Genomic DNA, 56,095 nt, shown 5'->3' on the forward strand with positions numbered 1-56,095 from the left:
CAATCAGATACGATGGAATACGGGCCATTCTTGCCGTCATCGCTGCTTTGACGGGGTAGCCGATCGATCCTGTCGACCATTTTGGAGCCCTTGCCCAAGGGAGACACGTCGCAGACTACCCGGTATCGCGCGACCCTGCCCGAAGACCATGATGCGACGGAAAGCGGCCAAACAGTCGACCTGTTGTTCACGGTGCTGAAGTCCTACTCTACCGCGCCCGCCGAAGACCCTCTTCTTTATCTTCACGGCGGGCCTGACAGCGGAAACCACTTGGGGATCGCGTAATTCGGTGGTGTTTTCGATGCTTGGCGGTCAACGCGTGACATCGTTATCTTCGACCAGAGTGCCGCCGGTCTGTCGGCCGTGCATACAGCCCGTCAGGAGACGATCAATACGCAGATTGATGATGTTGTTCTGGGCGAATTTAGCAATATCTTCGGAGCACGCGTAACCGAAGTCCCAGCCTCGGACCGTGATCTGTCAAAATACAACACGTTGCAGAACGCCTATGACACCTCGGCGCTCATGAAAACGCAGGGCTACGATAGTTATGACATCTACGGCATCTCCGACGGCACGCAGCTCGCAATGGAAGTACTGCGCAGCGCGTCGCAGGGCGTCCGCTCGGTATTTCTGAAGGGCGTCGCACCACCATGGATCCCGCTTTGTGACACGCTGGACACCGCCATGAACAACTCCATAGAGGCTCTTGTCGCCGAATGCGCCGCCGATCCGGTGTGCGACGCTTCCTATCCCGATCTTGGAAGCGTTCTGAATGGCACTTTGAACCGCGCCACCGAAGGCACGCTGGTCGCGCATGGCGAGCCTGTTCCACCGCAGGCCGTTACGGCAATGCACTCCGGACGTGCCGAGCACAAGAGCCCGATCAGCATTGCGCCCTTCATGCCGGCCATAGTCTATGAGTTTGCCCGTGCCGAGGACGAGGCGCCGACGATCGAGATGATCTACGACTCGTCCTTCGTCCTCGAAGAAGACAAACCGGCTGACATCCGGCGCGGCGCGACGGTGAGTGATCCGGAAAGCGAAACGAATGGGGAGCTGGCGCTATCGAATGCGGATGAAGTTCTCGAAATCGAACATCAACTTGACCTGACCCTGCCGGCATTGCTGGAAGCAGTGGCGCGGGCGCGATCTCGGGCCGATGGTGGCCCTTCTTGACCGCGAGATGAGCCGTGCATCGCAGGCGCTGTTCGCCGACCTGCGAGCAAATGCCGTCCTCGCGAGGAGTTTCGCCGTGCCGGCCAGTGGTCCGCGGACGAGCGCTGAGCTGATCGCGTTTATTGACTCGCATTTCGACGGGCGACGCAGGATCGCCTCGTGGCACTGGTCGAGGCGATGTCCCCAGAGGAGATGCCGAGTTCTTTCCCACCTCCAACGCCTCGGTGAAACTGACCACCACCGGGTTCTCGGACCATGTGGATCTGTGGGTCTATGCCTGCCAGGAGGAAGTCCCCTTCAACTCGATGGAAGGCTTTCCAGTTCTGCGCGACACCTACACGTTCCCCATCGTCACGGATGTCGCGGTGTCGGGCGCGGTCGGGCAGTTTGGTATTTGCGATCTGTTCGAGCCGGTTCCGCGCGACGGTTTTCAGGAGGTGTTCTCAAGCGATGTTCCGACGCTCGCCATTGGCGGCGATTGGGACATGCCGACATCATGGGAATGGGGCGCGGAAGCGATCCGCGAGTTCATCAATGCGCAGGCGGTGGTGATCCCCGAAACCGGGCACGGATCTATCCTCTATGCGGATTGCGTGGCGGATATTGGCGTGGCGTTTACCAACGCCCCGGGCCGCAAGTTCGATGACAGTTCTGCCAGGAGCTGGAAGGTGAAGTTCTACGTCGCGCCCTCGGTGAATGCCGAAGCGGACCATCCGGCCGAGACTGCCGACGAGACCGTCGACGAAGCAACGGTCATAGTCTCCGGCACCGTGGTTCACCTCTCCTTCGATTGCAACGAGGCCGGGTCCAGCGCCGAGAAGCTGATCTGTTCCGACGCCGGGTTGGCGGAACTGGACCGTCGCCTGGCCGAGCGCTTCACCGCCGCGGTCGCGGTGGCCGGGGGGGGGGGATGCGGGTGCGGACGAGGACGTCGCCACACTTCGCGCCTATCGGCGCGGCTGGATCTCCGGCCGCGATGAATGCTGGAAATCGGACGACCTGCGCGCCTGTGTCGAGGGCGAGTACCCGCGTCGCGAGGGCCAGCTTGTCGCCGAATGGATGCTGAAAGAACCTGTTCGTGTTCAGGAATACGCCTGTGGCGAAAACCAGGCGAACGTTGTGTCGGTATTCAACTTCGACACGAGCCTGCCTTCGGTCCGGCTCGAGTACGGCGACAGCATCGATTTTGGCAGCCTGACTGACGAAGGAAACGGCCGGTACGACGGGAACCTCGGCCGGAGCTTATCCGATGACGGAAACAGCGCCTCCCTGACCTAAACAGAAGACCAGCCCCAAACCTGCGAACCGATCCGTTGATCCGGCTGTTCGCCGGACCGGACTGCCTTTCCCCATGGAGGCCAGACATGAGACGTATCGTATTGTCACTAGCGGCTGCGCATACCGTGGTGCCCCCCCTTTCGGTCGATGCCCAGTCGCGGACCGAACGAGTTCGGTTCCAGGCAGGCGCGACGGGTGCGACCGTTCCCGGCGGATTGTCGGCCGGGAATCCGTTGGCTACCTCATGGGGGCGCAATCCGGGCAGCGGATGAGCGTGTTCCTGTCGGCGAGCTATCCGTCGGCCTATTTCAACATCTATCAACCGGGCAAAGGACTGGGCGACACCGCCCTGTTCTCGGGGTCAATCGAAGGGTCGCTTTTTAACAGAGTTCTTCCCAAGTCCGGCGACTAAACAATTGCCACTTCCCTGAATCGCAATGCCGCGCGTCGTGACGGGACAGCAGACTACCAGCTTTCGGTCAGCGTTGGAGCAACAGCGTCACGTCCGCCACCGACACCGACACCGGACTATGCCGATGGCCTGGCCGGCAGTCCGGACTGGTGGCGGGTGAGTGGTGTGTCCCGTGGTGATCGCCTGAACACCCGCAAGGGACCTTCGACCAGCAAACGGGTCGTGGCGAAAGTGCCCGACGGCTATGTCCTGCGCAATCTTGGCTGCGTGCAGCGGTCGCAACGCTGTTGCGAGGTCGAAGCGCCCGGCGGCGATTTCACCGGCTGGGCCGCAGCTCGGTTCCTGACGGAATCCGGCCCTCCGCATGTGTCGAACGTCAGCACCCCGCCTCGTCGCCCCAATCCTGCCGGCGGAGTTCCTGAACTTGTCGCGCGCGATTCCGGGGAGATCTAGGTGCATTGGCAGAACGGATGCACTGTTCTCATTGCCCCCAGGGGGCGTGTCATCGCGGCGGACCATACCCGCAACAAAAGGCAGCGCCGTCACTCACGCGACGCCTTCAAAAGCTATCGCCACGAACAGGCCGAAAGCGACCACCATTCCGGACCGATCAACGCGAACGGTGGCATGGCTGCCGGCACGCGGGATTTCTGCCTTGGCGCAGCGGCAGGCCATTTCCGTGTATTGCCGAATGTGCTGAAGACCGACTGGCCGAACAACATCGGCAAGGGCTACATTATCGTCGGCACCTTCAGAGACCAGCCAACGCGCGCCTTCCGCTGTCAGTTCGGTGCACAGGGCGATTTTCACGGGGTATTCCAATGACACCCAAAAGACTTCTTCAAATTGCGCTGGTCGCGTTCATGGCCGCAGCCCTGAGTCTTGGCGCCGAGCGCGTCTGGTATGGCGGTATCTCTGAAGATGGCACATTGCAGGAGAGCCTCTTCCTGCCGCTCGGTTTTGCATTTGCCCTTTTGGCTGTCGTGGCCGTTCTCGGAGCTCTCGTTTTGAAGGCAAGAGGCGGGAGTCGGCAAACCGGCCGAAACGGCCCCAAAAGTAAACTCAGAAAGACCAAGCAAAAGGAGAAATGAGACATGAATAACCTCGTGAGAATCGGCGCGCTTGTTGCTGTCGGCGCTACCCTGGCTGGATGTGACGAGACGATGGACACCGGCGCGACCTCGACACCGCCAGCGACACTCAGCGTCGCGGACCAGGCCTGCCAGGAATCCGTGCGGGCCCAAACGAACAATCCCGATGTGGTTGTGCTGGAATCGCTGTTCTCCGAGGCCGGCACGTTGGTGACGTTGGGCGTCGGCCCGGATCGTGCGCGCTGGAGCTGTACGTCGACCAATGACGGGATTGTTCAAAACGTACAGTCGCAAGTGAACGAAGGAACTCTTTGACCCACCGAGTCATCGGGTAACGTTCGCGAAGCACGGAGCTTCGCAAAGAAAAATGCGGTCCGGCCCGTATTCATGCGGCGCCGGATTGCGTCACTTTCCCGACTGCTCCGACGGCCTGTTCCCGAAAGCCATCGTCGTTCAGAGCGCGGGGCATTGGCGGTTTGCAGAAACACTAGTCGAAGCAGCATGCAAGCCACCGGGTTGCTCAGGCGCGACAGTACGCTTGGCGGAACCGCCGCTCAAATTCCGAAAATTCGTACAATACTGCGGTTGCGGGCGCTTGCTGCAATCGGTTGAGCCAGTCCGGACGGTCTGGCACAACGATCAATCGCTAGGCGCAAGGCGTGTGGGCCCTCATGCTTGTACACGCGGACGAAGCGGACACCATGTATCGGCCCAGACGGACTCGGGTTCCCGCGTGTCCATCGACATCACCAGCACCCCGGCGAAGATCGCTACGGCAATGCCTGTCCTCTGGCGTTGGCGCGTTCCGCCAATCGAATGGCACGTTCGGCCAATGAAGCGCCGCGCCTCGGCCTATAGATTGGCTTCATCGCGACGGACCTGGCCAGAACATCAAGGCCAACTGGACCAAAGCACAGAATACAGGGGAAAGATCATGAAAGCCACGGAAGCCATCGACCATCTCGATCCGCAGAAATGGGCGGACACGCCGCCGGCAGAGCGCCTGCGCCTGCTGGAAGAGGTTCGGGAGAACATGAAGCGGTTCGGCGATGAGCTTGCCACCGCCGACAGCCGGATGAAGAACGACATCCTCGGGACGCCGCTCTACTCCGACCCGGTGTCCAAGGTTGGCACCGTGGTGCCGATGGCCAACACCGTGACCGCCGCCGTGGACCTTTATGAGGCCATCATCGAAGGCAGGATGCTGCAACCGGTCAAGGTCGAGAAGGTCGGCAACGATCTGTATGACATCTACGTCTTCCCGCAGGCCCGCAAGGACAAGCTGATCTATGCGGACCGCAAGGACCGCATCCGGGTCAAGGGCGAGCCGCGCCAGGTCAACCCGATGGACAAGCCCGCCGGGATCATCGCAGTTCTGGGGGCCGGCAATTACTCCTCATCGCTTGAGATGATGAAGGCGATCTTCTTCGAGAACTGCACTGTAGTGCACAAGCCGCACCATCTGAACGAGAAAACCGATGCCGTCTGGGCGAAGATCATGCAACCGCTGATCGACCACGGTGCGCTCAGTTTCTGCGCCTCGGATCAGGGCCGCGACCTGACGGTCGATCCGCGCCTGACCACGATATACTTCACAGGCGGGACCGGCACGGCCCAGGCAATCATGTCGGCAACCGACACGCCCCTGATCTCTGAATGCGGCGGCAACAACCCCTGCATCGTCGTGCCGGGTGATCGCCCCTGGACGAAGAAGGAGATCGAGCACCAGGCAGTGCAGATCGCCACGATGTCCAAGCTGAACGGCGGCGCGGTCTGTGGGCGTATCCAGACCCTCGTCACCTCGAAACACTGGCCGCAGCGGCAGGAGTTCCTTGACGCGCTGGCCGTGGCGCTGGAGGAAACCACGCCCGCCACCGGCATCTATTACCCCGGCTCCGACAAGGTGATCGAAGGGTTCAAGGCGGCCTATCCAGATGCGAAGGTGCTGCGGCCCGAAGGCGGCAGGCACCCCCACAGCGAGGTGCTGCTCATCACCGGGGCGGAGCCGGGCAGCTACGCCTGCACCCACGAGGCATTCACCCTTGTCATCGACGAGGTGCCGCTCGACGTGCCCGCCAAGGCCGCCGAATTCCTGCCGAAAGCCGTCGACTTCTGCAACACGCAGCTTCTTGGCACGCTCGGCAGCGCGATCCTGATCGACGAGGACACGAAGCAGGCGCATCAGGACGTTCTGGCACAGGCCGTGACGGACATTGAATATGGCGGCATCGCCATCAACACCATGCCACCCTTCATCTTTCTCAGCCCCTACCTGACCTGGGGCGGCAACGAAGAGGGCAAAGCGTTCGTTTCGGGCCACGGCAATTTCGGCAATCTACTGAACTACGAGAATGTCGAAAAGTCGATCATCGAGGCCAACTTCATGTCGGCCGGGCACATGATGAACACCAACAAGACGGCCTTCGACAACATGGCCGAGAACATGTCGCGTTTCGCGGTCGAGCCGACCTGGGGGAACCTGACCTGCCTGATGGGGGAGGCTATTCGCGACAGCTTCCGCAAGAAAGATTTCTGAACGCGGCCGCACAAGGCTGCCTCGACAAAGTAAAATCCGGAGAACTCAAATGAGCAACGAAACCATCCTCATCACCGGCTGCAGCAGCGGCATCGGCCGCCTGACCGCAACCTTCTTTCAGCAAAAAGGTTGGAACGTGATCGCCACCGTGCGGTCGAAGCCCGACGTAGACGCCGAGCTTAACGCACTCGACAATGTGCTGGTGACGACGCTGGACGTGACCAAGAAGGACACGATCGAGGCCGCCATTGCCGCTGGCATCGACCGGTTCGGCAAGATCGACGTGGTGCTGAACAATGCGGGCTACGGATCTTACGGGCTGCTGGAGGCAACGCCAGAACACAAGATGCGGATGCAGTATGAGGTCAACGTCATCGGCACGATGCTCGTGATGCAGGCGATCATCCCGCATTTCCGTGAACGTGGGGCGGGCACGATCATCAATATCTCGTCCATGGGCGGCAAGATCACCTTCCCACTTGGCACGCTCTATCACGGCTCGAAGTTTGCCGTGGAGGGGATGAGTGAGGCGCTGTCCTTCGAGATGTCGGCCATCGGGGTAAGGGTGAAACTGGTCGAGCCGGGAATGATGAAGACCAATTTCGGCGGCTCCTCCTTCGACATGAACCTCGACCCGTCGCTGACCGAATATGATGACTTCGTCGCTGGCATGACTGCGGCAATGGCGGCAGGCGGCGAAAGTGCGGGCGATCCGATCACCGTGGCCGAGACGATCTGGCAGGCGGCAACCGATGGCAGCGACCAGCTCCGCTATGTCGCCGGTGAAGATGCCGAACAGATCATCGCCGCCCGCAAGGCAATGGACGACCCCGATTATCTGGCGCTGATCCGCAGTCAGATGGGGCTTTGACTCGACCTCCGGTGGCCGGACTGACATGTCGGCCACCGGAACCGGTTGCATGTGCGAAACGCTTCCGGGCGGGCAGGACCGCGCGTATGATCCGGCCATGCAACAGGAAAGAACGGACAAATTCGTCCTCAACCCCGGGTGGCGCATTCTCTTGTCCGAAATGGGCTTGCCGATTGCCGATACGCTACGTGCCGCGCAGCTACCCCCGACACTGCTCGACAACTTGCCCACCGCGCTGGACGCCGACAGCTATTTCAGGTTCTGGCGGGCGCTTGCGGAATCGAGCGGAGATCGTGAAATCCCGCTCCTGATGACACAGGCGCTTGACGTCGAGGTGTTCTCGCCCCCGCTCTACGCAGCAGTGTGCTCACACAATCTGCGCCAGGCGGCGCGGCGGGTGGCGCGGTACAAGGCGCTGACCGGCCCGATCACCATCGACGCGGGCGACGATCCCTCCCGCCTGCGACTGGTTTGGCAATGGCCCCCGACCTTGCAGCCGCCGCTTGCGCTGTTGATGAGCGAGATTCTGTTCTGGGTCTACCTGGTGCGGAAATGCACCCGAGTTCTTGTCAACCCGGTCGAGATCTCGGTCCCTGAGCTGCCACACTCCCTCCCGCAATATCTGGATTTCATCGGCGCTCCGATCCGGCGGGCCGATGACGTGTCGGTCATTTTCGCGAGCCGCGACGCGGATATGGTTTTTGTCAGCGGAAATGACGCCATCTGGAGCGCCTTCGAGCCGAAGCTGAAGCAGGATCTCGAAGCGCTTGAGGCGAGCCATTCCACGTCAGGTCGCGTTCGCGTTGCCCTGATGCGCGCGATCCCAGCCGATACCGCAAGCGCCGCCCAGATCGCCGAGACGCTTGCCCTGACACCGCGCACACTGCAACGGCGGCTGAGCGAGGAAGGTACCAGCTTCAATCAACTGCTGAATGCGACCCGCGCGGAACTCGCCAGGCACTATCTGACCGCTTGCAACCTTCCCCTGGCAGAGATCTCTTTTCTTCTCGGCTTCAAGGAACCGAGTTCGTTCAATCGAGCCTTTCTGCGATGGACTGGGACAACACCCGAACAGTTCCGACAACAGGCCGGAAAATCGCTGTGAAGAACGGAACCGAAGGTTGAGGCCAGCCATTTTGCATCGACATGCTCTCCGTCCGAGATACGCAATCGGCAGGTCGCATTTGTGCCCACTTCGGTGCTGTCAGGCAAATTCGAACCAGTCTCCAAATGGACGGCGATCCTGTTCCTTTCATCACGCCAAATTGCCGCCACTCAACGAGAGCGCCGGCACCGTTCGTCTTGATATTGGCCCACGAGTAGAAGCTTCGCTCCGAGTTGAAATGGTTGAAGACAGAGGCGTGGACGGCAGCGAACAGTTGCAAAACTCGCATTCGCCGAAAGCGCTGCATTGCCCATTCTCGTCTTAGGAACGGTAGCTGCGAGTTCTCCGCCGGTTGCTGAGCCAACGGTCGGTTTCTTGCAGCACTGGAACGCCAAACTCCTTCAACGCCGTGCCACAAGAGCGAAGCAAATCAGTGACGATGGTCTCCGGTCGACCATAGCGGCGCATTGTTTGCTTGATGAATCTCAATGCCGCCCTTTCGTCCTGCGTCTGCGTCACGAAGCTTTCCAGGACCTCGCCTTCCTGTTCAACGGCTTGCCAAAGGTAGTGGCGTTCGCCGTTGATCTTCACGACACCTCATCCGAATGTCACTGTGGCCTGGCACGCAGTCGCTCAGCGCGTTTCTGGCGGATCTCGGACGCGACCCGTTTGGTTTTCACGGTTGTCATCCGGTCTGTCGCGGTCGCCACCGAAAGGGATCCCATCACAAAATGACTGGACGGGCTGGTCTGGGATGGGCAGGGCCAGCTCTCCTCCTCGGTGGTGCGGCGTCTCAAAGCGGAAGAGAGCGACTTTATCAGTGAAGCTGGCCGATGCACTTTTTGCCGGTACGACCAATCGAAGCGATTACCCACAGGATCCAACCGGCGATCGTCGCTTCTGGCCAGTGCGGACAGGTGTCACTGATCCCGACACTCTTGGCCACGATCGCGATCAACCCTGGGCCGAAGGCGTGGTCGCGTTAAGCCAGCGAGGCCTGGCGGCTGAGCGTTGCAATAGCGTAGGCGGCAGTCGTAGAGCAGGCCAATCGTGGCGAAGATGATCCATGGACCTCTGAGATCCTGGCCCAATACAATGGCAAGGATCAGGTGACCTGCAAGGAGATCCTGCGGGATGGGCTTGCACTCGGGCGGAGCCGCGTGTCGTTGCAAGGGAGCAACTGCGGCAGGGACGCCCACCGGATTGCACGACATCTCTGGGTTTCCACCTGAACCACATGGATTGCGCTCAGCAGGCCGTGACTGCGCGTATGCTCCCAGAGCGCATATCGGGATCGGGCCCAGAAGACCCGGAACTCGACGGACAAACAGCCCTAGTTGCCGGCTATGTGCATCCTGTGGAGCGTTAATTCTGAGATGTGCGCAGATTTCTCCGGGTCCCTAGTTCACGCAAAGATTGCCGCCATCCGCCGCCACCTTTGCCCGATCAGGCCATTTCCGTGGTTTTCCCAAAAGGAATCGACGCCAACCACGATCCTGTCTGGGTCCGGGAAATTTGGTACTGCGCAAAGAACGAAACGAAATTGCACCAGCGAGCTATGCTCGTGAAGCGATTTGCGCCGAGCCTGTCGCGATACCCGATGTACCGGATGGCGGGTAGAGCTTGCTTCAACCATTGATCTATACCGAGCAATCTCAACAACACCTTAAAGCTCGCCCAACGAGGACCAGTGCATTTTCGAGAAAAATCAGCATATCTCACCGAGTCGATGTTGACGCGCCACTAAACGAATGTCCGGTCCTCGTCACGTTCGCAGGACGATGGGTGGCGTTCGCCGCGAACCCAGCGCCTGCGGCGAATGAACGGCAAGTCGGCAAGGGAGCAGTTGGTGTGGCCCAGTTCGATCGACGGCCGCTCAGAGCCTCCGAAGGTCTGCTGAGCAGGCCAACCATCTGAAGAACGGGGCTATTCCGAACTTCGGCAATATCTGCTCTCGGAGCGACTTCCGAGCGCAGCGTACTGCGTTCGGAAGGCAACCTAGGGCCTGTTCAAGACCTCAATGAAGCCTGCAGTCTTCGTCCGATCGGGTGAACAAGAGCCGTTCGCGGCAGCCGCAGCATCCCCTGGCGTGCCGACCAAACGTGGTGCCGCAACAAGCGGTGGCGGTAAAGCGGAGGAAGCGGCCGCTTTCTTGTAGTTGATCGGCAACGGTCTCTTTCAGGGCCGTGCTTTAAGACCGGAGCATGTCCGAGACGACAATCACAGGCCGGCCGTATCCCAAGGAAATCCGCGTCGATCAGGGCAGCGAGTTCATCTCCAACGACCTCGATTTGAGAGCCTATCAAAAGGATGTCGTCCTCGACTTTTGGCGGCCCCAAAAACCAACGGACAACGCGTTCATCGAGAGCTGAATAGGCAAGCTTCCACCGGAGTGTGTGAACACGCACACTGGCGTATGAGCCATGACGATACTCGGAAAAAAGGCAGGAATGGTGTAGGGATAACAACGCTGTCCGCCCTCACAGCGCGTTCGGAAACAACCCACCGATCTCGCCGATGAATGGCTCAGACATGCAAATTGCACCCTGAGCTTCAGCCCCGGAAAGCCCCTTGCCGGGTGGTTCAAACAAGGGAGCACGTCACCACTCCCCCGCCCTACCCCATCAGCCGAAAGCCGCTTCCGTCTTTCCTGCCGCGCGCAATAGCCACGCGCGGAACCGCGTGATTTTCTGCACCTCCCCGAAGGCCGGCGGATAGACCAGCGTGTGCGCCGCCGCCACCATGTCGTAGCTCGCGTCGAATACCGGCACCAAGGTACCCTGCCGCAGCGACCGCTCGGCAAAGACCCGGCTCTCCAGCGCAATCCCCAGACCCAGCTCGGCCGCCTGCAACGACAGCAACCCGCGATCGAACCGCGGCCCGGTGATCGGCAGCGGCGCGATGTTTTTTAGCGCGAACCACTCCGCCCACTGGATCGGCGCCCGCTCGGACAGGATCAGCGGCACCGCCGCGAGCCGCTCCCGCGCCGGCAACTCCACCACCTGCGCAAGCACCTCCGGCGCGCAGAGCGGCTGGATCCGGTCCTCCATCAGCTGCACCACGCTCAGCCCGGCCCAGTCGGAATGGCCATAGCGGATCTCCACGTCGGTATCGGTGCGGAAAAAATCCACCGGCGAAGGCGAGGCATGAATGCGAAGCTCGATATCGGGGTTCTCCGCCATGAACTCGCCCATCCGTGGCAGCAGCCAACCCGGCGCGAAGCTTGGCGCGCAATGCACCGTCAGCGTGTCGCTCGCCGTGCCGCTGGACAACCGGTCGCTCGAACGCTCGATCCGGTCGAAAGCGCTCTGGATATACTGCAGGTATTCCCGCCCCGCGTCCGACAGCACCAGCCGCCGGTTGCTGCGCCGAAACAGCGCCACCCCAAGGTGCTCTTCCAGCCGTCGAAGTCGGTGACTCAGCGCTGATGGCGTCAGCGAAAGTTCCTCGGCGGCAGCAATCACCGTCCCCTTGCGGGCAATGGCCTCGAAGGCCTGAAGAGAGCGAAGAGGGGGAAGGCGACGTGACATCACTGAATTGTATTCATGTATTTGGCCAAAATCAATCATTTGTGTGATTTTCAATCATCTGTCATCTTCCGGTACAGGAGGATCGCCTATGACCACAGGCCCAAGACTGAGCAACGCCAGCCGTGCCCGCATGCAGGCCCGAGCCCGCTTCCTCGAAGACAACAAGGACAGGCTGGCAATCGACGGCGATGTCCACCCAACGCCCCCCGCGCTTGTCCCAGCCGACATGGCCGCGCGCATGGACGCAGACCCGAACTACTTCCATGGCCATCCGCTGCTCTCAGGTACATTCCTCGAGAATCTTGACCTCGCGGGGCTCGATATGGCGCTCTGCTGGCAGAACCCCTCCACCGTGATCTACACCGACGATCTCGAAACCAATACCGACGCCCTGCGCAACTCCAACGAGGCGATTGCTGCGCTGGCCGACGCCTACCCCGAGCGCGTCATCCCCGCGGGCTGGACGGATCCGAAGGCGCTCGGCGTGGCCAATGCCATCGCCATCGCCCGCCACTGCGTCGAGACCCTCGCGATGCCCGTGGTCAAGATGAACCCGGCGCAGAACGCCTACCCGATCGACGACCCGATGGTGCTGGAGACGCTCGACGAAATCGTCGCCATGGGCGCGATCCCCGCCTTCCACTTCGGCGCCGATACCGAGTTCACCCCGACAGAAGGTCTTGTCAGTGTCGCCGCGCGCCACCCCGATCACCCGGTCATTGCTGTCCACATGGGCGGTGGTGGGGCGCATTTCGTCGTCGCGGAGGAAACCTACCAGACGGCCCGCGCCGCCGGCCTGGAGAACCCCAATATCTTCTACATCCTCAGCGCCAAGCGCGACGTTCACATGGTCAGTGATCTGATCACCTACGCCGCCGCCGGCGATCCCTCCTGCCGCAACATTGCGCTCGGCAGCGATGCGCCCTATGGCGACATGCTGTTCCAGTTCTCCGGCTTCCGCGCCTTGTTCGATGCCTTCGCCGGGGCCAGCTACCCCGAACAGCGCCTGGCACAGAACCCGGCCCTGTTCGACCCGGCCACCGTCCAGGGCTTCATGGGCCGCAACATGGCAGAGCTTGTCGCCAACGCCTACGGGCGCATCGTGGAAAGGGCTGCCGCATGACAGCGGTGCTAGAGCGGACCTCAAGGGCGCTGATCGCCGTCACTGATGCACTGGTGGCGCTCATCGCAGGCGGATTCACCTGCCTGCTGATCATCGCAGTTATCTCCCGCTACGTCTTTGATTTCTCTATCGTTACCGGGGTGGAGCTCACCCGCATCGCCTTCGTCTGGAGTTGCTTTCTCGCCGCCGCAAACGCAGTGGCCCGCGCCCGGCACATCCGCGTAACAATCCTGCGGGACCTGCTCCCCGAAGGCGGTGTCGCCGCAGTGAACACCTTCGTGCGCCTGATCACGCTGGCCTTCGCCACCGCGATGATCTGGTACGGCAGCCAGCTCTGCCTGAAGGTCCTGCCCACCTACTTCCCGGCCCTGCAAATCTCACAGGTCTGGCTCTACCTCGCCCTGCCGATCTCCGGCTGCCTGATCGCCTACCACTCGCTGGCGCAGCTGATCGGCGTGACGGACACGTGGGAAACGGAGAAACCGGCATGATTCTCGCGATCGCCCTACTGTTTGCCGTCCTCACGCTGATCAGCACCCCCATCGCCATCGGCATCGGCATCTCGGTCGCAATCGGCCTTGCCGCCTTCAGCCCGTTTCCGGCGATCATCCTGTTCCAGAAGATGGTAACGGGGATCGACAGCTTTGTGCTCGTCGCCATCCCGCTGTTCATCCTGATGGGCAACCTGATGAACTCCGGCGGCATCACGGACCGGATCTTTGCTTTCATGCGGTCGATGCTCGGCCACAAACGTGCCGGGCTCGCGCAGGCCAATGTCGGCGCCTCGCTGATCTTCTCCGGCATGTCCGGCTCCGCCGTTGCCGATGCCGCCGGGCTCGGCGCGGTAGAGATCAAGGCGATGAAAGACCAGGGCTATGATGCCGGCTTCTCCGCCGCCGTGACCACAGCCTCCTCCGCCATCGGCCCGATCATCCCGCCCTCGATCCCCTTCGTGCTCTACGGCGCGATTGCCGAGGTCTCCGTTGGCCAACTCTTCATGGCAGGCATTATACCCGGCCTGCTGCTCGCCCTGTCCATCTCCCTCATGATTGCATTCATGGGCCGGGGCGAGCGTTTTCCCCGTGATGCCCGCGTGCCGTGGTCGGTGCGCTGGCATCATTTCCGCCGCGCCGCGCTGTCAATGGCCACGCCGGCCGTGGTACTCGTCGGCATCATCGGCGGCGTGTTCACGCCCACCGAGGCCGGCGCCATCGGGGCCGCCTACGCGCTTATCCTCAGCCTGCTCGTCTATCGAACCGTGCGGGTGCGGGACCTGCCCCGCATCCTCGTGGAAACGATGACAACCGCCGCCATCGTCACGTTTATCATCTCGACGGTTTCGGGCTTCTCCTGGGTGCTCGCCGTGAGCAAGGCCGGCGACGCTTTCGTGGACGGCATCACCTCGCTCACCTCGAACCCGGTGATGATCCTGCTGCTGATCAACGTCGGCCTGCTGGTGATCGGCGCGCTGATCGAGGCTGGTGCGGTGCTCATCCTGATGACGCCGATCCTGCTGCCCCTGGCTGTCACCATCGGCGTTGACCCGGTCCACTTCGGCGCGATCATGGTGCTGAACCTGATGATCGGCGTCGCCACCCCGCCCGTGGGAATGAGCCTCTTCGTTGCCTCCCACGTGGCCGACATCCCCATTGAGCGGCTGATGCGCGCCGTTCTCCCCTTTCTGGTCCCGCTGTTCGCCGCGCTCGCCATCGTCACCTATTCGCCCGGTCTGGTCATGTGGCTGCCGCGGCTCGTCTTTGCAAACTGAATGCCCCGGAGGAGTGGGGCGCACCTGAGGAGGATCCTATGAAACAAGTAACCTGCCGGCTTTTGGCCAGCGTCGCCACGGCTGCCGTTCTTTCCAGCCCCGCCCTTGCCGTAGATCTCAAGATCGGGCACGGCCACACCGAGAGCCACAGCTTCCACCTCGCCATGGAAAAGATGGCCGAACTGCTGGAAGAGAAAGCCCCCGGCGCGTTCGACGTCGAGATCTTCGCCAACGCCCAGCTTGGCTCCGAACGCGAGATGCAGGAGCAGCTCACGCTCGGCACCCTTGAGCTGACCGTGACAGGCGTGCTCGGCGTCTACGAGCCGAAACTCGCGCTTCTGGAACTGCCCTTCCTTTTCCGCGACCGCGATCACGTCCGCGCCGCGCAGGACAGCGAGGCCGTCGCCTCCCTCGTCGCCACCCTGCCGCCGAAGGGCCTGCGCCTGATCGGTTTCGTCGAAAACGGCTTCCGCAACATCACCAACAATGCCACCGCCGTGACCGCGCCGTCGGATGTCGACGGGCTGAAGATCCGCACCCCGGAAAACCAGGCCCAAATCGAGACCTTCAAGGCGCTTGGCGCTCAGCCCACGCCGATGCCCTTCTCCGAGCTCTACGCAGCGCTGCGCCAAGGCGTCGTTGATGGCCAAGAAAACCCCCTGCAGAACATCTATGACGGCAAGCTTTTCGAAGTGCAGAAGCACCTCGCGATGACCGGCCACATCTACAACTCGGCCTATATCGTCGTCTCTGAATCCTTCTACCAGGGCCTATCGGATGATGACCGCGCCGCGCTGGACGCCGCCGCCGTCGAAGCCGGCAACTGGCAGATGCAGATGCTGGCGGACAAGGACAGCGAGCTTCTGGGCAAACTGAAAGAGGCCGGTATGGAAGTGACAGAGCCCGAAAAGGCCGCCTTCCTCGACGCCACCGCCCCAGCCTACGACGTGTTCTACAGCCAGTATGGCGAGGACGCCAAGGCCTTCGTCGAAGCCGTCAAGGGAATGTAAACCCGCCCCCGGAGGTGCCCCAAACCGGGCGCCTCCCCCGGCGCCGGAGGATCATATGCCAAGCCTGCACACGTGGATCGTCTTTGTCCCCGCAGCGCTCGCGCTCGCCGTCTACCCCGGCCCGAACAACCTGCTGTCGCTCGCCACGGCCGCGCAGCAGGGCTTCCGGAAAACCGTCCTTGCCGGCGCCGGCCGGCTCGCCGCCTTCGCGCTGCTGATCGCAGCCTGCGGTATCGGCATGGGAGCACTGCTGGCCGCCTCCGAAACGTATTTCACAGTCCTGAAATGGATCGGCGGGCTCTACCTGGTCTTCCTTGGCCTGCGCATGGCGCACTCTGCATCGGGGAGCAGCGCCACGCCCGAGGCACCTTTCCTGCCGTGGTGGCAGCTCGCCCGGCAGGACTTCCTTGTCGCCCTCACCAACCCCAAGGCAATCCTCGTCTTCACCGCCTTCTTCCCGCAGTTCCTCGCCCCCACCGAGTCGATCCCACTGCAATTCGCCGTGCTCGGCGCGGCCTTCCTCGGGCTGCAACTCGTCGCCATCAGCACCTACGCTGCCGCCGGCGCACGGCTCGGCCGGTTCGTCTCTTCCGGCCCCGGCCGCACCTGGCTCAACCGCGCTACCGGGGTAACGCTGGTCTCCGCCGGGCTGATCCTCTCTACTGCCCACCGCTGAGCATGTGCTTCATCCCAACCCGTCGAAACCCCGCACTTCTGCAGGCTTGAGAAATCCCGGTTGAAGAGGTCGGGTACAATTGTCGCAGCGCTCCGATCTTCCGCTCGGCATCCGGATACGCGCCTCACATCCGGCGACTGATGGTCACCCGCAAATCCGCGTTGCTTGCCGGGATCGATCCCGCGCAGGTCCACGAATGGTATCTCGCCGTTCATGCCGACGCATTTGAATGGACCGAAGCCCCCAACACGCTTGCAGTGAACCGGTTTGCCAATGGCGGTCTTTTCGCTCTCAAGCCGTACATTTCTTCTGGTACGACATCGATCGGATGTCGGATTGCTGCGGGTCCTGCAGCCACTCGGTCGACAACAAGTTCGGGAACGAAGCCTGCCCGTTCAGCCTGCGCTACTGGCATTTCCTGGACCGTCATCGTGCCTGTATCGCGCCAAACCCCAGAAAGGGGAACATGTACCAAACCTGGGATCGTATGGGCTCGGCACGGCGCGCCGGGGTGCTGCGCGGTGCCAACCTTTTCCGTGAGCGACGGCCGGCCGGTGAGGCGGTGTGACACCCCGCTTCCCGAAATCCGTCGCACGACCTGGACGGCATGTCCCCGACAATTGACAGCCGGCTCTCCGAGGCGTCTTCCTGATGAGTCCAAGGCACCGATGAATGCCAATTCAGACTGGGGTATCATTGCACTCTCGCAGCAGCGAAGATCTCGGGGATCCGTTTCTTGACCTTGAAGAACCCCGCCGTGGCATGTGGCCAGATCGCGCGGTCCCAGTCGCGTTGAATCTCGCAAAGGGCAATGCCGTTCGCCGAGAGCCGAGCCAGTTGTGGACAGAGCCAATCACGCAATGGCCCCTGCACGATATACGGAGTTACAATCTGAACAGCCCCCGCACGGTGCACCCAATCGACGAGATCCGTCTGGGGCGTCGCATGAAGCTCTGTGGCCGTATGTCCGAGTCGGGCGGCGGTATCGTCAAGTGCAGCACGTTCGAACGCAATGACGGATTGCGCCACGGGACGACTGGACCGCAGCGAGCTTCCCGCCAGAGTGGCACGGCATCGAATATCCAGATGCGAGAGATCGTACTCCTCCACGCGGCAATCGTCCTCGGTAACGAGCAGAGCAGTTGGCGCACCGGTCTGTGGTGAATTGATCTCACGCAACGGCGACAGGGGCGGCGGACCGTGCGGCTCTTCGCCATCCAACGGTTGCACATCGGACGCCAGTTCCGAAGGTTTTGGCCGAAACCGACCCAGGCTGAATTTCTCGATGTTCCAGGCATTCGCCTCGTAAGCACGGCCGCGCGTATGCAGCCCCGCGACCCACCTCCAACCGAGTGTGTTCGAGGCGGGATCCCCGTCCAGCAAATGCCGAAGAAAAAAATCCGCCCCGACCCGCCAGGGGAGTTTCAGCGTGAAGATCCAGATCGACGCGAACCACATGCGGGCATGGTTGTGAAGGTATCCGGTTTCGACCAGTTCTCGCGCCCAGAAGTCGAAGCATTCCAGACCGGACTTGCCGGTCTCAGCTGCCGCTACAGCATCGCGCAGACCTGCGTCGCCTTGCATCTGCGACAAGTCACGAGCCAGTCTCGAACGGTAGTCCGCCCAGACAGACGGATGTCGCTCGAGCCAGCCCTTGAAGTACCCGCGCCAGATCACCTCCTGGATGAACTTCTCAGCCTGATTGGCCCCATGAGCTTCGATTGCTGCAGTGACCAGTTCCTTCTCAGTCACCAGACGCTTGCGGACGTAGGGCGACAACCGGCTGACGGCGTGGTGCTTGCCCGGCCCGGCATCGACGTTTCGGCCCTCTTCATAGTGCCTCCCCATTCGAGGACGAAACTCATCGAGCAGGTGAAGTCCGGATAGGCGGGTGCCCGGCAAGACGGCAAAGGGTTCTCTTTGAATCGGCATATCGAACGAGATGGTTCTGTCGGGCGCTGTGTCCAACTCTGACTTCGGTGCGAATAGACCAATCGTTTCGGGACGTCCGGCAGGATTGAACTATCTAGGCTGGAGACTGGAACAAGACGGGCCGAAGCGTCATGGAAACATCCGACATCAATAGCTGTACGCAAGCGACAATTGGGTCGGTCGGCGACGAACTGACCGTGTATTTCGACGGGTCGTGTCCCCTATGCGCGGCCGAAATCGGTTTTTACGCATCGCGCGACGGTGGCAACGCGTTGCGGCTAGTCGACGTTTCCCGGCCGGCGACCGAAACCGGCCCGGGTCTCCATCGGGATGACGCCATGCGCAGGTTTCATGTGCGCCGTCCGGACGGATCTCTGATGTCCGGTGCGGCCGCCTTTGCTGCAATCTGGCAGGTGCTACCCAGCTGGCGCTTCGCCGGACGTCTAGCTCGGATCTGGCCAGTCTCTTTTTTTCTCGAAACCATGTATCGGCTGTTCCTACCGCTACGTCCTGTCTTGTCCCGCCTCGCGCGGCGGAAGATGCCGTGACGTTGCTCGCCCTGCTCTCAACCGCGCTGCTCTTCGGTGGCATGGCACTCTACGCTTTCGGCTTCGCCACCTTCCTTTTCTCAAACCTGCCTGCCGGGCAGGCAGGACGGCTGTTGCGTCGCGCCTTTCCACAGTTCTACCTGTTCGTTCTGGTCTTTTCGTCCATCTCTGCGTTGCTGCTGCTGTCTTCGGACCCTATCGGCGCACTACTGCTGGGCTGCGTCGCGGCGACAGTAGTCCCCGCGCGACAGGTTTTGATTCCGGCGATCAACGAGGCCACTGACACCGGCCAGAAACGCCGATTCCAGTTCCTTCACGCACTGTCCGTTGCCGTCACTCTGGCACACATCGGTATGGCGGCGGCGGTGCTTTCCCGTTTCACATGAGAACCGCGATGACGCTTCCACCCGAGAACGTTCAGGACTACCCGAGACCACCAAGGCTTGAACTTGTGCCATATCGCATCGAGATCGCCTGCGGCGGTGAGACGATTGCCGACACGACAAGGGCTTTCAGGGTACTGGAAACGCATCACGCGCCGACCTATTACCTGCCGCCCGACGACATCCGTGCCAAGCTCTCCGGCGTGCCCGGGAGAAGCTATTGCGAGTGGAAGGGCGCCGCGCGCTATTTCAACGTGCTCACGAACGGGTTTTCCGCAAGGCGCGCCGCTTGGTGCTACCCAAACCCATCCGCAGCTTTCGCCCCGCTCGCAGGATACGTCGCATTCTATGCCAACTTGATGGAGACCTGTCGCGTCGGCGGTGCCCGGGCCACACCACAACCCGGCGGATTCTATGGCGGTTGGGTTACGCCGAACCTTTCGGGAACGGTCAAGGGGGCCCCTGGCACAGAAAACTGGTGACATGTGAAGCAGGTCCGACATGTTACACCGGAACGAGCCGAGTGTTGCTCAACAATGCCAGGGCGGTAGGATGGCGGCAAACGCCTATCGACCTCTCTACAGGAGCTTGCCGTGTCCGACCCCGTACCCAGCGAAAACGATCTGATTGCCATGCTCGAGTCCGACGAGCGGTCGATGAGCGTCGTGATCACCAATCCGGCGCTGCCCGACAACCCGATGATCTATATCAGCGAAGAGTTCGAGGAGCAGACGGGTTATGCCCCCGAAGACGTTCTGGGACAGAATTGCCGGTTCCTCCAGGGACCGGACACAGATCCGAATGCAGTCGAGGCAATTCGCGCCGCACTGAAAGCGCGAACGACCTTCACGATCGACATCCTCAACTATCGCAAATCGGGTGAAGCCTTCATGAACAGGCTCAGGATCCGCCCGCTCTTCGACGAGGATGGCAAACTGACCTACTATGTCGGGGCGCAGAACCCAGTTTAATCGATCTGGTGCCAGCACTCGGCCGGGCCGAACTCTCGCAACCTGCAACTCGACATCAATGGGTGGAGGAGCATATCGGACATCCATGGGGCGGTTCCTGCTGGGATCCTGATCGCATTTGTGAGCCCGGCGATTGCCGAGACCTACCGGGACCGGACGGTAGAGATTACGCCGGTTTCGGTACTCCACATCGAACGCCACCTCGGCAAGTGGTACGAGATTGCGCAATTTCCGAACAGTTTCGGCAAGAGATGCGAGGGTGTCACGGCCGGGTATGCACACACGGCTGACGGCAGAGGGTGTCAGCCCAGTGCGAATTCGTCTCTGCAAGATCAGTACCTTTGCCCTCTATGCCGCACCGAGCTGACGCCACTCGGCACGAGCGGCAGCGCGGTGCTTCTTGAAGCTGTCTCTTGAGGAGACGCTTCGCTCCGAGTTGCATTGTTTGAAGACAGAGGCGTGGGCGGCAGCGGACATCCTAAGACTCCGAATCCGTCGGAAGCGCTGCATCGCTCGTTCTCATCGCCGAAATGGCAGGCGCGAATTCACGCCCCTGTTGATTGGCCACCGACGCGGTTCCTGCCGATCTGCCGTCCCGATTTCCCTCAGCGCAGCACCGTACGCGCGGAGCCGGTTGGTAACGATCATTTCCGGCCGACCGTAGCACATCATTGATTTGCGAGTGAATTCGAACGCTGCCGTACTGTCGCGCGTTTTTGTAACAAAGCGCTAAAGAACCTCACCCTCGTGAACGACGGCCCAGCAAAGGTAGCGGCTTCCGCCGTTGATCTCCACGGACAACTCGTCCAGCTGCCATCGCCATTGCGGCCAAGGTGCGCGCCACCCGCGTTTAACGGCGACATCAAACGCGAAGGTTTCGAAACCGCGGGATGAAATCCAGCGCCCGCGCGTTTTCCAATCAGACCCAAGTGAATGACCGATGTCATCTCGCTGCGATCCGCGAGCAAGATCGTGCGAGGCCCGGCAAGGTCGGAGCCCGACCTCAGTAGGAGAAAAGCTGATGCATCACGACAAGACGATTTCCTTGAAGACCTATGCAAAGGCGTTTCCAGCCGAGTCCGAAGTCGAAGCCCCGGAAAAGAAGACGGGCTTCACCCTGCGTCGTTACAGGGTAACCAACTTTCGCTCCGTGGGCGATTCCGGCTATCTTGACTTGGACCATGTGACTGCGCTCATCGGTGTGAACGAGTCCGGCAAGACGAACCTTTTGTTGCCACTCTGGAAGCTGAATCCCGCAGGCGGAGGGGAGATCAAACCGACCTCGGATTTCCCCAAGGCACTCTTCGGTGCAATCCGCGCCAATCCCGGCGAGTTTCAGTTCATCTCGGCCGAGTTCGAAACCGGCGAGGACGCGGCGGAACTGGCGGAACTGGCGAAGATCCCGGTCGAGTTTGCTTCGACAGTTTGCGTGGGCCGGAACTACGATGGCGGCTACACGGTGAGCTTCCCGCACTTCCGTCCGAAGAAGTTGGAACAACGATCCGATATCCGCCCGATCCTGTCGGAGGCAAAGCAGCGGATTGCTGAAGCCGCGCCCCCTGATAGTCAGGCCGACCTCAAGGCTGCCGCACTGCAGGTCCTTGGCGAAATGGAGGATGACCTCGACGGGTTCGCCCCCCTGACGGCCAATGATCTGATCCGACTGCGCGACAAGGTAGCCGCGATCCTGCCGCAGGATCCACCGGCGACCTCGGTCATCGTGCCGGAACTGCGCTCTCTTCAAACCTCGTTGGGCAAGCGCATGGCCGCCATCCTGAAACCCGATCCGGGGCAGATCGATACTGTGCGCGACGCGGTCCTCTCGCGTATGCCCAAATTCGTCTACTATTCGAACTACGGCAATCTCGATGCCGAGATCTACCTTCCACATGTCGTCGAGAACATGGCGCGTGGCGACCTGGGTGCCAAGGAGGCTGCGAAGGCGCGCACTTTGCGGGTTTTGTTCGGTTTCGTTGGGCTTGAAGCGGAGGAAATCCTGCAACTTGGCAGGGATTTCCGGGAGATCCGCAACGAAGCCGCCGCCTTGCGCCTCGAGGAGGAGAGCAAAGCCGGGAAGTTCCTCGACTTCCTGAAGCGGGCGCGTACTCCGGAAGAAGGTCCGGATGCGCAGCTTCTGAGCGAGATTGCCGAAGCCAAAAGAACGCGGTCGATCCTCCTGCAATCGGCGAGCACGAAGCTCACCGAACGTTTTGGAAAATGGTGGAAACAGGGCGACTACCGCTTCCGCTTCGAAGCAGATGGCAACCATTTCCGCATCTGGGTCAACGACGCGCGGCGTCCGCAGGAGGTCGAACTGGAGAACCGTTCGACCGGACTACAGTGGTTCCTGAGCTTCTTCCTTGTCTTTCTTCACGAAAGCCAGGGGGCACATCGCAATGCGGTTCTGCTGCTCGACGAGCCGGGGCATTCGTTGCATCCCCTGGCGCAGCGCGATCTATCCAGCTTCTTTGACGGGCTCGCCGCAACCAACCAGATCGTCTACACCACTCATTCGCCATTCCTCGTGGATGCAGACAGGCTCGAACGCGCCCGGAAAGTGTATGTCGGGCGAGACGGATCGACCCGGGTGTCCAATGACCTGCGGTCCGAGGAAGGAACCGACACCAAGCGCGGGGCTAGCTTTGCGGTGCGTTCGGCGCTGAACATCGCTGTGGCCGAGGCGATGCTGGGTGGCGCACAGCCGGTTCTGGTGGGAAGCACGACCGACCAGACATACCTTTCCGTGCTCAAGACGTTGCTCATCGGTGCCGGGCGGTTCCAACCGCGGCGGGAGGTCGTGTTCGCCCCCGCCACCGGACAACGCGTCATGCAAGCCATGGCGGCACTGATGGCCAACGAAGATGCGGAGGTACCGCCTGTCCTGCTCGACGGAACCGATATCGGACGGGTGCAAGCCAGAAAGCTGCGCGCCTCCAGCCACTCCACCTGTCCGGATCGGGTCATCGGACTGCACGAGATCGTGGGGATGGAGCAGGCGCAAATCGAAGATCTGGTCGGGCTCGATCTCGTGGCACCGCTCGTGGACCGTATAGAACGTCGGCCGGAGCGGCTCTTCATCGACGTGGCAAGGCCCGACTTGCCACTCGTGGACCAGGTAGAGGCTTGGGCAACACAAGAACGCATCACGTTGGCATCTGACTGGCGGCTCCAACTTGCAACGCGGGTCAAGGCGCGCCTCCTTTCATCCGATTCCAGAGTCCTGCCTCAACAAACGCTGCAATTTGCGGAGCTTCTGATGAGCCGTTTGTTCCCTTTCGAAACAGAAGCAATGCAAAACCCTGAACTTTCTGCCCGTGCAGGATGAGCAAAGCAGTTTCCCTCTGGCCGCTCTTGCGGCGAGAGGGAGACGGTGCAGCTTTCTGCAAGGTCGCTCCAGAAGTCGGCTATGGCTCGGTCACTTCGCACCGATTGTTGCCCGCTGTGCGCACGATGCCCTCTCCTCAATGTCTGGTTCGAGTCGTGCTGGCCAGATTTGGCACGGTCGAAGTGCCCGGCGTCGTTCCATCATTGAATGCGGGTATCGGCGATTGCTGTGCGAGCGGCGGGACGAGGTGTGCCTGCCCCCATAACACCGGGCCATTGTCTGAACACGAAACGGGGGACACGAGATGCCTCGACGAAGGTACCCGGATGACGACATCTGGAAGCCGCTGCGTGAGATAGAGTTGAAACTGGCGGATGGAGATGTCGTGCCGACGGCATATCGTGCGGTCGGGGTCAGTGATCCAACTTACAACAACTGGCGGCGTCGGTTCGGCGGGATGGACAAGTCTCAGCTATCGGAGTTGCGCAACATGGAGAAAGAGAACGCCAGGCTGAGAAGCTCAAGGGAGCGTGGCCGCAGTGCGGCCGTGTAGGCCCGCAGAACAGTGGCAGAGCGAGAACTCGGTGGGCTCATTCTCAAGGAAAGCCTGAACCACCTGAAGCCCAGGGTCACGCTGACCGACAGGTGATTGCGGGGAAAGTACCGAGAGGGGCCCGAGCAACAAAAAAAAGTGGTGCTGTTGGACCAATTCGAACCAGTCCAAGATTGGAAAGTGGCCCTGCCCCCAATGCCGCGCAGTATCCGCGCCACTCGGCGGGATCAGCGGTGCGGTTCCTCTTGAATATGGCTCTGGAGGAGAGGGTACGCTCCGAATTGAAATGATTGAAGACGAAGGCGTGGACGGATGCAACCATCTACAGACGTCGCATTCGCCGAAACCGCTGTAGTGTCAGCTCTCGCCGTCGGAATGGCAGGTGCGAGTTCTCCTCCCGACTGTTCAGCGAACGGCCCGTTTCCTGCGGGACCGTCGCACTGATTTCTCTCAGATCGGCGCCGTAGGACCGAAGCAAATCGGTCCGAACCGATGCCACCAGAAACGGACGGATCCGTGACTGACATCGATGCACGCTCATTCAGCAGGTCCTCGACATTCCTGAGCGACGACGGGAAACGAACATAGAGCATCACCGCCAGGCGAATGATCTCCTTGCTCGTATTGAAGTATTTGAACGCGTCACGTTTTGTCATCTGGAGACCCTACCCGGCCCCTTCCCCCGCGATAGGCCAAATCCCCAAAACATCACTCGGACGAATACGAGACGTCAGCCCTTCCGAGGTGGAGTTTCGCCCGCACTGTCCCGTTGAAGGGCCAGCGGTTCGGCGAAAGTCAGTGTACGGTAGGGGAATGGAATCTCGATGCCAGCATCGTCAAGGGCGGCCTTGATGGCTAGCACCGCCGCATTCCGGGAGACGTGCTCATCGGGAGGAGCACTTTTTGCCCACCAGCGCACGAGGAAGTCGATTGAGGACGAATTGAACTCGACGGCGAACACCTGTGCGGGTTGTTCGGCGTCTGGACTGTTGATCTTTTGGATTGCGGATTCGATCACATCTTTTGCGGCGGCAGCATCTTCGCCATAGGCAACGCCAACCACGAGCGAGATGCGGCGCAACTCCGTGTCCGTCAGGATCTTGACCGGGTTCTTGAACAGATGGCTGTTCGGAACGATCACCAACTCGCCCGACCGTTTGCGTAGGAAGGTATCTCTGATCGAGATTTCCTCGACCGTCCCGCTGAGCCCTTCGCATTCAATGTCATCGCCGATCCGCATCGGCTTACGCAGCAGTATCAAGAAACCGGCGAGGAAGTTCTCAAAAATATCCTTGAAGGCCAGACCGATCGCGATGGAACCGATGCCAAGACCGGCGACCAGTTTGGTTGGGGTCAAATTGGGGAACACGACGGTGGCTGCAATCAAGAACCCTGTGATCCAGACCAAGAGACGCAGGATGCTCGCCACCGCGGCGAGAAGCGACGGTCGCGCTTTCGACCGAGTCAGCACCTTCCGGGCGATGAGGCCCGCAAATCGCGCCACGAGCAAAGTCAGCGCCAACACCAAGAGCGCCGCAAGAAAATTGGGTAGCAACGCAATGATCTCACGTGCAAAATTCGTGAGTTGCTCGCTCAGTATCCGGATGGGTTCCAAGAGGCAGTCCTGTCACTTCGAGGCTGGAATAGGGATCGCTTGTTCGTCGCGGATGAACCACTTTTTGCCTTGATATCATCCCGATGACCTAGTCCCAGCGAAAAACCAGGTGATGGTGCCAATCAGCGGATGGTTGCAGACCAATTCGAACTCGTCTCTGCAAAGGCAGGATCGCAGCCCCCAGGTCACGCCAAGCTGCCGCCACATTGCGAGAGTATCGGCACGTTTTCTTGAGGTTGGCTCACGAGTAGAAGCTCCGCTCCGAGTTGAAATGGTTGAAGACAGAGACGCAGACGGCGGCAAACAGCTGCAAACGTCGCATTCTCCGAAGGCGCTGCATTGCCCGTTCTCCTCGCCGGAACGCCAGGTGCCGGTTCTCTGCCCTTTTGTTGAGCCAGCGGCCGGATTCTTGAAGTGCTGGAGCGCCAATCTCCTTCAAGGCCGCGCCGCAAGAGCGAAGCCAATCGGTGGCGGTGGTCTCCGACCGAGCGTAGCGGCGCAGCATTTTGATAGGGAATTTCAACGCAGCTTCCGTGTCACGGGACATTGTCACGTAGCTTTCAAGTACTTCGCCCTCGTGGACGACGGCCCGCCAGAGGTAGTGCCGCTCGCCGTTGATCCTCACGAAGATCTCGTCCAGATGCCAACGCCAGTGGCTCGACCGCATACCTGTGACTCGGCGCTTTGGGATCTCGGCAGCGAGCAACGACGCGAACCAGTGCCACCAACTAGCGGGCAGTTTCGTGGCTGATATCGACGCCTCGCTCGTGAAGCAGATCCTCGACGGTTCGGAACGAAAACGGGAAACGGAACTACATAACTACACCCCGGCGGATGACTTCCGGGCTGCTGTGAAAGCCCTTGAACGGGTCACGGTTGGTCATGTTCCGACGCTACGAGGCAGCCCTCACCGCCATAACCGGAATCCTCCTGACAGGACCACCTTCCCGGCTCGTCGTGCCATTCCCACTCCTGTCAGTCCGTTCCCCCCGAGAGTGTAATACTCTCGCCTGTCATGAAGCTACACGCATCGGAGGCAAGCAGGAGCGCAGCGCCCACCATCTCCTCGGATCGGCCAGACCGACCCATCCAGTTGAGCGTCTTGCAATAGGCGTCGAAGCCCTGGGGGTCGGCGGCGCGGCGATCGGCGTGGCGCGGCGTGGCGACCATGCCCGGCGCGAGCGTGTTGAGCAGAACGTTCCTTGCCGCATAGTCGCGAGCCTGTCCCAGGATCAGGTTGTGTTGCGCGGCTTTGGTTGCGGCATAGACCGGCACCAATGGCTTCGGACGCAACTGGTTGACCGACCCGATGCTGACGACACGGCCCCAGCCACGCTCTGCCATGCGCGGCAGGCAGCATTCCAGCATATCGACCGTGGACACGAGGTTGACCGCGATCTGGAACTCCATGTCCTGCCGGGTCATGTCGCCCAAGGGTTTGTTGATCTGTGCAGACGCATTGATGACCAGAATGTCGACGGGCCCGAACTTGTCCTCTACCGTCTCGATCAACTCGCGCCCGGCGCCTTCGCCGTCCAGTGGCAGCACCACGGCCTCAGCCTGCCCGCCAGCGGCGCGGATCTTGTCTGCCGTGCGTTCGGCGCCGGCAAGCGTCGTGGCATGGGTCACCACTCTGGCGCCCGCACCGGCGAGACCTTCGGCAATTGCCTCTCCGATCCCGCGGCTTGACCCGGTGACAAGGGCCGTCCGGCCCGAAAGGTCGAATATCTCGTTCGGTGTCATGCTCGCCTCCTCACGCTGCGAGGCTTTCGGGGGCCCCGGCCCGCGCAAGCATCGCCTCGAAACGCACGAGTTCCTCAAGGCCGAATTCGGTGGGCGTGACAAAAGGCGCGCGATCATGCACCTCTTCAATCCCGGCCTGGCGCGCGAAGAGGCGTTTTCCATAGCAAAGCATGGCCGGGACAGAGCGCGACATGAAGACGATCGCCGGCAGCATTTCGGCGTGGATGCGATCGATCAGCGGCAGATTGGCAGCGCCACCCTGCTCCCAGAGCCGCCAGATCTGCATATCGCCGGCGATATAGTCGGGCGCCGGGATCAGGCCGACGCCGCCGGAACGCAGAAGAGCGGGGAACTCGATACCGCCATGGCCGCCAAAAACCTTGAAGGCGCCACCAGAACCGCGGATCACTGTCTCGATATCTATCGAGAAACCTTCGCCCTTTAGAATGCCAATATTCGGGTGCCGGCGATTCAGCTCAATCATGCTCCCGACCGACAGCGAGACGTCCAGATTGACCGGGTTGTTCTGGATCGCGACATCCACGTCGACTGCATCGGCGACCGAGCCGAAGAAATCGATCAGGTTGTCCTGCGTGATGCCCTTTATCGCCGGCGGCTGCAGGATCACGAAATCGGCGCCGGCGCGCGCGGCGGCGTGGGAAAAGGCGACCTGCCCCTTGATCGTCGGCTCGGCCACGGTGACGGCATATTGCGTTCGTCCGCCAATCAGGTCGCCCACCATCTCGACAAGATGCATGCGCTCGTTGACATCCATCTTGTGCACCTCGGTCACGAGGCCATGCACGGTGATCCCATGAACACCCATCGCAATACAGTAGTCGATCTGCCGTTTCATGGCCTCCCGGTCGAGACGACCATCTTCGCCCCAGAACGCATACATGACCGGCCAAATGCCTTTGTAATCCTTACTCATTGTCTCACGCCTCCACGACGTAGTCGAAAACTTCTTCAGTCGGCTCCACGCCCAATCCCGGCCCGGTCGGGACGGTGTAGTGCCCAGCCTCGCAGGCCATGTCGCCGGTGGTGAAGCCGAGATTCCGATCAAAGATCGAATGCTGGTACTCGTGATAGGGTACGCGTTGCAGCGCTGACGTGGCCTGAAGCGAGGCCGCCATGAAGATGCCGACAGAGATCGACGCGTGCGGGATGATCTTGATGTGGAAGGCCTGCGCCATGTGCCCGATCTGGATGAAGGGCGTGATGCCGGTATGGCCGATCTCGGGCTGAATGATGCCCATGCAGCGCGCTTCTAGCCGCGGGCGATACTCATAGACCGTCCGCCATTCCTCACCAAGCGCCAGCGGAACGCCGATCCCCTCGGAGACCCGTTTCTGCCCTTCGAGGTCTTCGGGCTGGCACGGGGCCTCGGCGAAGTAGAGGTTGTATTGCTCCAGCCGCCGGATCAGCCGGATCGCCTCGCTGGCCTCGAACTTCCAGTGCAGGTCAACCGTCAGGTCGATATCCGGACCGACCGCTTCGCGCAGCGCGGCCATCTCCTGCACGATGCCCTCGTCGGAAACGGCGGCGGCGAACTTGAAGCACTTGAAGCCCTTTTTGACAAAGTCCACCGCCAGGTCGCAACGCTCCGTGAGTGTGGCGCGCGGAAGGCCGGACACGTAAGCCGGAATGGTGTCGTGCCGCCTGCCGCCAAGCAGTTGCGAGACCGAAAGCCCGGTCAGTTTGCCGTAGAGATCCCAGATCGCGATATCGAGGCCGCCAAGAGCGTCAACATAGTACCCGCCCCAGAAGCCGCGCACGCGCATCAGGTCGTACATGTCTTCATGGATGACCATCGGCTCCGACGGGTCGCGGCCGATCAGCGTCGGGCCGACAAGGTCGTCGATGATCGCCTTGGGCGCTTCAGGCGCGGCGATGCCATAGCACTCGCCCCAGCCGACCAGCCCGCTCTCACCCGTCACCTTGATGAGCAGGGTCATGTCGGTGCTGGGATAGATCGAGCGATTGCCCTTGCGGATCAGGTAGCCCTTTTCGTTGATGAACTCCCCATCCTTGAGCGGGCCGAGATAGGGGGTTTCGCGCGGGATCGAGATGATGAAGGTTTCGATCTTTACAATGGCGTCGAGGGGGGCCTGTGGCATCGGTCTTCTTTCTTCAGTCGTCTTGCGGCGCAGGCCCCAGCGGGAACAGCGTCAGTTCGGGTGAAATCCTGTCGAGCAGCGCGTGCAACTCGCGCGCGTCGCCCGCGTCCATCTTTGGTCCGGCACCGCGCACGAAGGTATTGGCGATCACGCCCCGCCGCTTCAGCGTGCCCTTGGTCATGTGCATGCGGAAAATCGCCTGGAAGTTGAGCAGCGGCATCGACACTTCGAAGAGTCGCCGCGCCTCGTCCTCGCGACCCTCCGCCCAGGCGTTGACCAGCGCGACATGCAGATCGGCAAACTCGCTCGCGGGCATGGTGCCAAGCGATCCGCGCGCCAGTTCGTCGGTGATGTAGCGCCCGCCCGCGCCGCCGAACACACCTTCGATGGCATCTCCGGCCGCGGCCATGATCCGGGTCAGGTTCTGACCGCAAGGCATGGTTTCTTCCTTGCAGAACCGTACCTCGGGAACGGCGCGCGCGATGGCGGCAACGTCCTCGGGGGCGAGCCCCGCACCAATCGGCACCGGCGCGTTCTGCAAAAGGATCGGCAGGTCGGACCCGGCGCCAACCTCCTTGAAGAAGGCGGTATGGGCCGCGATGTCCTTGCCCAGATGCCCCGGAGCCATGACCATCGCGGCGCTGGCGCCGACGGCCTGACCTTCGGCCATGCGGTCGATGACGCCCTGGGGCGTGTCTTCGCTCGCTCCCACGATGAACGGCATCGCACCGGCGAGTTCCTCGCCGAGAAGGGCGATCAGGCGCGCCCGTTCTTCCGGGCTGAGCGTGGTAACCTCGCTTGCCACACCGGGAAAGACGCAGCCATCCGCCCCGCAGTCGCGGACGAACCCGATCAGGGATCGGAAGTCGGCCTCATCAACGGTGCCGTCGTCGCGGAACGGTGTGCAAAGTACGGGGAAAGCTCCCTTGAGTGCGCTCATTTCACTGCTCCTGCGGTGACGCCTTGAATGAAGAACCGTTGCAGGAACATGAAGCCCAGCACGACCGGGGTGGCGGCCATCAGGGAGGCGGCCATAGCGCCACCCCAGTCGGCATTGGTCTCATTGAGATAGGTCAGGAGCAGCCCCGGCGCGACGGTGCGCTTCTCATCCGAAACGATCAGGGTCAGCGAATAGAGCAGATCGTTCCAGCTCCACATGAAGCTGTAGAGGAACACGGTCACGATCGGCGGGATCGAGATCGGCAGCACGATCGTGTGGAAGATCCGCAGGTCGCTGGCGCCATCCGCCCGCGCCGCTTCGATCAACTCGTTCGGCACCTGACTGAAATAGCTGTAGATCATGTAGGTCGCGACCGGCAGGGCAAAGACGATGTAGCTGAGGATCAGGCCGAGGCGCGTGTCCAGCAGGTTCCACTCGACGAACATCGGGTAGATGGTGATCAGCAGCAGGCCAAACGGGAACATCTGCGCCGAGAGCATGAACATCATCACCGGCTTGCGGCCAAAGTAACGATACTTGGCAAAGCTGTATCCGGCATAGGTGGCCAGCGTGGCGTTGAACGTGGCCGACGAGATCGACACCAGCAGCGAGTTGCCGAGCAGCTTGGGCAACTGACCCTCGGTCAGCGCCGTGCGGTAGTGATCCAGCGTCGGCGCCTTCGGCCAGGGCGTGGGCGTGATCTGATACAGTTCGGCATCCGCTTTCAGCGATGAGGCCAGCGTCCAGTAGACCGGGAAAAACAGGAAAAAGCCGATCAGTAGGGCGATACCGATGAAGACGACCTTGGCCGTGGTGGTGCTGAGGTCAAGCATCATTCGGCTCCCTTCATCAGCTGGCGGAGGTAGAAATAGGCGGGCGGCAGGATCGTCGCGACCCAGAGCACGCCGACCGTTGCGGCCATGCCGATATCCCATTGCTCGAAGGCCCGGCGATACACCTCGACCGACAGCACGGATGTGGCGCGGACGGGTCCGCCGCCGGTCATGGCATAGATCGAGTCGAACTGTTGCAGGTTGCCGATCATGCCGAGCACGACGACGACGAGGAAAACGGGCCGCAGATGCGGGAAGATGTGGTCTTTCAGCACGTGCCAGTTGCCGGCACCATCAACGCGCGCGGCCTCGATCTGTTCGCGGTCCATGCTTTGCAGGCCCGCGAGGAAGAACGACATGAACAGCGGGATAGACAGCCACACCTTGGTCATGACGACCGCGACCATCGCGCCGGTGGGGTCGGCCAGCCAGGCGACGGGGTACTCAATCAACCCCAGTTCCTTGCCGATCGCATTCAGCAGCCCGTAGCGGGAGTTGAAGATCCAGCCATAGATAAAGGCCGAAACGGTGGCCGGCATGATCCACGGGATCAGCGACAGCCCGCGAATGGCGGTGCGCCCCTTGAAGGGCTCGTTGAGGATGATCGCCCAGGCCAGCCCGAGCGTGATCGAGAATGACGTGGTGAAGAAGACGTAGATTGCCGTCGTCACGAAGGAGGCGCGAACCGTGGGGTCGCTCAATAGCTTGCCGTAGTTCTTCAAACCGACAAAGACAGGCTCCGGGGTCGAGATCGTGTACTTGTAGAACGACATCGCCAGCGCCTGGATGAACGGCGACAGGACGATGAGGCCGAATGCCAGCAGGGCGGGCAAGAGCAGCATCACTCCGAAGCGCGCGTCGCCGGCCTTCAATCCGCCACGGCGGGCGTGGGGTGATGGGCGGAACTCGGTGCCATCTGGCAAAGATGTAGCGTCGCTCGACATGGATGCCTCGCTGTTATCGGCGGCTTGGATACGTGAAACGGTTCTGGTGCAGGTGCACCAGTAGATCGCGCGCCCCGGTGGGGCGCGCGCTGTGGTTCGGCTTATTCGGCCAGAACCCCTTCAAGACGGGACTGCATGTCGTTCGCCGCTTCTTCCGCCGTTTTCTGGCCGAGGATGGCTGCCTGGAATTCCTCGCCGATCACGGCAGAAACCTCGGCGCCCTTTTCCATCGAGGCAATCGTGTTGCGGCGCGGCGCAACCGTCGCGGCGGCCCATTCCGTCAGATAGGTGTCGGCCTTGACCTCTTCCGACTCAAGCGCAGCGTTTGTCGTCGGCAGGACGCTCTGGTTGACTGCGTAGCCAACGAGTTGCTCGTTGGACAGAAGATGCATGACCCACTGCATCGCCGGGCTGTCAGCCGCCGGCGCCTCGTCACCGAAAGCAACGATCAGGTGGCCCCAAGAAACGGAAACCGGGTCGTCGCCTGCATTCAGCACTGGCGCCTTGATCGGCTTGACGGCGGGGTCGATTTCCATATCGCGTCCGGAGAACTTGCGCGCAAAGGTGCGGGCCAGCGGGGCGTCGAGATAGAAGGCGGTTGCGCCTTGCGCGAACAGACGGCGCGCATCAGGGCGGTCGATCTCGGGCGCAGCCAGTCGCTCGCTGACGGCATCCGTCAGGAAGGACAATGCCGCAACGGCTTCGGGCGAGTTCACCGCCGGCTTGCCGTCAACCATCACATCGCCACCGAAGGTCCAGAGCCATGTGATGTAGTCGAGCACGATGGAATTGTGGTTCTTGGTGGCAAGGCCAAGCGGGACCGAGTTCGGCACGTTGTCACGCACCTGGATGAGCGCCGCTTTGAACTCTTCGACGGTCTCCGGCATCTCGGTGATGCCGGCCGCGTCCAGCACTTCCTGGTTGGCAACCCAACCGATCGTTCCGCCGATCCAGGGCAGGCCTAGCTGCTTGCCGTCGATCTCACCGGCGGCGAGGAAGCTGGCGGGGAACATCTCGGCCAGTTTGTCCTTGCCGAAGATCTCGTTGAAATCCTGCATCTCGGGGATGCCCGCGATGATCGGCAGGAGCCGGCCCTGGCTTTGCCCGACATTCGGAAGGGTCTTGGAGCGGGCGCGCAGAACGTAGTTCTTGTTCATGTCGCCCCAGGCATAACCCTGAAGGTCCACCTCGTTGCCGGTCGCTTCCTTGAAGCTGTCGGCCATGGCCGTCATTTTTTCCTTGCCGGTCTCCTCTGCGGATACCCAGTTCATGAATTCGACCGTCTCGGCCTGCACGGCCCCTGCGGTCACCGCCAGCGCTGCTATGGCACTGACCAGTCCGGTTTTGAGATGCTTCACGATTTCCTCCCGTCTGTGATTCTGAAACTCAGTTCCAAACCTACTCTACATCGCACTGCGCGGCGTTTCAAGAATTTGAAACCGAGTTCCATATAATTGTCGTCTTGCGATAGGGGCGGCGCCATTCCCGTTCATAGAATGGGTGCGGCGCCGCGGACTGGCACTCGCGCACGCGCTTGTCGCCATAGTGCCGCGCAACAACTCGCAGGTCAGCGCCTGCTCCAGTTCCCGCACAGCCTTTGCGTGACTGGGAGAACCGCTGCAGTCGAACTGCTCGCCGGTGTCCTGCTCCAGATCATAGAGCGCCATAGCGCCTTTGTATCGCACCAGCGTGTGAGTCGCGCTGCGGGCCATGACGCCATGGGAGGTCATACCGACCACGACTCGTCCATTGCTATTGCTGGCGAGCGACTGGCCGTGGGCCTGCGCTGCGGGCGGCAGCCCGGCCCAGTCGAGGAAGCTCGGGAACAGGTCCAACACGGACCGCAACTCGGTGTCGCGCCGCGCCTCCGGCGCCCGGAAATCCGTCACGACCAGCGGCACGCGAATGCTGGGCTCGTGGAAGTAGGTTTTTCCGACCAGACCGAAATCGCCAAGATAGTCGCCGTGGTCCGATGCGAAGACGACGATGGTGTTGTCGAGCCGCCCGCTATCACGTAGCGCCTGAAGAATGGTGGCAACATCCGCATCGAGCCTCTCGACCGAAGCAGCATAATGTTGACGAATCCGGAGGCTCTCGTCCTCGGTCAGAGTAGAGTAGTCCAGATCGGCCCAGCCACGACGGTAGCTGGCGACGAAATCCTCTCGGTAGCTCTGCACCTCCTCTGTCATCGGCAGAGGGCGCGGCAATGCGTCTGGATCGATTCGTCCGACTGCCGCCTTGGGCGGATCGTAAGGGCAATGTGGCCCCGGAAATCCAACCATGATGGCAAAGGGGCGCACGTCATCATATCCGCGCAGATAATCGGCCGCCTTTCCGGCAACCCAACGATCGACCTGTGCGTGGTCGGGCAGGTCATTGAAGCACGCCCCCTTCCAGCCCTGGTAGCCGCGCTGTTCGTTGCCATGCGCTTTGTGCCAGCCTCCAGCCTTCAGAAAGGCGTCATAGTCATCCTCAATGTGAACATGCCGCTTGTCCTCGGCGATGATCCGATGCCCGAAACCTTCCGTGATGTCCCAGGGGTAGAAGTGCATCTTGCCGATACCGGCCGTGTGATACCCCGCTTCCGAAAGCAGCTCCGGCCAAGTGGCAATGCCCATCTCCCGCCGGTCCGGTCGCAGCCAGTGCAGGTTGTCGATGACGCCGTTTGCATGGGCGTGCTGTCCAGTCAGCATCGAGGCGCGGGCCGGCACGCAGATCGGACTCGGCGAGACAACCGTTTCGTAGAGCACACCCTGCGCGGCCAACCCGTCAATTGCCGGAGTTTGCAGGAAGTCGGCGCCATAGGCCCCGAGAAAGTCCGGCCGAAGCTGGTCGGGAAGTATGAAGAGGATATTCGGGCGGCCGTCTTTCATGGTACTCCCTGCACGGCCCCTTCACGGCGCTACGCCGCGTTCGAGACTTTCTGCCGCCGGAGCGCCAGCCCGTCGCTGTCGAAAAGGTGGACGCTGCGCGTGGCGAAACCGACATCCACGGGATCGCCGGTCTGAATCGTGTGTTCGCCATCGAGCCGGACCATGACCGGACGTTCCAGCCCCTCGATCTCGACATAGGCGAAGGTATCGCTGCCCAGGTGCTCTGCCGTCATCACGTTGCCCCGGAGCGTGTTCTCGTCCGCAAGGCCAATTTGCATATGCTCAGGACGGATACCAACCTCGACAACCCGGCTCGCATCGATCTCGGCAGGAATGTCGATTGTGCCACCCGGTACCTGCAAGCGACCGTCGCCCTGCCCGGTCACCGGCATGAAGTTCATCTTCGGGCTTCCGATAAACCCGGCGACGAAGCGGTTTTCGGGTGCCCGGTAGAGGTCAAGCGGTGATCCGACCTGCTCGATCCGCCCCTCACTCATTACCACAATCTTGTCGGCAAGCGTCATCGCTTCAACCTGATCGTGGGTGACATAGATCATCGTCGTGCCGAGGCGCTCCTTGAGCCGGGCAAACTCCATCCGCATATCGACCCGGAGTGCGGCGTCGAGGTTCGACAGAGGTTCGTCGAAGAGGAAGATCTTGGGCTCGCGAACGATGGCTCGGCCGATGGCGACCCGCTGGCGCTGCCCGCCTGAGAGCTGGCGCGGCTTCCGGTCGAGATAGCTCTCGATCTTGAGGATCTCGGCGGCGCGCCGGACACGCTCGGCGATCAGGCCCTTGTCTTCGCCCGCGAGCTTCAGCGCGTAGCCCATGTTCTCGGCCACGGTCATATGCGGGTATAGCGCATAAGTCTGGAAAACCATCGCGATCCCGCGCTTGCTGGGCGGCACGTCGTTCACGATCTCGCCGTCGATGGCAAGCGTGCCCGCCGATACCTCATCCAACCCGCAGACCATGCGAAGCAGTGTGGATTTGCCGCAACCCGACGGGCCGACGAAAACCGTGAACTCGCCCGAACGCACGTTGAGATTGATATCCGTCAGCACTTCGACGGCTCCGTAGCGCTTGTACAGCCCCTGGATCGAAAGCTCAGTCATCAGTTCCTCCTTCGCACCCTCCCTGGCGCGATCATGTCATTCCAAAGAAGGTTTCAGCTTGCCCCTTCACGCCGGCCTCGACAGAGAGCACGCTTCCCGAGAGCGGTGCATCCGAGAGGACCTGCGACGACAGGCGAATTCGCGCGGTCGTGATGAAGAGTGTCGTGAGATCCGGCCCGCCAAATGTGCAACTGGTCGGGCGCGGCACCGGAAGCGGGATCACTCGGTCTACCATGCCGTCCGGCGTGTAGCGATTGATGCTCCAGCCATCCCAGCAGGCAACCCACACGCCGCCCTCGGCATCCACGGCCAGTCCGTCCGGCGTACCATTGTCCTCGGGCAGGGTCACAAAGACCCGGCGGTTGGAAATCGCGCCAGATTCGGTTTCAAAATCATAGGCATAGATTTCGCGCTTGGCGCTGTCGGCGAAATACATCACCCGGTCGTCAGGACTCCAGCCCATCCCATTGGACACGCTCAGGCCGCTATCCATGAGGGTCGCGCTGCCATCGGGGTCGATGCGCCACAAGTTGCCCTGTCCGGGGGCGGTGTCGATTGACAGGGAACCCAGCCAGAACCGCCCGCGACGATCGCACTTGCCATCATTGAAGCGGTTGCCCGGCCTGTCCGCTTCCGGCCGGCAGATCACGGACAGCCCGCCGGCTTCGTCCAGCAACTTGACCCCGGTTTCGGTCGCCACGACATAGCCACCCTCGGCATGCGGCACGGCACAGCCGACCAGTTCCGGCAAGGCGATGCAGTCCCGCTCCCCGCTCTTTGGATCGCCGGTGCAGAATGAGGGCGCAAGGATATCGACCCAAAGCAACCGCTGGTGCGCCTCGGACCAATGCGGCCCCTCGGCGAGGAAATCTTCTCCGGGGATGGCGAGGTTGACTGCGGAGCTTGTTGTCATGAGCGGGCGCGGATTGACCGAGATCGACATGGAAAGCTGCCCGATGTTTCCCGAGACCCTGCGAGCGGCCTCGATGACCTCACGGCCCAGAGAATGAAGTCGTTCGGCATCGAGCCGAAAGGCCGGCCCGACGATCCCGATCGCTCCGAGCGGTTCGGATCGATGGTCGAGGATGGCCGCGGCCACACCTGCGACGCCTTCGTATAACTCCTCAATGGCAATGGCATATCCGCGCGCCTTGATGATATTGAGATGCTGGTGCAGGTCTTCTTCGGTAGTGATCGTCCGCCCGGTAAACGCGGAGAGCTGCTCGGCATCGATAAGCTGGTGCCTGTCACGCATACCCAAATGCGCCGCCATGGCCTTTCCGAGGGCCGAGGCATGCAGAGCCGCGCGACTGCCTACGCCATTGGCAACCCGCACTGGCTGAGGCACATCCAGCTGGTCGATATAAAGCACTTGCGACTGGTCGAGAACACCGAGTCGGACCGCTTCTCCGGTCATGTTACTCAGCCGCGCAAGTTCCGGCGCTGCCGCCCCGCGCAGGTCGAACTGATCCCAGACCCGATGCGCCAATTCGAAGGGTTTGGCCGCGAGCCGGTAGGACTGATCACGTTCATCGACCTGGATATAGCGCTCGTCGACCAAGGTCTGCAGAATGCGATGCAAAGTGCCCTTCGGCAGGCCGGTCTTTTCCAGCAGGGTAGTGAAACGTGGCGGACGCTCCGCAGAGGCGATCATCTCGACCACAGCCAACCCTCGCGTAAGCGCTTGCATTCCCGGCTGGACGCCGGTGGATGGCACTTCGACAGTAGGGCCCGGGGTCTTCCTGTTCACGCTCGCTTCCTCAATTCCGGCTTGCTCTCCGTTCATGGATAGTTATTTTGAAACTTAGTTCCAAGTCAACCCTGACGGAGGTGGAGTCGATCCGATGCGCATCACAAAGGTCTGGCACTCCCTGATCCGTGTCCCGCTGACCGAAACCATCGAATGGGGCTCGGGTACACGCACCGGCACAACTCGACTGGTCTGCAAGATTGAGACCGATAGCGGAGTTACGGGCTGGGGCGAAACGCTTTCGCTCATCGCCGCCGTCCCGGCGGTGTTCGAGGACGTGGTGGCCAAACTCGCGATTGGTTACCCGGTCAGCGACGCGGAACGCTTTCACCGACACGTGCTGGGTGCGGGCTACTACCATCACAAGCGTGCCGCCGTCATGGCGATTGCCGCGATGGAAATGGCAATGTGGGACGCCTTCGGCAAGATCGCGGGTCAGCCGCTACATGCGCTCTGGGGCGGGCTCTGGCGCGAAGAGATAGAGGCCGCCGCCTACCTGTTCAGCGCCGATCCTGCGGCCCTGTCGGACCGGATGAAGGGATTTGCCGACAACGGCTACACCACGTTCAAGGTCAAGATCGGCTTCGATGCCGAGAGCGACATCGCGCTTGCGGCCGCGGCGCGTCAGGCTGTCGGCGCGCTGCCGATGCGCCTAGATGTCAACGGAGCGTGGACGCCAGGCACGGCCAAGCGTCAACTCAACCGGCTCGCCGACCTCGATCCGGCCTATGTCGAACAGCCACTGGAACTGGACGATTTGCAGGGCCATGCAGACCTGCGCGCCTATTCCGCCTGCCCGATTGCCCTGGACGAAAGCGCCTATACGCTGACGGATGTAGGCAATATTGCGCGGGCACGTGCGGCAGATGTGGTCCTGCTGGACCCACATCAGGCAGGCGGTCTGTGGCAGGTGATCAAGGCCGCGGCGATCTGCGAAGCCTTCGGCATTCCCGTCGGGTTGCATTCAGGCGCAGAGTTGGCCCTGTCGCAGGCGGCCTATCTACATCTCGCGGCCTGCATCCCCAACGCGTCCATCGCCATCGACACCGAGCACGCCTATCTCGGCGGCGACATTGCCGGGAATGCACCTGTGATCACGGACGGCCGGTTTACCGTTCCGACCGAGCCCGGCCTCGGGATCCACATATCTGAAGAGCGTGTCGAAACATATCGCGTCAACGAAATCTCGGGCGCCTATCTGGACCCGGCCCGAGCTGGCTGGTTCCCGGTCAAGCCGGCCTATTGATCGGCGCACTTGCCCGCAACACCCGGAAAGGACAGTGCATGCCGGGCCAATCGCAGGTCCGCTCAGGCAATCTCGCGGGGCTTGCGCTTTTTGCGACCAGCCTGTTCCTGATCTCTACTTCTGACGCGCTGGCCAAGCTCCTGACAGAGACCTTGCACCCGCTACAGGTCGTCTGGATGCGCCAATCCGGCCTTGCGATGGCGGCACTCGGCGTACTGGCCATCCGTGGACCAGGCGTGCTGCGCACGGGCTTGCCACAGTTGCAGGTCCTGCGCGGCCTCGCCGCGGCGCTTTCGGCCCTCTGTTTCATCACCGCCCTGCGCTTCGTTCCGCTGGCGGATGCCGTTGCCGTCTCGTTCGTCGCCCCCTTCCTTGTGACCGCGATGGGGGCAGCCTTTCTCGGTGAGACCGTCACGTGGCGCCGATGGGCGGCTGTGCTCGGCGGATTTACCGGCGCGCTCATCATCATCCGGCCCGGCTTTGGCGTAGTCAGCCCGGCAATCCTGCTCGTTCTGGCCGGTGCGTTCTTCCTCGCGCTGCGCCAAATTCTCGGCCGCCGGCTCGCCGCGCGGGACCCGATCTCGACCACGCTGGTCTGGACCGCGCTGACTGGCTTCGCGTTGCTGTCATGCTGCATGCCGGCGGTCTGGACCTGGCCAGACGCGCCAATATGGACAACGGGGATGTGCATTGCCGCCCTGATCGCTGCCTCCGAGTTTCTGCTCATCCAGGCCTTTGCCACGGCAGAGGCCACGGCGATTGCCCCGGCGCTCTACTCCGCGATGATTTGGGCCACCCTCTATGGCTGGTTGGTCTTCGGGCAGCTTCCCGACCTCTGGACCTGGATCGGCAGCGCGATCATTCTTGCAACGGGCTTTTACCTGATCGTCCTGGAGATGCGCGCAGGGCGCGGCTCGCGCTGAGAGCGTCACTGCACGCGGATGCCGAACAGCGCCACCGGGCAGCCCTGCCTGTTCCGCGGCCGGATCGTCAGGCGATGTATCGTCTCATCCTCCAGCAGGGCGATGCGCAGGATCGGGCTGCGATTATCCTGTATCGCAGCGATCACATTTCCATCGCATTCGACCTCGCATTCATGGACCAGAAACGGCATCACCCGGTCGGCATGGCGCATCTGGACGCTTTCCAGCGGGTGATCGAAATCGCAATCGAGATAGAGCACCAACTCGCGCGCAGAAATGCCATCTTGCCAGTCGAGCGTGATCCATGGCTCAGCGTCCGTCAACGCGGCCGCCCAGGCATTGGGTGCGGAGGTCGGCCTGGTCGGTCCGGAGACCAGCGCCGCTTTGCCAAAGGCATGAACCGGACGGTTCGCGGAAAAGGCGATGTTCTGCCCCTTCGGACGGCGCTCTGGAATCCAGAAATCGAAGCTTTCAACGCCAAGCCCTTCCGGCGCTTCCTGCCGGGAGGCCGTGCTGACCTTGTCTAGCCCGCCCTGCTTCACGCTCAGGAAGCCGGTTACACGCTGCTGTGAAAGCCCGACCGCGACATCCGGGTTTTCGAGGAGACAGAGGAATCCGTAGCAGGGTTGCTCGGTGTCGGGCAAAGCAACAACAATCTCCCCCTGTCCGGGCGCCAACGCGAACTCTTGCCTCTGCAGGACCCGCTCCGGCGTGTGGTTGCCCGGCTTCTCCGCGGCGCGGACCTCGACCGCCAAGCTCGTGGCGCGCTCGGCCCGAACAGGGATGGTGAGCGATCCGCCCTCGCCCGGCCGCATCGGCAGCATCTGGGCATAGCTGTCGCTCAACGGCCGCCAGCCGGCATCAGGCGGAAGGCCGTCCAGAAACAATTCGCTAGAAACATTCAGAGCAGCCCCAGTTGCAAGGTTGCCCACGGCCAGCGGGGCATATCCGGGAACATGGTGACCGGCCTCGGCCAGCGCCGACTTGAGCGCCGCCAGCCCATCGTCAGAGGACAGTTCCTGTGGCGCCCTGCCAAGACGCGTGCACACAGACGCCGCCGTGCCGATTGCCTGCCCGACAGCGCCAGAGGTTGCCATGACCCGCGTGCTGCCGAAAGCCACATGCGAGGCCGAAAGTAGCCGGCCATTGATAAACAGGTTCTCGATATTGCGGCTGTACATGCAGCGATAGGGAATGCCGAACACCCCCTTGGCGTGATACTGGTTGCAGCCCCCCTGCTGGGCATAAACCCCATCGGCCGGGTGCAGATCGATCGACCATCCGCCATGGGTGACGTTGTCCTCGTGCTCGACCTGATCGATGATATCGCTTTGCCGAAGCACATAGTCACCCTCGGCCCGGCGGCTTTCCCGCTTGCCGGGGATCGTGGCCACCCATTCCAGCGCGAGGTTCTCGGCCTCTGGAAACGACCCGGAATTCTTGATGTAGTTCCAGACGCCGTAGACGACCTTCTGCAACTCGCCCTTGATCTCCTCGGACTGGTGAATGGTGTCGAGCCGCCCGCCCCATTCGATCCACCAAAGCGAGCAGCCATGTTCTACGGCGTTGAAACTGCGAAAGCGCGGGATCAGCGAGGGAACGTCCTTCAGTGCAAAATCCGGGGCCACGTAGTCGATCCTATGGCCAACGTCCTTGGTGTAGAAATACATCGAATGGCCGAGCAGCTTGCCGTAGTCGTCGCCCGGCGCCATCGGCTCGTCGAACTCCGACGCCTCTTCGGACCCCATCCGATAGGCAGCACCAGACATATGCACGAGGATGCCGTCGCCGCTTGAGTCGGCAAAGAGCGCGCCTTCGACCTGATACATGGTGCTGTTCTGTGAATTGAACGCCTGCACCCGGCGGATCCGCTCGCGCTCCATCTCGACATGGAAGACCTGCGTGTTGACGAGCACGGTCAGGTTCTTCTCTCGAGCGACCCAATCCTGAAGAATCGTATCCAGGATCACTGGATTGCCGCCGGGATTGCGATATTGGTTTTCGAGCAGAACTTCGTTGACGATGCCACCCTCGCGCGCCCATCGATTGTTGTTGCCACCATGGGATGTTGCGCCAAGGATCCAGAGCCGAACCTCGCTGGAAGCGTTGCCGCCAAGCACTGGGCGGTCCTGAATCAGCACCACGCGGGAGCCGCCACGCGCCGCCGATATCGCTGCACAGACCCCCGAAAGCCCGCCGCCGACCACAACCAGATCCGCAGAAAGCTGTTCGAGGCGCAATTCGCGCGGCCCGGAGGGAGGTTCGATGATCATGGCATCCTCGCCTTTGTTGTCCCTGTCACCCCTTGCTGCATCGCAAGGGGCACATCCCGCGATCCGCGTCCGGTCGGTGATTGGGCGCTTTGCATTTGCGTCAGCAGCGCCGCTTGCCACAAATCCCAACGTCCGGAACCCCAACGGGCCACAGGTTGCAGAGATATCTGCCAAATTTTGGAACCAAGTTCCAAAGCGTATGTTTCGATACATCGATCTGAACGGAATTTCCACAACGAATTGCCCATGCCCCCGTTGACCGACGACGTATGCAATTCGTAGGTAGGTTGGGGTGCTCACCGCCAGAATCGGTGGTGTCAGACCAATTCGAACACGTCTACATGGGCAGGATCGCTTTCCCCTATGCCGCGCAGAGCTGGCGCCACTCAGTGCGAGCAGCGGCACGGTTGGCTTTGAAGATGTCCCGGCTTGAGAGGCTGCGCTCCAAGTTGAAATGGTTGTGGACCGAGGCGTGGACGGCGACAAATCTCGGCAAACTTCGTGTTGACTGGAACCGTTGCATCGCCCGTTCTCGTCGTCGAAACGGCAGATGCGAGATTTCGGCCCGATTGTTCAACCAACGGCCCGTTTCATGCAGATCTGCAACGCCTATTTCCTTCAAGGACGCGCCGTAGGACCGAAGCAAGTCAGTGACGATTGCCATAGCCCGACCGTATCGCCGCATCGTTTTCTTGAGGAATTTCAAAGCGGCCTTCTTGTCCCGCCGCTTTGTGACGAAGCTCTCAAGAAGTTCGCCCTCGTGGTCGACAGCCCGCCGCAGGTAGTGCCGCCTACCGTTGATTTTCACGAACACCTCGCCCAGGTGCCACCGCCATTGCGGTCCAGAACGCAGTCGTTCAGCACGTTTGTTGCGGATCTCGGAAGCGAAAAACGGACCAAATCTATGCCACCAGAACCGATCGGATTCATGGCCGCTATCGAGCCCGCGTTCGCGCAGCAAATCCTTGACGTTCACTAGCGAAAGCGGGAAACGGATGTAGAGCATCACCGCCAGTCGGATGATCTCACGGCTTGTCTTGAAGTATTTGAACGGGTCGCGTTTTGCCATCCGTGGACGCTACCCAGTCCCCTGCCCCGCGAAAAGCCAAGTTCAACTGACATCACCGTCAGTAGGGCGGTGAGCACTCCTTCCCTGCATGTGCATTGTCGAAGATCTAGTTCTGGAAAGCGGTCTTCTGTAGCGCTCCTTTGACCTTTCTATTCAACTGAACAGCGACCATCACGAAGACGGGGCGCACAGCAACGACGCAGCCAGTGCGGTTCGTCGAGCGCCCCGATCGATGCTCATCAGCCAAGCAGTGCCAGGAGTTCCTTGGCAGCACTGGCAGAGGACGCAGGATTCTGGCCGGTGACCAGCTTGCCGTCACGCAGGACAAAGTCGGCCCAGTCGTCGCCGCGCTCGAACTGTCCGCCATTGGCCCTCAGCATGTCCTCGACGAGGAAGGGCACCACGTTTGTAAGATCCACCGCCTCTTCTTCCGAGTTGGTGAAGCCGGTGACCCGGCGGCCCGAAACCAACGGGTTGCCGTCGGAGCCATGCGTGTGACGGAACACCGCCGGTGCATGGCACACGGCACCCACGGGGCGGCCTGCTGCTGCGAAGCCTTCGATAAGGCGCTTGCTGTCGGCGTCCTCGGCAAGATCCCACAGCGGGCCGTGCCCGCCCGGATAGAAGATCGCGTCGAAGCCGTCCTCGGTCACATCCGCGAGTTTCACCGTCGAGGCGAGGTGCTGTTGCGCGTCCTTGTCGCCCTTGAACCGGCGGGTGTCGTCCGTCTGCGCATCATCGCCGTCGCTCTTGGGATCGATCGGGGGCTGACCGCCTTTGGGTGAGGCCAGCGTGATCTCCGCGCCCGCGTCCTTGAAGACGTAGTAGGGCGCAGCGAATTCCTCCAGCCAGAAGCCGGTCTTGTGGCCGGTATCGCCGAGTTGATCGTGTGAGGTCAGAACCATCAGTATCTTCATCTTCTTACCTTTCAACCTTGGGCAACGCGGACAACCCGCTTGCCGAAATTCTCGCCTCTCAGAAGCCCCACAAAGGCCTCCGGTGCGTTTTCCAATCCGTCGATGATCTCTTCGCGGTATTTGATCTTGTTGGCGTCGATCCACGTCGACATGTCCTTGGCGAATTCAGGGTACAGATGCCCGAAATCGTCAAAGATGATAAAGCCCTGCACCTTGATCTTCTTGCGCAGTATCTGCCCCATCAGCCAGTTCATCCGATCCGGCCCGTCAGGCAGCTTTGTCGCGTTGTACTGGGAGACCAGACCGCAGACTGGTATGCGGGCATTGGCGTTCAGCAGTGGAATCACTGCATCCAGCACCTTGCCGCCGACATTCTCGAAATAGACGTCGATGCCATCCGGGGCGGCTGCGGCCAGTTGGGCGGGAAAATTGTCCGCCTTGTGATCGATGCAGGCGTCAAAGCCCAGCTCGGCCACTGCGTAGTCGCACTTGTCCTGCCCGCCTGCGACGCCGACGACGCGGCAGCCGAGCAGCTTGCCAATTTGACCGACGGTCGCGCCCACAGGACCGGTTGCAGCTGCGACCACGATGGTTTCGCCTGCCTTGGGTGCCCCGATCTGCGTTAGCCCGGCCCAGGCGGTAAAGCCGGGCATCCCGAGGATCCCCAGTGCCCAGGACGGGTGGTCTGGAGACGCGCCGAGGTTCGTCACGCCAGCGCCATCCGAAACGGCGTAATCCTGCCAGCCGTTGAAACTGAGCACGTAATCTCCGACGGCAAACCCGTCGATATCAGAGGTCACGACCTGTGCGACCGTGCCGCCGACCATGACGCCGCCGACCTCGACCGGGGCCGCGTAGGAGGGCGCATCGCTCATCCGGCCACGCATATAGGGATCCAGCGACAGGTAAACCGTGCGGAGCAGCATCTGCCCGTTCCCAGCCGTCGGAATGCTCGCCTCGGTCAGCTTCAGTGTATCCTTGGTCGGTTCGCCCTTGGGGCGTTCGGCAAGGACGAGTTGCCGATTTGTCGTCATTGTCTGTGTCATGGGATCTTTCTTTTCTATGAGCGGCTTTCAGGAAGCGCGGTGTCGTTTCGGTTTGGGGCATGCCCCGCAGGTCCTGAGCGGACCCGTCGTCCGACACCCGCGTGCAGCTATAGCGCCGAGGGCGAAACTCTTTCATTCAAGCGTTCAGGGCGCGGGGACGGCCTGTTTCGTGGCCTCCATCGTCGCCTTCAGTGGGGCATCGTCATGCGAAAGGCCGGCAACAAGGCTGGCTCCCAGCCACTGGTAATAGATCGCCCGGGCAAGACCGTAGGGGTCGTTCAGCGGCGCAATTGATCCGTCAGTTATGCCTTGCTCAAGGGTCTCCGTCAGGCTCGAGATGATGCTGCTTACGCCATCCTGCAAGATCCGGCTCATGTCCGGTGACAGGTCGGCAACCTCTGCGGACAGCTTTACCACGAGGCATCGATCCTGCAGCGAAGGGCCAATCTGTTTTGCAAGCCAGCCTTCGAAGTATCCCAGGAACCGGTCGCGCGCCGGCTGTTCCGCGTTTCCGAGAGTGTCGGCGAGCGATTCCTGATACTGGGCCACGAAATTCTCCAGAAGTGCGCAGCCGTAGGCCTCTTTCGACTGGAAGTAATGATAGAAAGACCCCTTGGGGACGTCCGCAGCCTTCAGAAGCTCGCTCAGCCCCACACCGACATAGCCCTGCCGCGCGATCAAACTGCGACCGACCTCCAGGATATGGCTGCGTGTATCTTTGGTTTGCGTATTCATCCTCCTGATCTAGGTGCGAATAGACCGGTCGTCTAGTGGCTGTGAAAAATTCCTCAATGGTTTTCGAAGGACGCGTCTGTGCCTCCGAAAGCAACGCCCCACACCAAAACCGTGGCAGCCTTGCAAGCATGGCATGAAACCGCCATTTCAGGTTTTAGCGCCTGCGGCCAATGTCCGGAATGATTGGTTGCGCCACAGCGGAATGGAGCGGCAGAGAGTGACCGCAAGGGGCCGACAGCACTATTTGATCGACCCAAGCCGACCGGCTGCTCTGTCCCGCAAGCCGGACATCGAGGTCGGAAAGCTCGCTGCGTTTTGCATGGACGGCTGCTCTTCTTCTCTGAGGCGCGGCTAGCGGTCTCGGGCGATCGCTTTGCAAAAACTGCGAGCATGAGCCGGGAAGCACTTCCGCCATGGGCTCGCTACCGTCATCTGAGGCAAACCATCAGATGGCCGCATGGTCGGCAAAGCTTCCGCTGATGCATCTCGCAGTATTTTGCAGATTGGGCTCGGTGCCGTCCTTCCGACCGGTCTCATCGAGCGGCCGCTTCAGGTCAAGGAATGTCCAAGTATCGGGCTACCATGCTGACGACAGTGAAGTCTCTAAACGTCAGGAACGACCGCTTCCAGACCGCAGGTCAAGTTCGCCTCGCTGCGCCACCGCAAGACCGCAATGAGCTCAAAGGCGACAATGCTGCACGCTGCACGAACTGGTAGTATGCGGGGCGTTCCGGACCTCCGCTGCGAGCACGAAACTTGAACCCTCGCGGGTGCAGCGGTTGGCAAGAGGGACGGACGACTGGCATTCGTCCTGGAAGCAAGATGTCCGGGCGGCCTGGTCGCAAAGCGGGCATCGCATGGGGCGCAAACAGAGTACTTTGCTGTTTCGCCGATCGTGGCCTGGAACGCTACGCCCGCGAGCGATAACGCGGATGTGACTCGGCCAATCACACTGGTTCTGTCGATACTGAATCTGAGCACGGCCAGTCGCGCACGCTCTCCGGCGGACTTCAGAAAGCGCATCACGACGCCTGGCACGGGCGCCAATGCCATCGAACCATTTAATAACAGGTAGCTCTCCAATGCAGCGCAAGAAGGCATCCGAATTCGATCCTCGGATTCTCGAACTCTATGACGGCTACGTTCATGGCAAGATGACCAAGCGTGAGTTCCTCCGAAGTTCCGGACAGTATCTCGCCGCGGGTGTTACAGCCGCAGCCGTGCTGGAGAGCCTGCAGCCCAACTACGCACTGGCGCAGCAGGTTGCCCCCGACGACCCGGCCATCGAGACGATGGCGGCCGAATACGAGAGCCCGAATGGACACGGCGTGATCAGGGGGCTGATGGCGAAGCCGGCCGGGGCGACGGGCAAGTTGCCGGCGGTTCTGGTGATCCACGAGAACCGCGGCCTCAACCCCTATATCGAAGATGTCGTGCGGCGGACGGCCAAGGCGGGCTACCTCGCCTTCGGTCCCGACGGGCTGACGCCCCTGGGTGGATATCCGGGGAATGATGATGATGGTCGGGCGATGCAGAAGGAACTCGATCGTGTGAAACTGATGGAGGATTTCTTCGCCGCCTTCGAGTTTCTCGTCGGCCACGAGAGCTCGACCGGCAAAGTCGGCGCCGTTGGCTTCTGCTATGGTGGCGGGGTCTGCAACGCACTGGCGGTGGCCTACCCGAACATGGCTGCCTCGGTTCCTTTCTACGGACGCCAGGCGGATGCGGCGGATGTGCCAGCGATTCAGGCCCCGCTGCTTCTGCACTACGGGGAGTTGGATGAACGGGTGAATGCGGGTTGGCCGGCCTACGAGGCGGCACTCAAGGAAAACGGCAAGGCCTACGAGGCCCATATCTACGACGGCGCAAACCACGGTTTCCACAATGACACCACCCCACGCTACGACGAGGCCGCGGCGACGCTCGCCTGGGAGCGCACCTTGGCTCACTTCGAAAAGCACCTGAGCTGAGTTTGGCGGGAGGTATCCGCCCCACTCACGAAACTTTGCGAGCGTTTGGGCGGGTCCGTTGTCCGCCCGAACTCGGTTTTTCCCGGCGACGTGCTTCAACGAGGTAGTTGTATCAACCCGTCAGAAACGAGAGCCGCCAATGTCCAGAACCATCGCATCGCGCCGCTCGCTTCTCGCCACGGACGGTGCCTGCGTTGCAGCAGGTCTGTGCACGGGGTCCGTTCCCGCGCAGGCGATGGCGCTCCGCTTGCTTGGCGGCGCATTCAGATCTGGGCACACACGACCGAAGGCCACGAACGCGATCCTCATAGCCACGGTGCGACTATCACCGATGCCAACGGGATCTTCCGTCTTGAGATGCCGCAGATCGTCCCCGCTTTCGGCCAGCCACACGGCCACCTTGCAGTTGATAGCGGCGAGTTCGAAGCTGTCTTCTTGCGCCCGGTGATGCGGCGTCCGAAAGATAGAAGCCAGGAAACGCATGTCGTCCTCCAGCCTGCCTGACACGGGTCCGGGCCGCTTAGATGAGCCGGGTTCGAGTTTTGCTGATCTCCGGAGCATTTGCGGCTGCCGTTACTCTGCCTCTCGCCCTTTCAGCAATGAGCCCACTTCTGGCTTGGCGCGGTCCAATTTACATCGCCGCGGGTTTCGCCGGTGTCAGCGCAATGGGCTCGTTGCTCCTGCAGCCCCTTCTGGCGGGCGGATACCTTCCCGGCTTGACCGTGCTTCAGAAACGGCGCCTGCATCGCTGGATCGGTAGCGCAGCGGCCCAAGCTTAGACCATGCTCCGGAAGCAGCCAGTCCTGAAACGCAGAAACTTCATAGCTTTCAGCGGAGTGTCTCCATGCTCGGACATTCCGCAGTTGGAAGCTGTCGCTCAGCAAGATAGGACCGATCGGCGGCATCGAGCCCAAAGGCGACGATGCTGCAGCATGGGTGAACTGGTGCTTTGCCGACCTAGTCGACATTTGAGTGTTTTGATCAGATGTCTGGTTTAAGGACTGGGAAGCGAGCAGGCGGTGCCCATTTGGCACATGTTCCGTTCTCCTGATCGAAAGGTTGTCAAAACTGTGGAGCGCATTTTTTTAGTTGCCAGAAAGGGTCTTACCCTCGCAGCAATCGGATGCTCTTCAATGTTCAAACGTACTCTATGTCTCTCCGTCCTTTTAGCGTGGCCCGCGGCAGCGGATATGTCCGACGAAGCCAATGCCTGCATTGACGAATTGCGAGCACGCTACGGCGATGTCGGCGGCGAAGTGCTGAAGCAATCAGGCAGCGAAGCTGGAACGCTTGTGGTGCTGCGCGATGGCTCGGGAGCGGAATACGAATGTGTTGTCTGGTCGGGACCCGAAGTTGCGGAACTACGGCGTGTCGACGCTGACGGCAGTGGCTCTAGCTCTGGCGATGGAACATCGGCAAGTGCAGCGTCCGGAACTCAACGCATTGAGTTCGACGCGGGTACCAGTGGAACTGCCATGACGGCAACGCTGAACCAGAATACGTCAGTTCGCTACGTTCTGGGCGCAAACGACGGACAGTTTCTGAATGTCGATGTTGGCTCTCACGGCGGAGCACTTGACTACAAAATCGAGAATCCTGATGGGTCGATGTTGCTCGATCTGATCAGTTCCGACACGCCCTACAAAGGCCAGTTGTGGCAATCGGGCGATCACGTCATCGAAATCCTCAATGCCGGCGCACAACCGGTGACGTTCGACGTCGGCATAGGGATCAACTGACACGTCAATCACCCGTGCTCGGTCCCGCGTCGACGCGGAATCGAGCAACCGTCCAAAGCAAACCTATATCGGCCAGATCAGGTTGATGACAAAAACCACAACGAAATAGGCGAGAAACCGTTTCCAGCTCCAGCGGTTCTTGTCCTCGTCACCCAGTATTCCACTTGCGCTCAATGCGATATTGGTGCCCACGAGCGCCGCGACGACGATGAGAGCGTGGATCAGATCGAAATGCATGGTCGTGCGTTCCACTGAGTTTTGCGATTGTGGGCTAACGGCACCTGATTGGTAGGCAGACCGTAAGCCCGAGTTTGGTTTGGTGGACTAGATGCGGCCCTTCTTGAACAGGTAGATGTCTCCTTTGGAATTTGCTTCGCAATTTCCATGCCGCTTTCCGGCGGAGACCTCGACGAGATAGTCGTCTCCGCCAACCTTGCGCCCGTTTGTCACGTGGATATCGCGTGGGTTGCGCCCCCAGCGGGCGGATGCTTCGCCGACGCAAGCGCGCTTGGCGAGATTGGGGAGATTATGTTTGACGTGATTGTCTTGCTTACGGTGTGCAAGGCGATGCTGCCGTTCCTGCTCTCCGGCCTCATAGCCGTCCGTATAGTTTCTGCCGCCGTCACGCGGGTCGCGCTCTGCATTGTGTAATCCGTCTCGATAGCCCCTATCAAAGGCCGCAATCTCTTCAACCTGCGTCAGGTGCTTCCCATCCTCATGGTGGTCTTCGTGGTGGGCAAGCGCTGCCGCTCCCAGAAGAACCAGCGCGCCAGCGGCCGCAGCTTTTTGTTCGTCAGTCCACTCAGCCTGGACCGGTGCAGCAACAAGCGCCGCTGCCATAGTGACCGCAAGAAAGCTGAATCTCATTGGTATCTCCATATAGCGACTTCGGTTCAGCACCCGATGCCTGCCGCAGCCTTGGTATCCGTTGCAACGGCGACTAAATCTCATCCACACAAGAAATGGAAGGCACTGTCGACTGAACCCGCTCCTCGCTTCGATCTTGCCGAAACTCTACCCAGATGAAGTGATCTTGCGCCGTTTCGTTACCCGCCGCCAACAAAGCGCTACATGCTTTCTCGGCAGATCAAAATTATCGTCGGCAACGGCTTTCGACCAACTCATAGATGCGAGATACGGCTTGATATCCGTATATACATATTGACTATGCAAAGCGCATGGTTTGCTGCGCAACGCATTGCTCGGTCGAAATCAGACCATAAGTCGTACCAACCAACTCTCGATCTAGGGACACCTTACATGAAAAAGATCACACTCCTGCTTCTCCTACCTGTTCTAGCCGCTTGTGCCGAGCCTGACATGACCTTGGAGACAGACATCTCGGAAGCAAACATCAACACTGAATGCCCGGTTGATGTATCGGAAGCTGATCGCGCCAATTACCCGGCTTGTAACTGACGTTGATCGCAGGCGGTTGGCTCGCCTCGGGCGAAGCGGAGCGCCTGCGTTCTTAGTCACGCAGACCGTGAGTTGTGGAAATTTACCGACCGGGTTGGCACTCGACCGGGTTTGGGGAGCCTGATCTGACTGGTTCAGTTTGATTGTTAGTGCATCACTGGCCTTGGTTCCATCTTGATAATGGTCTCCGGCGCTGGCGGCTTGCAGCCCAGAGGGTGCTGTCAGACAAATTCGAACCAGTCTCTGCAACGGCGGATCGCTGTCCCTTATGCCGCGCCAAGTTGACGCCACTCTGCGAGGGCGGCGGCACGGTTCTTCTTGAAGTTCGCTCGTGAGTGGAAGCTTCTCTCCGAGTTGAAATGGTTGAAGACAGAGGCGTGGATGGCGGCGAACAGCTGCAAACTTCGGATTCTCCGAAAACGCTGCATTGCCCGTTCTCGTCGTCGGAACGGCAGGTGCGAATTCTCAGCCCGGTTGTTCAGCCAACGGCCGGTTTCTTGCAGCGCCCAAGCGCCAATCGCCTTCAAGGCCGCCCCGTAAGAGCGAAGCAAATCAGTGTCGATGGTCTCCGGCCGACCGTAGCGGCGCATTGTTTTCTTGAGGAATTTCAATGCCGCCTTCTTGTTCCGCCGCTTCGTCACGAAACTTTCCAGGACCTCGCCTTCGTGATCAACCGCCCGCCAAAGATAGTAGCGTTTGCCGTTGATCTTCACGAACACCTCGTCGAGGTGCCAGCGCCACTGCGGCCAGGAACACAGCCGCTCGGCGCGTTTCTTGCGGATCTCGGAGGCGAACACCGGTCCAAACCGGTGCCACCAGAACCGAATTGACTCGTGGCTGACGTCGATGCCGCGCTCATGCAGTAGATCCTCGACGTTGCGGAGCGAAAGCGGAAAACGGACGTAGAGCATCACCGCCAGGCGGATGATCTCGCGGCTCGTCTTGAAGTATTTGAACGGGTCAGGTTTCGACATTAACGGAGGCTAGTCGGCCCCCTACCCCGCCGCAACCCAAGTTCCCCTGACATGACCCGAAGCCAGCACCCACGAAGACGCTGAGACGATCGCGGCGATCGTTGCTGGTCTGCCCGATGATCTCGGCGGGCGGTGCATGGCGATCCGTGTCGCCGAACTTGCACGCGCCGGGCTGACGCCGGACTGGATGCCCGGGGCTGTTCCGCTCTGTGTCCCTGTCGAAACCCGCTGCAACCAGCACGGCGAGCGGTCGGTCACCGTGGTCGTTGGGACCGAAAGCGTTCTCAGCCGCGGGCGATGGCGAACGGTCGATGTGCTGGCCTGTCCGGTAACCTGGAGACCGCATTCCGACCAGATTGATGGAGCGCGGCGGGCTTATGTCGACTGGTGGCAGGCGCTGGGCTGGATCCGGGACGGCCTGGCAACCTCCAGGTTGCTGAGAGAGATCGACGTCTCTGCGGAGATGCCAAAGTTCGAACCGTGGAATGTATGGGGGCCAAGTGGATTGAAATAACGTGATAGCACACATCCGGCTCAAAATGCTTGGCGAACGGCAGAAACGGGTTCGGATTTCACTGCACCTGCCGTTCGCCGCAGCCGGCGCAAGGGGCTGGTCCGCGGACAGACCCGCCTTTTGCTCTTGCGGCTTTCGCTGGTGCAGAAAATGCTCGCGCCTGCCGCGATGACTTCGCCGCGTTGCAGCCCAAGTCGTCGAACCGGTCATTCAAAGCGCCGAAATCTTACAGATCGGAAACCTCCCCTTCGCTGCAACCGGCCTCGACAAACGGGAAGCGGACTTTACGGCTGTAGGTAACAAACATTGATCGGTCCGCTCAACGCGACCAACCAGCCAATGGTCTAAAGCTTCAAAGACATCTCATGCCAAGTCATACCACCATGATCGGAGGCTGATGGCCGCAGATAGCTGTACCCAAGTTTCTCATAGAGCGGCACATGATGTTCTTTGCACATGAGGTGGATTGTTGATTTGTCCATCCGTCGCATATGCCTGACGAACTCGTCCATCAGCGCACGTGAATGGCCCCGACCTTGCACCATGGGGTCGACCACCACAGACTTGATGACGACGTTTGGTGCACCGGGGTCATGTCCGATGAGTTCTTTGAAGTCCTCGTCAGACATCTCGACCTCGTACGCGCAGCCACTATTGATAAAGCCAACGACTTCTCCGTCTACTTCAAGGATCAAAAAACCCTCAGGATAAGTCGCGATCCGTTTGGAGATTTTGGTGTGGGTCGCGGCTTCGTCACCTTCGTAGGCGGCGGTTTCGATCGCAAAGCAGGGGTCTGCATCAGCCAAATTGGCTTCACGGAAACTTCGCTCATCCATCTGGCACCAAAATTCTCAATTGTCTGACAGTGGTTTTACCATAAGAATCCAATCTTCTCCCGGTCCATCCAAATCGCCCTTTACCATGGGACGCCGAGCAAACTCCGAAAAACCGCATTTCTGATAGAGCCGGATCGCACCGACGTTTTCGTCGGCCACGACTAGCGCAAGAGTTGGGTGATGGCCGTCACGCGCGAGGGTTTCAGCCTGTTGCATCAGCACTGCCGCATGCCCCCGACTGCGATATTCGGGCAGAGTTGCGATAACGCTAAGGCACCAACTCCCTGGAACCATGTTCTCAAGCTCCACGAGAGGAACCCAAATCGGATCCACATCGTCTGTCGAAACTGGTTCGGTTGGGTGCGGTTGTCCCATGAGAACGGCCTCGACCCCGTTGCCTTGATCCAGCACGATCACAACCCAACCAGAATTCACTTGGTCAATTTGTTGCAATCGCCCCTGTTCCCAAGGGTCTCCATCCTTGCCTGCCGCTTTTGCCCATATGTTGAAGAGCAATCCTCCTGACGCCATGTCATTTAACCGCGCCACCGTACTTGCATCGTGAGGAAGGAAAGGGCGCAAAGGTGGAGCAATTGTTGCTGAAGATTCTGGTCTTTTTGGTGCTTGCATTAGGCGAGCATAGCGGACTTTCGCTAAGAGTGCACAAGCAGAGCAGTTTGGGCTCGCTGTCAGCCTTCGCCGCTCGACGCGCAAACCACGGCACTCGATCTGTCAATGACCGCTCATTGCGTGAGGTCGAACAAGATCAATGACTTGGCATGACGATCATATGACCGGTGATGATCAGCGTTCTGTCCCGGCAATGCCGCGCGAGCGTTCGGCAGCTCTGAGCCCACACTTGCCGGTCGTCGACACGACAACATCCGGCTGCTCTGCCGACATTGCGGTCATCTGACAAAAAATATCAGATGACCGGTCAAACCCCAAAGTGCCCAATGCTGCATGACCAACCGATGTCCGGTCTTGAAGAATCTCCGGCGCGTGGACCGTCGCTTTGTGTTCAGATCTCGCTAGTCAGAAAAGCACAGCTTGTTCCCATCCAGGTCTCTTACGTATGCGGAGAACCTTGGCCCACGCTGATTTGGCGCACCTTCACAGGTGCCACCGAGTTCAATGGCCAATGCGTGCATTCTCTGGACCTCTTCGTTGTCTCCAACACAAAAACCAACCATCGTGCCATTGCCATTTGTGGCGGGCTTCGTGTCAAACGGTATCGCCGCTGCAAAGGCAAAATCCTCTCCGAGCCAGTAGGTCATTCTTTCTGACGGTGCCACACACTGAAGGCCGGACTGCGAAAAAAGAGCGTCGTAGAAGGTTCTTGAGGCGTCCATGTTGTTTGTTCCGACAACAAAATAGTTCATTTTCATTGTTTGCTCTCCTTTGCGCCGACGTCGTGCCGCTTTGCATCGGTCGGTTATTTCCAGGTTGATGGGACAACGATCAGGTGGCGATCTTCGTTTGGTCTTCGTGTCCTCCTGCTCATATTGATAAATATGCCATTTTATGTCCTATTTGTTTCATGACCCGGACAAATGCGCATGACAGGCTGAGACGGATGGAACTGCTTGCGGTTCAGCTGAAGCAGGACGCCCATTGCACGGTCAAAGACCTTGCGCTTCAACACGGTGTCAGCGCGCGCACGATTGCGAGGGATCTGTCGCTCATGCGGGAACAAGGCATGCAGATCGACGCCGATCGGGGGCGCGGCGGTGGCGTGCGTCTTGACCGGAATTGGGGCGTCGGCAGGATGAACCTGTCCTATGCCGAGGCGGTCGATCTTCTCATCAGTATTGCTGTTGCAGAGCAGATGAACTCGCCAATGTTCCTGGCAAGCCTAGGGTCTGTCCAGCGGCAACTTGTGGCCTCTTTTTCGCTGGACAAGCGCAACAAGGTGAACCGCCTGAAGTCCCGCATACTGATAGGCGTGACTGCGTCAACTTACGTTCAGGCGAGCGCCAGCGCCCCACCGAAACGGGTCGTACAGGCCTTGCACCAGGCATTTATCGATCAGGAGTTGCTGCAGATACGCTACCAAAGAGAGGATGGCGAAACGTCCGAGCGGCAGATCGCACCTCACTACCTTTTGCTGAAATATCCAATTTGGTACGTCGTTGCGTTTGACGATCTCAGGCAGGGGCCAAGGACCTTTCGATGTGATCGAATGCTGTCTGCGGTCAAGACGGGAACGC

56 protein-coding genes and 6 pseudogenes (1 of these 62 only partly in view) are annotated in these 56,095 nt (G+C 60.8%); 34 read left to right on the forward strand and 28 right to left on the reverse strand.

Annotated features, from left to right (window positions below):
- The first annotated feature begins 363 nt into the window (after positions 1-363).
- The 11 genes from CLV78_RS16575 to CLV78_RS16620 all read left to right on the forward strand — a co-directional run bounded on the left by CLV78_RS16575 (position 364) and on the right by CLV78_RS16620 (position 8,472).
- Positions 364-1,179, forward strand: coding sequence for a hypothetical protein (locus tag CLV78_RS16575; protein ID WP_106206054.1), 816 nt, complete (start codon positions 364-366; stop codon positions 1,177-1,179).
- Between the two features lie 224 nt (positions 1,180-1,403).
- A complete protein-coding gene (locus CLV78_RS16580; protein WP_106206056.1) occupies positions 1,404-2,159 on the forward strand; it encodes an alpha/beta hydrolase in 756 nt (251 codons plus the stop codon).
- 79 nt (positions 2,160-2,238) lie between these two features.
- Complete coding sequence (locus tag CLV78_RS16585) at positions 2,239-2,457, forward strand: hypothetical protein (protein ID WP_106206058.1); 219 nt, start codon at positions 2,239-2,241, stop codon at positions 2,455-2,457.
- A 244-nt stretch (positions 2,458-2,701) separates the two neighbouring features.
- On the forward strand, positions 2,702-2,869 hold the full coding sequence (locus CLV78_RS23975) for a hypothetical protein (RefSeq protein ID WP_211301020.1): 168 nt from the start codon (positions 2,702-2,704) through the stop codon (positions 2,867-2,869).
- Between the two features lie 165 nt (positions 2,870-3,034).
- Positions 3,035-3,322, forward strand: coding sequence for an SH3 domain-containing protein (locus tag CLV78_RS16590; protein WP_146136711.1), 288 nt, complete (start codon positions 3,035-3,037; stop codon positions 3,320-3,322).
- On the forward strand, positions 3,323-3,694 hold the full coding sequence (locus tag CLV78_RS23980) for a hypothetical protein (RefSeq protein ID WP_106206062.1): 372 nt from the start codon (positions 3,323-3,325) through the stop codon (positions 3,692-3,694).
- Positions 3,691-3,960, forward strand: coding sequence for a DUF3955 domain-containing protein (locus CLV78_RS23985; protein WP_106206064.1), 270 nt, complete (start codon positions 3,691-3,693; stop codon positions 3,958-3,960). Before CLV78_RS23980 ends, CLV78_RS23985 begins: the two co-directional genes overlap by 4 nt.
- Before the next feature lie 3 nt (positions 3,961-3,963).
- Positions 3,964-4,275 carry a hypothetical protein gene (locus CLV78_RS16605; protein ID WP_106206065.1) on the forward strand — a complete coding sequence of 104 codons (312 nt, stop codon included), beginning with the start codon at positions 3,964-3,966 and terminating at the stop codon, positions 4,273-4,275.
- A gap of 619 nt (positions 4,276-4,894) precedes the next feature.
- Positions 4,895-6,496, forward strand: a complete 1,602-nt coding sequence (locus tag CLV78_RS16610; protein ID WP_106206066.1) for an aldehyde dehydrogenase family protein — start codon at positions 4,895-4,897, stop codon at positions 6,494-6,496.
- Positions 6,497-6,545: 49 nt separating this feature from the next.
- On the forward strand, positions 6,546-7,367 hold the full coding sequence (locus CLV78_RS16615) for an SDR family oxidoreductase (protein WP_106206067.1): 822 nt from the start codon (positions 6,546-6,548) through the stop codon (positions 7,365-7,367).
- 49 nt (positions 7,368-7,416) lie between these two features.
- The gene (locus tag CLV78_RS16620; protein WP_158263577.1) at positions 7,417-8,472 is read left to right on the forward strand and encodes an AraC family transcriptional regulator; all 1,056 of its coding nucleotides are present in this window, start codon (positions 7,417-7,419) and stop codon (positions 8,470-8,472) included.
- A 154-nt stretch (positions 8,473-8,626) separates the two neighbouring features.
- Here the strand turns inward: CLV78_RS16620 and CLV78_RS24940 are convergent.
- Positions 8,627-9,134 (reverse strand): annotated as a pseudogene (locus tag CLV78_RS24940) (DDE-type integrase/transposase/recombinase); the annotation flags it as partial.
- A gap of 92 nt (positions 9,135-9,226) precedes the next feature.
- Between CLV78_RS24940 and CLV78_RS24945 the strand changes: the two are divergent.
- The 3 genes and pseudogenes from CLV78_RS24945 to CLV78_RS24555 all read left to right on the forward strand — a co-directional run.
- Positions 9,227-9,535, forward strand: coding sequence for a VapE domain-containing protein (locus CLV78_RS24945; protein ID WP_106206071.1), 309 nt, complete (start codon positions 9,227-9,229; stop codon positions 9,533-9,535).
- 315 nt (positions 9,536-9,850) lie between these two features.
- Positions 9,851-10,111: a DUF3299 domain-containing protein gene (locus CLV78_RS24950; RefSeq protein ID WP_146136713.1), complete on the forward strand. Its 261-nt coding sequence runs from the start codon at positions 9,851-9,853 to the stop codon at positions 10,109-10,111.
- Positions 10,112-10,706: 595 nt separating this feature from the next.
- Positions 10,707-11,022: pseudogene (locus CLV78_RS24555) on the forward strand (integrase core domain-containing protein); the annotation flags it as partial.
- A 74-nt stretch (positions 11,023-11,096) separates the two neighbouring features.
- Here the strand turns inward: CLV78_RS24555 and CLV78_RS16640 are convergent.
- Positions 11,097-12,002 (reverse strand): LysR substrate-binding domain-containing protein, encoded by a 906-nt coding sequence (locus CLV78_RS16640; RefSeq protein ID WP_158263578.1) that lies wholly within the window; start codon positions 12,000-12,002, stop codon positions 11,097-11,099.
- Positions 12,003-12,090: 88 nt separating this feature from the next.
- Here CLV78_RS16640 and CLV78_RS16645 point away from each other — a divergent pair, with 88 nt between their 5' ends.
- Genes CLV78_RS16645 through CLV78_RS16665 form a run of 5 tightly spaced genes read left to right on the forward strand, consistent with a single transcriptional unit; the run spans position 12,091 to position 16,579 of the window.
- Positions 12,091-13,125, forward strand: coding sequence for an amidohydrolase family protein (locus tag CLV78_RS16645; RefSeq protein WP_106206074.1), 1,035 nt, complete (start codon positions 12,091-12,093; stop codon positions 13,123-13,125).
- On the forward strand, positions 13,122-13,616 hold the full coding sequence (locus tag CLV78_RS16650; RefSeq protein ID WP_106206075.1) for a TRAP transporter small permease: 495 nt from the start codon (positions 13,122-13,124) through the stop codon (positions 13,614-13,616). Before CLV78_RS16645 ends, CLV78_RS16650 begins: the two co-directional genes overlap by 4 nt.
- A complete protein-coding gene (locus CLV78_RS16655; RefSeq protein WP_106206077.1) occupies positions 13,613-14,893 on the forward strand; it encodes a TRAP transporter large permease in 1,281 nt (426 codons plus the stop codon). The genes CLV78_RS16650 and CLV78_RS16655 overlap by 4 nt, the downstream gene beginning before the upstream one ends.
- A 38-nt stretch (positions 14,894-14,931) precedes the next feature.
- Entirely contained in the window at positions 14,932-15,903 is a 972-nt protein-coding gene (locus CLV78_RS16660; RefSeq protein ID WP_106206078.1) for a TRAP transporter substrate-binding protein, read from the forward strand.
- Between the two features lie 55 nt (positions 15,904-15,958).
- Entirely contained in the window at positions 15,959-16,579 is a 621-nt protein-coding gene (locus CLV78_RS16665) for a LysE family translocator (protein ID WP_106206080.1), read from the forward strand.
- 693 nt (positions 16,580-17,272) lie between these two features.
- Here CLV78_RS16665 and CLV78_RS16675 read toward each other — a convergent pair.
- A complete protein-coding gene (locus CLV78_RS16675) occupies positions 17,273-18,427 on the reverse strand; it encodes an FAD-binding domain-containing protein (RefSeq protein ID WP_106206084.1) in 1,155 nt (384 codons plus the stop codon).
- A 215-nt stretch (positions 18,428-18,642) separates the two neighbouring features.
- Here CLV78_RS16675 and CLV78_RS16680 point away from each other — a divergent pair, with 215 nt between their 5' ends.
- The 5 genes from CLV78_RS16680 to CLV78_RS16700 all read left to right on the forward strand — a co-directional run bounded on the left by CLV78_RS16680 (position 18,643) and on the right by CLV78_RS16700 (position 20,830).
- On the forward strand, positions 18,643-19,059 hold the full coding sequence (locus CLV78_RS16680) for a thiol-disulfide oxidoreductase DCC family protein (protein WP_106206086.1): 417 nt from the start codon (positions 18,643-18,645) through the stop codon (positions 19,057-19,059).
- Positions 19,056-19,445 carry a DUF4149 domain-containing protein gene (locus CLV78_RS16685; RefSeq protein ID WP_106206088.1) on the forward strand — a complete coding sequence of 130 codons (390 nt, stop codon included), beginning with the start codon at positions 19,056-19,058 and terminating at the stop codon, positions 19,443-19,445. Before CLV78_RS16680 ends, CLV78_RS16685 begins: the two co-directional genes overlap by 4 nt.
- An 8-nt stretch (positions 19,446-19,453) precedes the next feature.
- Positions 19,454-19,924: a DUF427 domain-containing protein gene (locus tag CLV78_RS16690; protein WP_106206090.1), complete on the forward strand. Its 471-nt coding sequence runs from the start codon at positions 19,454-19,456 to the stop codon at positions 19,922-19,924.
- Positions 19,925-20,035: 111 nt separating this feature from the next.
- Positions 20,036-20,413, forward strand: coding sequence for a PAS domain-containing protein (locus CLV78_RS16695; protein WP_211301024.1), 378 nt, complete (start codon positions 20,036-20,038; stop codon positions 20,411-20,413).
- A gap of 120 nt (positions 20,414-20,533) precedes the next feature.
- On the forward strand, positions 20,534-20,830 hold the full coding sequence (locus CLV78_RS16700; RefSeq protein WP_245925129.1) for a lipocalin family protein: 297 nt from the start codon (positions 20,534-20,536) through the stop codon (positions 20,828-20,830).
- 102 nt (positions 20,831-20,932) lie between these two features.
- Here the strand turns inward: CLV78_RS16700 and CLV78_RS24955 are convergent.
- Positions 20,933-21,127 (reverse strand): annotated as a pseudogene (locus tag CLV78_RS24955) (IS6 family transposase); the annotation flags it as partial.
- 307 nt (positions 21,128-21,434) lie between these two features.
- Between CLV78_RS24955 and CLV78_RS16705 the strand changes: the two are divergent.
- On the forward strand, positions 21,435-23,738 hold the full coding sequence (locus CLV78_RS16705; protein ID WP_158263579.1) for an AAA family ATPase: 2,304 nt from the start codon (positions 21,435-21,437) through the stop codon (positions 23,736-23,738).
- 304 nt (positions 23,739-24,042) lie between these two features.
- Complete coding sequence (locus tag CLV78_RS16710) at positions 24,043-24,291, forward strand: transposase (protein WP_106206096.1); 249 nt, start codon at positions 24,043-24,045, stop codon at positions 24,289-24,291.
- 199 nt (positions 24,292-24,490) lie between these two features.
- Here CLV78_RS16710 and CLV78_RS24565 read toward each other — a convergent pair.
- The 13 genes and pseudogenes from CLV78_RS24565 to CLV78_RS16775 all read right to left on the reverse strand — a co-directional run.
- Positions 24,491-24,947 (reverse strand): annotated as a pseudogene (locus CLV78_RS24565) (IS6 family transposase); the annotation flags it as partial.
- 74 nt (positions 24,948-25,021) lie between these two features.
- A complete protein-coding gene (locus CLV78_RS16720) occupies positions 25,022-25,906 on the reverse strand; it encodes a mechanosensitive ion channel family protein (protein WP_106206098.1) in 885 nt (294 codons plus the stop codon).
- A 189-nt stretch (positions 25,907-26,095) separates the two neighbouring features.
- A pseudogene (locus CLV78_RS16725) lies at positions 26,096-26,790 on the reverse strand (IS6 family transposase); the annotation flags it as partial.
- Positions 26,791-26,881: 91 nt separating this feature from the next.
- The gene (locus tag CLV78_RS16730) at positions 26,882-27,649 is read right to left on the reverse strand and encodes an SDR family NAD(P)-dependent oxidoreductase (protein WP_106206100.1); all 768 of its coding nucleotides are present in this window, start codon (positions 27,647-27,649) and stop codon (positions 26,882-26,884) included.
- 10 nt (positions 27,650-27,659) lie between these two features.
- Positions 27,660-28,583, reverse strand: a complete 924-nt coding sequence (locus CLV78_RS16735) for a dihydrodipicolinate synthase family protein (protein ID WP_106206102.1) — start codon at positions 28,581-28,583, stop codon at positions 27,660-27,662.
- A 4-nt stretch (positions 28,584-28,587) separates the two neighbouring features.
- The gene (locus CLV78_RS16740) at positions 28,588-29,769 is read right to left on the reverse strand and encodes a mandelate racemase/muconate lactonizing enzyme family protein (RefSeq protein WP_106206104.1); all 1,182 of its coding nucleotides are present in this window, start codon (positions 29,767-29,769) and stop codon (positions 28,588-28,590) included.
- Positions 29,770-29,782: 13 nt separating this feature from the next.
- Complete coding sequence (locus CLV78_RS16745) at positions 29,783-30,709, reverse strand: dihydrodipicolinate synthase family protein (RefSeq protein WP_106206106.1); 927 nt, start codon at positions 30,707-30,709, stop codon at positions 29,783-29,785.
- The gene (locus tag CLV78_RS16750) at positions 30,706-31,542 is read right to left on the reverse strand and encodes a carbohydrate ABC transporter permease (RefSeq protein WP_106206197.1); all 837 of its coding nucleotides are present in this window, start codon (positions 31,540-31,542) and stop codon (positions 30,706-30,708) included. Before CLV78_RS16750 ends, CLV78_RS16745 begins: the two co-directional genes overlap by 4 nt.
- The gene (locus CLV78_RS16755) at positions 31,542-32,486 is read right to left on the reverse strand and encodes a carbohydrate ABC transporter permease (protein WP_106206108.1); all 945 of its coding nucleotides are present in this window, start codon (positions 32,484-32,486) and stop codon (positions 31,542-31,544) included. The genes CLV78_RS16750 and CLV78_RS16755 overlap by 1 nt, the downstream gene beginning before the upstream one ends.
- A gap of 101 nt (positions 32,487-32,587) precedes the next feature.
- Positions 32,588-33,844 (reverse strand): extracellular solute-binding protein, encoded by a 1,257-nt coding sequence (locus tag CLV78_RS16760; protein WP_106206110.1) that lies wholly within the window; start codon positions 33,842-33,844, stop codon positions 32,588-32,590.
- 45 nt (positions 33,845-33,889) lie between these two features.
- Positions 33,890-35,359, reverse strand: a complete 1,470-nt coding sequence (locus CLV78_RS16765) for a sulfatase family protein (RefSeq protein ID WP_106206112.1) — start codon at positions 35,357-35,359, stop codon at positions 33,890-33,892.
- A 29-nt stretch (positions 35,360-35,388) separates the two neighbouring features.
- Positions 35,389-36,474 (reverse strand): ABC transporter ATP-binding protein, encoded by a 1,086-nt coding sequence (locus tag CLV78_RS16770; RefSeq protein ID WP_106206114.1) that lies wholly within the window; start codon positions 36,472-36,474, stop codon positions 35,389-35,391.
- Between the two features lie 31 nt (positions 36,475-36,505).
- Positions 36,506-38,224, reverse strand: a complete 1,719-nt coding sequence (locus CLV78_RS16775; RefSeq protein WP_158263580.1) for an SMP-30/gluconolactonase/LRE family protein — start codon at positions 38,222-38,224, stop codon at positions 36,506-36,508.
- A gap of 94 nt (positions 38,225-38,318) precedes the next feature.
- On the opposite strand from CLV78_RS16775, the gene CLV78_RS16780 reads away from it, so the two are divergent.
- Positions 38,319-39,470: a mandelate racemase/muconate lactonizing enzyme family protein gene (locus tag CLV78_RS16780; RefSeq protein WP_106206118.1), complete on the forward strand. Its 1,152-nt coding sequence runs from the start codon at positions 38,319-38,321 to the stop codon at positions 39,468-39,470.
- A gap of 38 nt (positions 39,471-39,508) precedes the next feature.
- Positions 39,509-40,393: a DMT family transporter gene (locus CLV78_RS16785; RefSeq protein ID WP_106206120.1), complete on the forward strand. Its 885-nt coding sequence runs from the start codon at positions 39,509-39,511 to the stop codon at positions 40,391-40,393.
- A gap of 5 nt (positions 40,394-40,398) precedes the next feature.
- On the opposite strand, the gene CLV78_RS16790 is transcribed toward CLV78_RS16785, so the two are convergent.
- The 5 genes from CLV78_RS16790 to CLV78_RS16810 all read right to left on the reverse strand — a co-directional run bounded on the left by CLV78_RS16790 (position 40,399) and on the right by CLV78_RS16810 (position 46,433).
- Positions 40,399-42,666: an FAD-dependent oxidoreductase gene (locus CLV78_RS16790; protein WP_106206122.1), complete on the reverse strand. Its 2,268-nt coding sequence runs from the start codon at positions 42,664-42,666 to the stop codon at positions 40,399-40,401.
- Positions 42,667-43,027: 361 nt separating this feature from the next.
- Complete coding sequence (locus CLV78_RS16795) at positions 43,028-43,735, reverse strand: IS6 family transposase (RefSeq protein WP_106206124.1); 708 nt, start codon at positions 43,733-43,735, stop codon at positions 43,028-43,030.
- A gap of 239 nt (positions 43,736-43,974) precedes the next feature.
- Positions 43,975-44,652, reverse strand: a complete 678-nt coding sequence (locus tag CLV78_RS16800; protein ID WP_106206126.1) for a type 1 glutamine amidotransferase domain-containing protein — start codon at positions 44,650-44,652, stop codon at positions 43,975-43,977.
- An 11-nt stretch (positions 44,653-44,663) separates the two neighbouring features.
- Complete coding sequence (locus tag CLV78_RS16805) at positions 44,664-45,698, reverse strand: NADP-dependent oxidoreductase (RefSeq protein WP_106206128.1); 1,035 nt, start codon at positions 45,696-45,698, stop codon at positions 44,664-44,666.
- Between the two features lie 144 nt (positions 45,699-45,842).
- The gene (locus CLV78_RS16810; RefSeq protein WP_106206130.1) at positions 45,843-46,433 is read right to left on the reverse strand and encodes a TetR/AcrR family transcriptional regulator; all 591 of its coding nucleotides are present in this window, start codon (positions 46,431-46,433) and stop codon (positions 45,843-45,845) included.
- A gap of 1,082 nt (positions 46,434-47,515) precedes the next feature.
- Between CLV78_RS16810 and yghX the strand changes: the two genes are divergently transcribed.
- From yghX to CLV78_RS16825, 3 genes are all read left to right on the forward strand, one after another.
- Positions 47,516-48,403: a YghX family hydrolase gene (yghX, locus tag CLV78_RS16815; RefSeq protein ID WP_106206132.1), complete on the forward strand. Its 888-nt coding sequence runs from the start codon at positions 47,516-47,518 to the stop codon at positions 48,401-48,403.
- Positions 48,404-48,493: 90 nt separating this feature from the next.
- Positions 48,494-48,907: a twin-arginine translocation pathway signal gene (locus CLV78_RS24570; RefSeq protein ID WP_425427960.1), complete on the forward strand. Its 414-nt coding sequence runs from the start codon at positions 48,494-48,496 to the stop codon at positions 48,905-48,907.
- Positions 48,908-49,593: 686 nt separating this feature from the next.
- Positions 49,594-50,142, forward strand: coding sequence for a hypothetical protein (locus CLV78_RS16825; protein ID WP_106206134.1), 549 nt, complete (start codon positions 49,594-49,596; stop codon positions 50,140-50,142).
- 63 nt (positions 50,143-50,205) lie between these two features.
- On the opposite strand, the gene CLV78_RS23995 is transcribed toward CLV78_RS16825, so the two are convergent.
- Both CLV78_RS23995 and CLV78_RS16830 read right to left on the reverse strand, forming a co-directional pair.
- A complete protein-coding gene (locus CLV78_RS23995; protein ID WP_211301025.1) occupies positions 50,206-50,379 on the reverse strand; it encodes a hypothetical protein in 174 nt (57 codons plus the stop codon).
- 87 nt (positions 50,380-50,466) lie between these two features.
- Positions 50,467-51,009, reverse strand: a complete 543-nt coding sequence (locus CLV78_RS16830) for a hypothetical protein (RefSeq protein ID WP_106206136.1) — start codon at positions 51,007-51,009, stop codon at positions 50,467-50,469.
- Positions 51,010-51,402: 393 nt separating this feature from the next.
- On the opposite strand from CLV78_RS16830, the gene CLV78_RS24000 reads away from it, so the two are divergent.
- Entirely contained in the window at positions 51,403-51,561 is a 159-nt protein-coding gene (locus tag CLV78_RS24000; protein ID WP_158263583.1) for a hypothetical protein, read from the forward strand.
- 266 nt (positions 51,562-51,827) lie between these two features.
- Here CLV78_RS24000 and CLV78_RS16835 read toward each other — a convergent pair whose 3' ends face one another.
- Complete coding sequence (locus CLV78_RS16835) at positions 51,828-52,535, reverse strand: IS6 family transposase (protein ID WP_106206138.1); 708 nt, start codon at positions 52,533-52,535, stop codon at positions 51,828-51,830.
- A gap of 67 nt (positions 52,536-52,602) precedes the next feature.
- On the opposite strand from CLV78_RS16835, the pseudogene CLV78_RS24200 reads away from it, so the two are divergent.
- Positions 52,603-53,049: pseudogene (locus CLV78_RS24200) on the forward strand (hypothetical protein); the annotation flags it as partial.
- 344 nt (positions 53,050-53,393) lie between these two features.
- On the opposite strand, the gene CLV78_RS16845 reads toward CLV78_RS24200, so the two are convergent.
- From CLV78_RS16845 to CLV78_RS16855, 3 genes are all read right to left on the reverse strand, one after another.
- Positions 53,394-53,885: a GNAT family N-acetyltransferase gene (locus CLV78_RS16845; protein WP_106206140.1), complete on the reverse strand. Its 492-nt coding sequence runs from the start codon at positions 53,883-53,885 to the stop codon at positions 53,394-53,396.
- Positions 53,886-53,900: 15 nt separating this feature from the next.
- On the reverse strand, positions 53,901-54,416 hold the full coding sequence (locus CLV78_RS16850; protein WP_211301026.1) for a GNAT family N-acetyltransferase: 516 nt from the start codon (positions 54,414-54,416) through the stop codon (positions 53,901-53,903).
- Between the two features lie 500 nt (positions 54,417-54,916).
- Positions 54,917-55,273 (reverse strand): VOC family protein, encoded by a 357-nt coding sequence (locus CLV78_RS16855; protein WP_106206145.1) that lies wholly within the window; start codon positions 55,271-55,273, stop codon positions 54,917-54,919.
- A 188-nt stretch (positions 55,274-55,461) separates the two neighbouring features.
- On the opposite strand from CLV78_RS16855, the gene CLV78_RS16860 reads away from it, so the two are divergent.
- On the forward strand, positions 55,462-56,095 hold the 5' portion of the coding sequence (locus CLV78_RS16860) for a helix-turn-helix transcriptional regulator (protein ID WP_106206147.1). It continues 65 nt past the right edge of the window; 634 of the gene's 699 nt are visible here — the first part of the coding sequence; it begins with the start codon at positions 55,462-55,464; its stop codon lies off the right edge, out of view.

The sequence above is a fragment of the Aliiruegeria haliotis genome, from assembly GCF_003003255.1.
Taxonomy (GTDB): Bacteria; Pseudomonadota; Alphaproteobacteria; order Rhodobacterales; family Rhodobacteraceae; genus Tropicimonas; species Tropicimonas haliotis.

What these genes read in the sequence shown, in the direction of transcription:
- CLV78_RS16745 (WP_106206106.1), bottom strand. Translation starts at nt 30,709, where the DNA reads ATGAGCGCACTCAAGGGAGCTTTCCCCGTACTTTGCACACCGTTCCGC.
- CLV78_RS16770 (WP_106206114.1), bottom strand. Translation starts at nt 36,474, where the DNA reads ATGACTGAGCTTTCGATCCAGGGGCTGTACAAGCGCTACGGAGCCGTC.
- CLV78_RS16650 (WP_106206075.1), top strand. Translation starts at nt 13,122, where the DNA reads ATGACAGCGGTGCTAGAGCGGACCTCAAGGGCGCTGATCGCCGTCACT.
- CLV78_RS16615 (WP_106206067.1), top strand. Translation starts at nt 6,546, where the DNA reads ATGAGCAACGAAACCATCCTCATCACCGGCTGCAGCAGCGGCATCGGC.
- CLV78_RS16830 (WP_106206136.1), bottom strand. Translation starts at nt 51,009, where the DNA reads ATGAGATTCAGCTTTCTTGCGGTCACTATGGCAGCGGCGCTTGTTGCT.
- CLV78_RS16680 (WP_106206086.1), top strand. Translation starts at nt 18,643, where the DNA reads ATGGAAACATCCGACATCAATAGCTGTACGCAAGCGACAATTGGGTCG.
- CLV78_RS16655 (WP_106206077.1), top strand. Translation starts at nt 13,613, where the DNA reads ATGATTCTCGCGATCGCCCTACTGTTTGCCGTCCTCACGCTGATCAGC.
- CLV78_RS23995 (WP_211301025.1), bottom strand. Translation starts at nt 50,379, where the DNA reads ATGCATTTCGATCTGATCCACGCTCTCATCGTCGTCGCGGCGCTCGTG.
- CLV78_RS24945 (WP_106206071.1), top strand. Translation starts at nt 9,227, where the DNA reads ATGGGCAGGGCCAGCTCTCCTCCTCGGTGGTGCGGCGTCTCAAAGCGG.
- CLV78_RS16740 (WP_106206104.1), bottom strand. Translation starts at nt 29,769, where the DNA reads ATGCCACAGGCCCCCCTCGACGCCATTGTAAAGATCGAAACCTTCATC.
- CLV78_RS16675 (WP_106206084.1), bottom strand. Translation starts at nt 18,427, where the DNA reads ATGGGGAGGCACTATGAAGAGGGCCGAAACGTCGATGCCGGGCCGGGC.
- CLV78_RS16665 (WP_106206080.1), top strand. Translation starts at nt 15,959, where the DNA reads ATGCCAAGCCTGCACACGTGGATCGTCTTTGTCCCCGCAGCGCTCGCG.
- CLV78_RS16620 (WP_158263577.1), top strand. Translation starts at nt 7,417, where the DNA reads ATGTGCGAAACGCTTCCGGGCGGGCAGGACCGCGCGTATGATCCGGCC.
- CLV78_RS23985 (WP_106206064.1), top strand. Translation starts at nt 3,691, where the DNA reads ATGACACCCAAAAGACTTCTTCAAATTGCGCTGGTCGCGTTCATGGCC.
- CLV78_RS16645 (WP_106206074.1), top strand. Translation starts at nt 12,091, where the DNA reads ATGACCACAGGCCCAAGACTGAGCAACGCCAGCCGTGCCCGCATGCAG.
- CLV78_RS24000 (WP_158263583.1), top strand. Translation starts at nt 51,403, where the DNA reads ATGAAAAAGATCACACTCCTGCTTCTCCTACCTGTTCTAGCCGCTTGT.
- CLV78_RS16750 (WP_106206197.1), bottom strand. Translation starts at nt 31,542, where the DNA reads ATGCTTGACCTCAGCACCACCACGGCCAAGGTCGTCTTCATCGGTATC.
- yghX (WP_106206132.1), top strand. Translation starts at nt 47,516, where the DNA reads ATGCAGCGCAAGAAGGCATCCGAATTCGATCCTCGGATTCTCGAACTC.
- CLV78_RS16735 (WP_106206102.1), bottom strand. Translation starts at nt 28,583, where the DNA reads ATGAGTAAGGATTACAAAGGCATTTGGCCGGTCATGTATGCGTTCTGG.
- CLV78_RS16765 (WP_106206112.1), bottom strand. Translation starts at nt 35,359, where the DNA reads ATGAAAGACGGCCGCCCGAATATCCTCTTCATACTTCCCGACCAGCTT.
- CLV78_RS16800 (WP_106206126.1), bottom strand. Translation starts at nt 44,652, where the DNA reads ATGAAGATACTGATGGTTCTGACCTCACACGATCAACTCGGCGATACC.
- CLV78_RS16785 (WP_106206120.1), top strand. Translation starts at nt 39,509, where the DNA reads ATGCCGGGCCAATCGCAGGTCCGCTCAGGCAATCTCGCGGGGCTTGCG.
- CLV78_RS16605 (WP_106206065.1), top strand. Translation starts at nt 3,964, where the DNA reads ATGAATAACCTCGTGAGAATCGGCGCGCTTGTTGCTGTCGGCGCTACC.
- CLV78_RS16640 (WP_158263578.1), bottom strand. Translation starts at nt 12,002, where the DNA reads ATGTCACGTCGCCTTCCCCCTCTTCGCTCTCTTCAGGCCTTCGAGGCC.
- CLV78_RS16705 (WP_158263579.1), top strand. Translation starts at nt 21,435, where the DNA reads ATGCATCACGACAAGACGATTTCCTTGAAGACCTATGCAAAGGCGTTT.
- CLV78_RS16810 (WP_106206130.1), bottom strand. Translation starts at nt 46,433, where the DNA reads ATGAATACGCAAACCAAAGATACACGCAGCCATATCCTGGAGGTCGGT.
- CLV78_RS16835 (WP_106206138.1), bottom strand. Translation starts at nt 52,535, where the DNA reads ATGTCGAAACCTGACCCGTTCAAATACTTCAAGACGAGCCGCGAGATC.
- CLV78_RS16755 (WP_106206108.1), bottom strand. Translation starts at nt 32,486, where the DNA reads ATGTCGAGCGACGCTACATCTTTGCCAGATGGCACCGAGTTCCGCCCA.
- CLV78_RS16690 (WP_106206090.1), top strand. Translation starts at nt 19,454, where the DNA reads ATGACGCTTCCACCCGAGAACGTTCAGGACTACCCGAGACCACCAAGG.
- CLV78_RS16585 (WP_106206058.1), top strand. Translation starts at nt 2,239, where the DNA reads ATGCTGAAAGAACCTGTTCGTGTTCAGGAATACGCCTGTGGCGAAAAC.
- CLV78_RS16780 (WP_106206118.1), top strand. Translation starts at nt 38,319, where the DNA reads ATGCGCATCACAAAGGTCTGGCACTCCCTGATCCGTGTCCCGCTGACC.
- CLV78_RS16805 (WP_106206128.1), bottom strand. Translation starts at nt 45,698, where the DNA reads ATGACACAGACAATGACGACAAATCGGCAACTCGTCCTTGCCGAACGC.
- CLV78_RS16855 (WP_106206145.1), bottom strand. Translation starts at nt 55,273, where the DNA reads ATGAAAATGAACTATTTTGTTGTCGGAACAAACAACATGGACGCCTCA.
- CLV78_RS16825 (WP_106206134.1), top strand. Translation starts at nt 49,594, where the DNA reads ATGTCCGACGAAGCCAATGCCTGCATTGACGAATTGCGAGCACGCTAC.
- CLV78_RS16610 (WP_106206066.1), top strand. Translation starts at nt 4,895, where the DNA reads ATGAAAGCCACGGAAGCCATCGACCATCTCGATCCGCAGAAATGGGCG.
- CLV78_RS16660 (WP_106206078.1), top strand. Translation starts at nt 14,932, where the DNA reads ATGAAACAAGTAACCTGCCGGCTTTTGGCCAGCGTCGCCACGGCTGCC.
- CLV78_RS16795 (WP_106206124.1), bottom strand. Translation starts at nt 43,735, where the DNA reads ATGGCAAAACGCGACCCGTTCAAATACTTCAAGACAAGCCGTGAGATC.
- CLV78_RS16845 (WP_106206140.1), bottom strand. Translation starts at nt 53,885, where the DNA reads ATGGATGAGCGAAGTTTCCGTGAAGCCAATTTGGCTGATGCAGACCCC.
- CLV78_RS16730 (WP_106206100.1), bottom strand. Translation starts at nt 27,649, where the DNA reads ATGACACCGAACGAGATATTCGACCTTTCGGGCCGGACGGCCCTTGTC.
- CLV78_RS16710 (WP_106206096.1), top strand. Translation starts at nt 24,043, where the DNA reads ATGCCTCGACGAAGGTACCCGGATGACGACATCTGGAAGCCGCTGCGT.
- CLV78_RS16850 (WP_211301026.1), bottom strand. Translation starts at nt 54,416, where the DNA reads ATGGCGTCAGGAGGATTGCTCTTCAACATATGGGCAAAAGCGGCAGGC.
- CLV78_RS16790 (WP_106206122.1), bottom strand. Translation starts at nt 42,666, where the DNA reads ATGATCATCGAACCTCCCTCCGGGCCGCGCGAATTGCGCCTCGAACAG.
- CLV78_RS23975 (WP_211301020.1), top strand. Translation starts at nt 2,702, where the DNA reads ATGGGGGCGCAATCCGGGCAGCGGATGAGCGTGTTCCTGTCGGCGAGC.